General features: G+C 67.8%; 49 protein-coding genes (1 of these 49 running past the window's edge). 30 read left to right on the forward strand and 19 right to left on the reverse strand.

Annotated features, from left to right (window positions below; genetic code table 11):
* Window positions 1-221: 221 nt before the first annotated feature.
* From ACFVTM_RS16125 to ACFVTM_RS16135, 3 genes are all read right to left on the reverse strand, one after another.
* Window positions 222-569: a hypothetical protein gene (locus ACFVTM_RS16125; protein WP_390204614.1), complete on the reverse strand. Its 348-nt coding sequence runs from the start codon at window positions 567-569 to the stop codon at window positions 222-224.
* Between the two features lie 138 nt (window positions 570-707).
* The gene (locus ACFVTM_RS16130) at window positions 708-1,376 is read right to left on the reverse strand and encodes an isochorismatase family protein (RefSeq protein WP_390204615.1); all 669 of its coding nucleotides are present in this window, start codon (window positions 1,374-1,376) and stop codon (window positions 708-710) included.
* A complete protein-coding gene (locus ACFVTM_RS16135; protein ID WP_390204617.1) occupies window positions 1,377-2,705 on the reverse strand; it encodes a nicotinate phosphoribosyltransferase in 1,329 nt (442 codons plus the stop codon).
* Between the two features lie 37 nt (window positions 2,706-2,742).
* Here ACFVTM_RS16135 and clpS point away from each other — a divergent pair, with 37 nt between their 5' ends.
* From clpS to rdgB, 6 genes are all read left to right on the forward strand, one after another.
* Complete coding sequence (gene clpS, locus ACFVTM_RS16140; RefSeq protein ID WP_390204619.1) at window positions 2,743-3,108, forward strand: ATP-dependent Clp protease adapter ClpS; 366 nt, start codon at window positions 2,743-2,745, stop codon at window positions 3,106-3,108.
* Complete coding sequence (locus ACFVTM_RS16145; RefSeq protein WP_390204620.1) at window positions 3,101-3,667, forward strand: DUF2017 domain-containing protein; 567 nt, start codon at window positions 3,101-3,103, stop codon at window positions 3,665-3,667. Before clpS ends, ACFVTM_RS16145 begins: the two co-directional genes overlap by 8 nt.
* A gap of 85 nt (window positions 3,668-3,752) precedes the next feature.
* Complete coding sequence (gene murI / locus ACFVTM_RS16150) at window positions 3,753-4,790, forward strand: glutamate racemase (RefSeq protein WP_390204621.1); 1,038 nt, start codon at window positions 3,753-3,755, stop codon at window positions 4,788-4,790.
* Window positions 4,787-5,584, forward strand: a complete 798-nt coding sequence (locus ACFVTM_RS16155; RefSeq protein WP_390204622.1) for an MBL fold metallo-hydrolase — start codon at window positions 4,787-4,789, stop codon at window positions 5,582-5,584. Before murI ends, ACFVTM_RS16155 begins: the two co-directional genes overlap by 4 nt.
* 47 nt (window positions 5,585-5,631) lie before the next feature.
* Window positions 5,632-6,390 (forward strand): ribonuclease PH, encoded by a 759-nt coding sequence (gene rph / locus ACFVTM_RS16160; protein WP_277523194.1) that lies wholly within the window; start codon window positions 5,632-5,634, stop codon window positions 6,388-6,390.
* Window positions 6,387-7,079: an RdgB/HAM1 family non-canonical purine NTP pyrophosphatase gene (gene rdgB / locus ACFVTM_RS16165; RefSeq protein WP_390204623.1), complete on the forward strand. Its 693-nt coding sequence runs from the start codon at window positions 6,387-6,389 to the stop codon at window positions 7,077-7,079. Before rph ends, rdgB begins: the two co-directional genes overlap by 4 nt.
* A gap of 85 nt (window positions 7,080-7,164) precedes the next feature.
* Here rdgB and ACFVTM_RS16170 read toward each other — a convergent pair whose 3' ends face one another.
* Window positions 7,165-7,932 carry a VTT domain-containing protein gene (locus ACFVTM_RS16170; RefSeq protein WP_390204625.1) on the reverse strand — a complete coding sequence of 256 codons (768 nt, stop codon included), beginning with the start codon at window positions 7,930-7,932 and terminating at the stop codon, window positions 7,165-7,167.
* Window positions 7,933-8,061: 129 nt separating this feature from the next.
* On the opposite strand from ACFVTM_RS16170, the gene ACFVTM_RS16175 reads away from it, so the two are divergent.
* Together ACFVTM_RS16175 and ACFVTM_RS16180 are read left to right on the forward strand one after the other, a co-directional pair.
* Complete coding sequence (locus ACFVTM_RS16175) at window positions 8,062-9,078, forward strand: exonuclease domain-containing protein (protein WP_390204627.1); 1,017 nt, start codon at window positions 8,062-8,064, stop codon at window positions 9,076-9,078.
* 268 nt (window positions 9,079-9,346) lie between these two features.
* On the forward strand, window positions 9,347-9,817 hold the full coding sequence (locus tag ACFVTM_RS16180) for a DUF4395 domain-containing protein (RefSeq protein WP_390204629.1): 471 nt from the start codon (window positions 9,347-9,349) through the stop codon (window positions 9,815-9,817).
* An 806-nt stretch (window positions 9,818-10,623) separates the two neighbouring features.
* Here the strand turns inward: ACFVTM_RS16180 and ACFVTM_RS16185 are convergent.
* Window positions 10,624-11,799 (reverse strand): ADP-ribosylglycohydrolase family protein, encoded by a 1,176-nt coding sequence (locus ACFVTM_RS16185; RefSeq protein WP_390204631.1) that lies wholly within the window; start codon window positions 11,797-11,799, stop codon window positions 10,624-10,626.
* A 147-nt stretch (window positions 11,800-11,946) separates the two neighbouring features.
* On the opposite strand from ACFVTM_RS16185, the gene ACFVTM_RS16190 reads away from it, so the two are divergent.
* From ACFVTM_RS16190 to ACFVTM_RS16215, 6 genes are all read left to right on the forward strand, one after another.
* Window positions 11,947-12,303 carry a YidH family protein gene (locus ACFVTM_RS16190; RefSeq protein WP_390204633.1) on the forward strand — a complete coding sequence of 119 codons (357 nt, stop codon included), beginning with the start codon at window positions 11,947-11,949 and terminating at the stop codon, window positions 12,301-12,303.
* Window positions 12,300-12,641: a DUF202 domain-containing protein gene (locus ACFVTM_RS16195; RefSeq protein ID WP_390204634.1), complete on the forward strand. Its 342-nt coding sequence runs from the start codon at window positions 12,300-12,302 to the stop codon at window positions 12,639-12,641. Before ACFVTM_RS16190 ends, ACFVTM_RS16195 begins: the two co-directional genes overlap by 4 nt.
* Before the next feature lie 172 nt (window positions 12,642-12,813).
* On the forward strand, window positions 12,814-13,866 hold the full coding sequence (locus ACFVTM_RS16200; protein WP_390204636.1) for an MIP/aquaporin family protein: 1,053 nt from the start codon (window positions 12,814-12,816) through the stop codon (window positions 13,864-13,866).
* Between the two features lie 71 nt (window positions 13,867-13,937).
* The gene (locus tag ACFVTM_RS16205; RefSeq protein WP_390204637.1) at window positions 13,938-15,131 is read left to right on the forward strand and encodes an exonuclease SbcCD subunit D; all 1,194 of its coding nucleotides are present in this window, start codon (window positions 13,938-13,940) and stop codon (window positions 15,129-15,131) included.
* Entirely contained in the window at window positions 15,128-18,211 is a 3,084-nt protein-coding gene (locus ACFVTM_RS16210; RefSeq protein WP_390204638.1) for an AAA family ATPase, read from the forward strand. Before ACFVTM_RS16205 ends, ACFVTM_RS16210 begins: the two co-directional genes overlap by 4 nt.
* A 108-nt stretch (window positions 18,212-18,319) precedes the next feature.
* Complete coding sequence (locus tag ACFVTM_RS16215; RefSeq protein WP_390204639.1) at window positions 18,320-19,873, forward strand: MFS transporter; 1,554 nt, start codon at window positions 18,320-18,322, stop codon at window positions 19,871-19,873.
* 34 nt (window positions 19,874-19,907) lie between these two features.
* Here the strand turns inward: ACFVTM_RS16215 and ACFVTM_RS16220 are convergent, their stop codons facing one another.
* A complete protein-coding gene (locus ACFVTM_RS16220; RefSeq protein WP_390204641.1) occupies window positions 19,908-20,624 on the reverse strand; it encodes an IclR family transcriptional regulator in 717 nt (238 codons plus the stop codon).
* A 221-nt stretch (window positions 20,625-20,845) separates the two neighbouring features.
* Here ACFVTM_RS16220 and ACFVTM_RS16225 point away from each other — a divergent pair, with 221 nt between their 5' ends.
* The 3 genes from ACFVTM_RS16225 to ACFVTM_RS16235 all read left to right on the forward strand — a co-directional run bounded on the left by ACFVTM_RS16225 (window position 20,846) and on the right by ACFVTM_RS16235 (window position 24,376).
* A complete protein-coding gene (locus ACFVTM_RS16225; protein ID WP_390204643.1) occupies window positions 20,846-21,379 on the forward strand; it encodes a flavin reductase family protein in 534 nt (177 codons plus the stop codon).
* Window positions 21,380-21,440: 61 nt separating this feature from the next.
* The gene (hpaB, locus tag ACFVTM_RS16230) at window positions 21,441-22,895 is read left to right on the forward strand and encodes a 4-hydroxyphenylacetate 3-monooxygenase, oxygenase component (protein WP_390204645.1); all 1,455 of its coding nucleotides are present in this window, start codon (window positions 21,441-21,443) and stop codon (window positions 22,893-22,895) included.
* Between the two features lie 146 nt (window positions 22,896-23,041).
* Window positions 23,042-24,376, forward strand: a complete 1,335-nt coding sequence (locus ACFVTM_RS16235; protein WP_390204646.1) for an MFS transporter — start codon at window positions 23,042-23,044, stop codon at window positions 24,374-24,376.
* 93 nt (window positions 24,377-24,469) lie between these two features.
* Here ACFVTM_RS16235 and ACFVTM_RS16240 read toward each other — a convergent pair whose 3' ends face one another.
* From ACFVTM_RS16240 to ACFVTM_RS16260, 5 genes are all read right to left on the reverse strand, one after another.
* Window positions 24,470-25,297 (reverse strand): alpha/beta fold hydrolase, encoded by an 828-nt coding sequence (locus tag ACFVTM_RS16240; RefSeq protein WP_390204648.1) that lies wholly within the window; start codon window positions 25,295-25,297, stop codon window positions 24,470-24,472.
* 4 nt (window positions 25,298-25,301) lie between these two features.
* Window positions 25,302-25,631, reverse strand: a complete 330-nt coding sequence (locus ACFVTM_RS16245; protein WP_390204650.1) for a biotin/lipoyl-containing protein — start codon at window positions 25,629-25,631, stop codon at window positions 25,302-25,304.
* Window positions 25,624-26,661 carry an alpha-ketoacid dehydrogenase subunit beta gene (locus ACFVTM_RS16250; RefSeq protein ID WP_390204651.1) on the reverse strand — a complete coding sequence of 346 codons (1,038 nt, stop codon included), beginning with the start codon at window positions 26,659-26,661 and terminating at the stop codon, window positions 25,624-25,626. Before ACFVTM_RS16250 ends, ACFVTM_RS16245 begins: the two co-directional genes overlap by 8 nt.
* Entirely contained in the window at window positions 26,654-27,691 is a 1,038-nt protein-coding gene (locus ACFVTM_RS16255) for a thiamine pyrophosphate-dependent enzyme (RefSeq protein ID WP_390204652.1), read from the reverse strand. The genes ACFVTM_RS16250 and ACFVTM_RS16255 overlap by 8 nt, the downstream gene beginning before the upstream one ends.
* Window positions 27,692-27,873: 182 nt before the next feature.
* A complete protein-coding gene (locus ACFVTM_RS16260) occupies window positions 27,874-29,250 on the reverse strand; it encodes an amino acid permease (RefSeq protein WP_390204835.1) in 1,377 nt (458 codons plus the stop codon).
* A gap of 183 nt (window positions 29,251-29,433) precedes the next feature.
* Here ACFVTM_RS16260 and ACFVTM_RS16265 point away from each other — a divergent pair, with 183 nt between their 5' ends.
* The 6 genes from ACFVTM_RS16265 to ACFVTM_RS16290 all read left to right on the forward strand — a co-directional run bounded on the left by ACFVTM_RS16265 (window position 29,434) and on the right by ACFVTM_RS16290 (window position 35,979).
* Entirely contained in the window at window positions 29,434-29,907 is a 474-nt protein-coding gene (locus ACFVTM_RS16265; protein WP_390204653.1) for an Lrp/AsnC family transcriptional regulator, read from the forward strand.
* A gap of 181 nt (window positions 29,908-30,088) precedes the next feature.
* Window positions 30,089-30,805, forward strand: a complete 717-nt coding sequence (locus ACFVTM_RS16270) for an NUDIX domain-containing protein (protein WP_390204837.1) — start codon at window positions 30,089-30,091, stop codon at window positions 30,803-30,805.
* Window positions 30,802-32,115 carry a quinolinate synthase NadA gene (gene nadA / locus ACFVTM_RS16275; protein ID WP_390204654.1) on the forward strand — a complete coding sequence of 438 codons (1,314 nt, stop codon included), beginning with the start codon at window positions 30,802-30,804 and terminating at the stop codon, window positions 32,113-32,115. Before ACFVTM_RS16270 ends, nadA begins: the two co-directional genes overlap by 4 nt.
* Entirely contained in the window at window positions 32,112-33,839 is a 1,728-nt protein-coding gene (nadB, locus tag ACFVTM_RS16280) for an L-aspartate oxidase (RefSeq protein WP_390204656.1), read from the forward strand. The genes nadA and nadB overlap by 4 nt, the downstream gene beginning before the upstream one ends.
* Before the next feature lie 101 nt (window positions 33,840-33,940).
* Window positions 33,941-34,780, forward strand: a complete 840-nt coding sequence (gene nadC / locus ACFVTM_RS16285; protein ID WP_390204839.1) for a carboxylating nicotinate-nucleotide diphosphorylase — start codon at window positions 33,941-33,943, stop codon at window positions 34,778-34,780.
* Entirely contained in the window at window positions 34,777-35,979 is a 1,203-nt protein-coding gene (locus tag ACFVTM_RS16290; RefSeq protein ID WP_390204657.1) for a cysteine desulfurase family protein, read from the forward strand. Before nadC ends, ACFVTM_RS16290 begins: the two co-directional genes overlap by 4 nt.
* Window positions 35,980-36,069: 90 nt before the next feature.
* On the opposite strand, the gene ACFVTM_RS16295 is transcribed toward ACFVTM_RS16290, so the two are convergent.
* On the reverse strand, window positions 36,070-36,555 hold the full coding sequence (locus ACFVTM_RS16295) for a GtrA family protein (RefSeq protein ID WP_390204658.1): 486 nt from the start codon (window positions 36,553-36,555) through the stop codon (window positions 36,070-36,072).
* A 4-nt stretch (window positions 36,556-36,559) separates the two neighbouring features.
* Window positions 36,560-37,234: a DUF1684 domain-containing protein gene (locus ACFVTM_RS16300; protein WP_390204659.1), complete on the reverse strand. Its 675-nt coding sequence runs from the start codon at window positions 37,232-37,234 to the stop codon at window positions 36,560-36,562.
* A 125-nt stretch (window positions 37,235-37,359) separates the two neighbouring features.
* Between ACFVTM_RS16300 and ACFVTM_RS16305 the strand changes: the two genes are divergently transcribed.
* From ACFVTM_RS16305 to ACFVTM_RS16315, 3 genes are all read left to right on the forward strand, one after another.
* Window positions 37,360-37,857: a hypothetical protein gene (locus tag ACFVTM_RS16305; protein ID WP_390204660.1), complete on the forward strand. Its 498-nt coding sequence runs from the start codon at window positions 37,360-37,362 to the stop codon at window positions 37,855-37,857.
* Between the two features lie 154 nt (window positions 37,858-38,011).
* Entirely contained in the window at window positions 38,012-38,803 is a 792-nt protein-coding gene (locus ACFVTM_RS16310) for a hypothetical protein (protein ID WP_390204662.1), read from the forward strand.
* 90 nt (window positions 38,804-38,893) lie between these two features.
* On the forward strand, window positions 38,894-39,697 hold the full coding sequence (locus ACFVTM_RS16315) for a transglutaminase family protein (protein ID WP_390204664.1): 804 nt from the start codon (window positions 38,894-38,896) through the stop codon (window positions 39,695-39,697).
* A gap of 17 nt (window positions 39,698-39,714) precedes the next feature.
* Here the strand turns inward: ACFVTM_RS16315 and ACFVTM_RS16320 are convergent, their stop codons facing one another.
* The gene (locus tag ACFVTM_RS16320) at window positions 39,715-40,176 is read right to left on the reverse strand and encodes a MarR family winged helix-turn-helix transcriptional regulator (protein ID WP_390204666.1); all 462 of its coding nucleotides are present in this window, start codon (window positions 40,174-40,176) and stop codon (window positions 39,715-39,717) included.
* Complete coding sequence (locus tag ACFVTM_RS16325) at window positions 40,176-41,300, reverse strand: LLM class flavin-dependent oxidoreductase (RefSeq protein WP_390204668.1); 1,125 nt, start codon at window positions 41,298-41,300, stop codon at window positions 40,176-40,178. The genes ACFVTM_RS16320 and ACFVTM_RS16325 overlap by 1 nt, the downstream gene beginning before the upstream one ends.
* 207 nt (window positions 41,301-41,507) lie before the next feature.
* On the opposite strand from ACFVTM_RS16325, the gene ACFVTM_RS16330 reads away from it, so the two are divergent.
* The 4 genes from ACFVTM_RS16330 (at window position 41,508) to ACFVTM_RS16345 (ending at window position 50,459) form a co-directional block, all read left to right on the forward strand.
* Window positions 41,508-42,965, forward strand: a complete 1,458-nt coding sequence (locus ACFVTM_RS16330) for an MFS transporter (protein ID WP_390204669.1) — start codon at window positions 41,508-41,510, stop codon at window positions 42,963-42,965.
* A gap of 438 nt (window positions 42,966-43,403) precedes the next feature.
* Window positions 43,404-44,675, forward strand: coding sequence for a diaminobutyrate--2-oxoglutarate transaminase (gene ectB / locus ACFVTM_RS16335; RefSeq protein ID WP_390204670.1), 1,272 nt, complete (start codon window positions 43,404-43,406; stop codon window positions 44,673-44,675).
* 111 nt (window positions 44,676-44,786) lie between these two features.
* Window positions 44,787-46,151: an aspartate kinase gene (locus ACFVTM_RS16340; protein WP_390204671.1), complete on the forward strand. Its 1,365-nt coding sequence runs from the start codon at window positions 44,787-44,789 to the stop codon at window positions 46,149-46,151.
* 60 nt (window positions 46,152-46,211) lie between these two features.
* Window positions 46,212-50,459: a Pls/PosA family non-ribosomal peptide synthetase gene (locus ACFVTM_RS16345; protein ID WP_390204672.1), complete on the forward strand. Its 4,248-nt coding sequence runs from the start codon at window positions 46,212-46,214 to the stop codon at window positions 50,457-50,459.
* Between the two features lie 26 nt (window positions 50,460-50,485).
* Here ACFVTM_RS16345 and ACFVTM_RS16350 read toward each other — a convergent pair whose 3' ends face one another.
* From ACFVTM_RS16350 to ACFVTM_RS16365, 4 genes are all read right to left on the reverse strand, one after another.
* Entirely contained in the window at window positions 50,486-53,674 is a 3,189-nt protein-coding gene (locus ACFVTM_RS16350; protein ID WP_390204674.1) for an efflux RND transporter permease subunit, read from the reverse strand.
* A 122-nt stretch (window positions 53,675-53,796) separates the two neighbouring features.
* Complete coding sequence (locus tag ACFVTM_RS16355) at window positions 53,797-55,299, reverse strand: malate:quinone oxidoreductase (protein WP_390204676.1); 1,503 nt, start codon at window positions 55,297-55,299, stop codon at window positions 53,797-53,799.
* A 78-nt stretch (window positions 55,300-55,377) separates the two neighbouring features.
* Window positions 55,378-57,033: an ABC transporter substrate-binding protein gene (locus tag ACFVTM_RS16360; RefSeq protein WP_390204840.1), complete on the reverse strand. Its 1,656-nt coding sequence runs from the start codon at window positions 57,031-57,033 to the stop codon at window positions 55,378-55,380.
* 243 nt (window positions 57,034-57,276) lie between these two features.
* On the reverse strand, window positions 57,277-57,671 hold the 3' portion of the coding sequence (locus tag ACFVTM_RS16365; protein WP_390204677.1) for a fasciclin domain-containing protein. It continues 286 nt past the right edge of the window; 395 of the gene's 681 nt are visible here — the last part of the coding sequence; its start codon lies off the right edge, out of view — the gene reads right to left on this strand; its stop codon occupies window positions 57,277-57,279.

Genomic DNA, 57,671 nt, shown 5'->3' on the forward strand with positions numbered 1-57,671 from the left:
CGCTGCTCTTCGGATAACGAACTATGTGAATGCAAAAAACTGCTCCCCGGGAGTCAGAACTGAATTTCTCAGTCCAACTTCCGGGGAGCAGTTCAGGGGGACGGGGACTTCTTCAAAGAGCCGATCGCTGGCCGCTAAAGTGGATACATCGCATTTGCGAGTCCAACTTTCGGGGACCAGTTCAGATGGCCGGGTCCCTCTGCTTGTCTTACAGGCTTCGGCTACTGGCCGCTGCCGCAGACCTGGCCGTAGGCCTGGCCGGCCGCGGTGTAGTCCGCCTTCATCTCCTCGAGTTTGGCCGTGTCCGGGGAGGGCTTGGCCGACTCGTCGAAGTATTCGATGATGGTCTGCAGCGGAGCGCGCAGGTCATCGGAGGCCGCCGCCTTGATGGGCCGCAGCTGGTTGGCCACCCTGTTCATGCCGGCCTTGTCCGAGGTGGCCGACTGGGCGGAGACGACGGTCTTGACCCGGGCGCAGGTTTCCTCGTTGCTCAGCTGCGGCGTGGCCGAGCAGCCGGCCGCGCCGAGCAGCGCGCCAGCGGCAATCAGAACGGTCAGGGTCTTCTTCATGGTGTACTCCGGGGTTCTACGGGTCGGTCAATATGGCAAGTCTGGCGATAGGGCAAGGATTTCGAGTCTACTGTGGCGGCGGCCTTTTCCCGTCAGTTGTTGCGGGCCACACGGCCCGGTGGAGAAGAGCGCTGGGGCTCAGAGGACATCGACGCCGCCGAGCTCCATCTCGGCCACGGCGTCGTCGAGGTCTTCGGAAATGCCGACCGTCAAACCGCGCAGCACCGTCACGGAGTAGCCGGCCTGGACCGCATCCAGGGCAGTCGCCTTGACGCAGTAGTCCGTGGCGATCCCCACCACTACGATGTCCTCGACGTCGTGGCTCTGCAGCCAGTCATCCAGCCCGATCGCGTCCTCGCCAGCGGCGAGATCACCCCCGGCGAGATCACTGCCGCCGTCCTCGGTGCCGGTCCCGGACGCGGGCATGGCGCCGGGCTTGCGGTCCCCGGTGGGGACGTCGTCCTCGGGGGCCAGCAGCCCTTCGAAGCCGGAATAGGCCGCGGCGAACTGGCCCTTGCGGAAGTAGGCCTGGATGTATTCGGGATCGAGGTCAGGATGCAGTTCGGCCCCGCGGGTGCCCGCCACGCAGTGCGGCGGCCAGCTGTCCACGTGGTCGGGCTCCTCCGAGAAGTGCGCACCCGGATCGATGTGCCAGTCCTGGGTGGCCACGACGTGGTCGAACTGGCCGTGGTGGGCGTCAACGTACTCGCTGATCTCGCCGGCCAGTTCCGCCCCGCCGGTGACGGGCAGGGCACCTCCCTCGCAGAAATCGTTCTGGACGTCGACAATGATCAGGGCGCGGGACATTCAGTCCTCCTCGTAGATGGTGGGGATGGCCGCTTCGCCGCGCTGCAGCCGGTTGACCACAGCCGGGAGCTCCTTCATGGTCTCCGCGTGGCGCCGGCGGGCGCGCTGGACCCCCTCCGGGCCGGTCCATCCGGGCAGAACCTCGCCGTTCTTGACGAACTGCTGCAGCAGCTGGCGGTCGTCGCCGTCGTCCTCGGGGTGATGGCCGACGCCGACGATTTCGGCGGTGGCGGTCCCGCGCTCATTGAGCTTGCGCAACGCGTACTTGCGGCCGCCCTTGCTGGCTTTGTTCTTGGCGGCTTTGGCGACGGAGACGAATTCGCCGTCGTCGTCGGTGCGGCTGACGATCTTGTAGACCATGCTGGCCGTCGGCGCCCCGGACCCGGTCACGAGCGAGGTGCCCACGCCGTAGGAGTCCACCGGCGCGGACTGCAGCGCGGCGATGGCGAACTCATCAAGGTCCGAGGTGACCACGATCTTGGTGTGGTCGTTGCCGAGCTCATCGAGCAGCTGCCGGACCCACTGGGCCTGGGCCACAAGGTCGCCGGAGTCCAGGCGGACAGCGCCCAGCTTGTCGCCGGCGAGGTCGACGGCGGTGCGGACGGCCGCTTCGACGTCGTACGTGTCCACCAGGAGGGAGGTGTCCGGCCCGAAGGCGGCGATCTGGGCCTCGAAGGCCTCACGCTCGGAGTCGTGAAGGAGGGTGAAGGAGTGGGCGGCCGTGCCCACCGTCTTCAGCCCGTAGCGCAATCCGGCCTCCAGATTCGAGGTGCTGTCGAACCCGGCGATGACCGCGGCCCGGGCAGCTGCGGCCGCCGATTCCTCGTGCGTCCGGCGCGACCCCATTTCGATGCACGGGCGGGTGCCGGCGGCGGAGATCATCCGGGAGGCGGCGGAGGCGATCGCGCAGTCGTGGTTGAGCACGGAGAGCAGGTACGTCTCCAGGATGCAGGCCTCGGCGAACGTGGACTCAACAATCAGCACGGGGGAGTTCGGGAAGTACGCCTCACCCTCCGGATAGCCCCAGATGTCGCCGGAAAAACTGTAGCCGGCCAGATAGTCCAGGGTCTGGTCGTTGACCACTTTGGTGCGGCGCAGGAAGTCCAGTTCCGGTTCGCCGAAGCGGAAGTTCGCGATCCCCTCCAGCAGGCGGCCGGTGCCCGCCACGATCCCGTAGCGCCGCCCGTCCGGCAGCCTCCGGGCAAAGGCTTCGAAGACGGATTTCCGGTGGGCCGCGCCGGACTGCAGAGCACCCTGCAGCATCGTCAGCTCGTAGTGGTCGGTGTACAGGGACGTGCGGGGACGGTCCCAGCCAGCTGAGGTACTCACAAATTCACTCTAGTGTGCATCCCCATAGAATGGACAGATGACCCTCAGCGTTGCGCTCGGCCCCGACACACGGGAGAGCACCCAGACCGGAACAGTGACGTCAGGCGACGTCCTGACGGCCCCGGACATCCCCTGGAACCTCGTGATCTGGAACGATCCCGTGAACCTGATGAGCTACGTGAGCTACGTGTTCCGCAGCTATTTCGGCTATTCGGAGACCAAAGCCAACAAGCTCATGATGGAGGTCCACAAGAAGGGCCGCTCTATCGTGGCGCACGGCAGCAAGGAGCAGGTGGAGCAGCACGCCGTCGCCATGCATGGCTACGGACTCTGGGCGACGGTGGAAAAAGCCACCGGCGGTAGCGGGAGCGGTTCGGGCAAAGGCAAAGGAAAACGTGGCTAAGGCATTCAAGTACGGGCTCAAGGGCATCCGGGGCTATCTCGAGCCGGCCGAGCGGGAACTGCTGCGCAGCCTTTTCGACGACGTGATCTCCATGCTCGAGCCGGAGGAGCGCGCCAACGAGGACCCCCTGGCCGCCCTGGTGGGGCTGGACACGGAAGCCCGCGAACCCTCGGACCGGGCCCTGCGGCGGCTGCTGCCGAACGTGGTGAAGAACGACGCCGAAGCCTCCCTGGAGTTCCGCCGCTACACGGAGCGGTCGCTGCGCGAAAACAAGATCGGCGCGCTGAAGGCGGCCGCCCTGAGCCTGGACCGGGACGACCTCGTGCTGACCCAGGCCGACGCCGGTCACTGGGCCACCGCGCTCAACGATGTCCGGCTGGTGCTCGCCGAACGCCTCGACATCCGTGATGATGCTGACGCGGACAACGTCCACCTCATGCAGGACTGGTCCCAGGCTGAGGACGTCGAAAGCTACCTGGCCCTCGTGTACAACTTCACCACCTGGCTTCAGGAGTCGCTGGTCCAGGCCATGATGCACTCGCTCGATGCCCGGCGCTGAGCGCAAGCGTGTGACCTATGAGACACGAGTTGCGCGCCACAATGTGATGGCCGCCCCGCAAGCGAAGCCCTATCCTCGAATAATCATGACTTCAGCATCGAATATGAATCCGGCGGAGGCTGCTGCGGACTCCCCAGCGAGCAATAACGCAACGGCCCCCACCGGGCCCGAACCGGCTTTGGAGCTGGGGTCGCGGCCCATTGGCGTCTTCGACTCCGGCGTGGGCGGCCTGACCGTGGCCCGGTCGATCATCGACCAGCTGCCCAACGAATCCATCCTGTACGTCGGGGACACGGCGCACGGCCCCTACGGGCCCCTTCCCATCGCCGAGGTCCGGGCCAACGCCCTTGGCGTCATGGACGAGCTGGTGGATTCCGGCGTCAAGCTCCTGACCATTGCCTGCAACTCCGCGTCCGCCGCCGTGCTGCGCGACGCCCGCGAACGCTACACGGCCCGCTACGGGATCCCCGTGATCGAAGTGATCCAGCCGGCCGTCCGCCGGGCTGTCGCAGCCACCCGCACGGGCCGCGTGGGCGTGATCGGGACCTCGGCCACGGTGGGCTCGCGCGCCTACGAGGACACCTTCGCCGCGGCTCCGGACCTGGAGATCACGTCTGTGGCCTGCCCGGCGTTCGTGCCCTACGTGGAGGCGGGGATCACCACGGGACCGGAACTGCTCGCCGTCGCCCGCGACTACCTGGCACCGCTCAAGGCCGCCGGCGTGGACACCGTGGTGCTCGGCTGCACGCACTATCCGCTGCTCACCGGCGTGATCTCCTTCGTCCTGGGCCAGGACGTCACGCTGGTTTCCAGCGCGGAGGAAACGGCCAAGGACGTCTACCGGGCCCTGGCCTCCCGGGGCCTCGAACGCACCGACGCCACCGCCCCCGAACACAACTTCATTGCCACCGGCGACGCCGCCCAGTTCGAGCACCTCGCCCGGCGCTTCCTGGGCCCCGAGGTCCTCAGCGTCCGCCACGTGGACCACGTCGCGGCCCAGTACCCCACCGGCAGCCTCGCCCGGATCACCCCGGAAATGATTGCCGCGGCCCAGGCCGTCACGGGCCGGCCGCGGATCTCCAACTTCGTGGGCGGCTCCGCGGGCGGGGGAACACTGCTGTGAAACTGACCATAGTGGGCTGTACCGGATCCTTCCCGGGGCCCGGCTCGCCGGCGTCGTGCTATCTGCTGACCGCCAACGACGGCGAACGGAACTGGAAGATTGTCCTGGACCTTGGCAGCGGGGCGCTCGGCGCCATCCAGCGCTACACGGACCTGGAGGACATCGACGCCATCTTTCTCACCCACCTGCACCCGGACCACTGCATGGACCTGTGCGGGCTCCATGTTGCCGTGCGCTGGAAGCCGGGCGGCTGGGGACGCGGCAGGATTCCGGTGTGGGGGCCCGCCGCGACAGCTGACCGGATGGCCACGGCTTACGGCCTGGACCTGGATCCGGGCATGCATGAGGAATTCGACTTCAGCAACTGGTCCGAGCGCAAGCCCGTGACCCTCGGCCCGTTCACGGTGACGCCGTATGCGGTGAACCATCCGGTCGAGGAGGCCTATGCCCTGCGCGTTGAGGTCACCGAGCCCGCCAAGGACGGCACGCCCGTGACCCGCATCCTGAGCTACTCCGGGGACACGGACTCCTGCGCGGGCCTTGAGGACTCCGCCCGCGATGCCGACCTCTTCCTGTGCGAAGCGGCCTTCGAGGAAGGCCGCGACGACGCCATCAAGGACGTCCACCTGACCGGCAAGCGGGCGGGGGAGGCCGCCGTCGCCGCCGGCGCGCGGCGGCTGCTGCTGACGCACATTCCCGTCTGGACGTCCCCGACCACCGTCATGGCCGAGGCCAAGGAGGTCTTCGGCAAGGACGTGGCCGTCGCCGTCGCGGGTGTGCACTACACCGTCTAGGCGGCTGCCCGCGCGGGCGGCAGCGGGTGAGTCGATAAGCTAAAGGCATGACTTCCCAAGCTCCCAGTGTTCCCGTTATCCGCGCCGACGGCCGTACTCCCGACCAGCTGCGTCCGATCAGCATCACCCGCGGCTGGTCCAAGCAGGCCGAGGGTTCGGCCCTGATCGAGTTCGGCAACACCCGGGTCCTGTGCACGGCCTCCCTGACGGAGGGCGTCCCGCGCTGGCTCAAGGGCGAGGGCCGCGGCTGGGTCACCGCCGAGTACGCCATGCTGCCCCGGGCCACGAACACCCGTTCCGACCGCGAATCGGTCAAGGGCAAGATCGGCGGCCGGACGCACGAGATCTCCCGGCTGATCGGCCGCTCGCTGCGCTCCATCATCGACACCAAAGCCCTCGGCGAGATCACGATCGTGCTCGACTGCGATGTCCTGCAGGCCGACGGCGGCACCCGCACCGCGGCCATCACCGGCGCCTACGTGGCCCTCGCTGACGCCATCCGCTTCGCCCGTGAGAAGAAGATGATCGGCCGCAACGCCGAGCCCCTGATCGACACGATCGCCGCGGTGTCCGTCGGCATCATCGACGGCGTGCCGATGCTCGACCTGCCCTACGTCGAGGACGTGCGCGCCGAGACCGACATGAACGTTGTGGTGACCGGCTCCGGCAAGTTCGTCGAAGTCCAGGGCACCGCCGAGGGCGCACCCTTCGACCGCGACGAGCTGAACCAGCTGCTGGACCTGGCGCTGCTGGGCACCGAGCAGCTCGCCGCCATCCAGCGAGACACCCTGGCGGAGGCCCCGTGACCGACGCGCCGTCCACCGGCGTGCCGGCCGCTGACAGCCCGGCCGCTGACAGCCCGGCCCCGCGGCTCGTCCTCGCCACCCACAACAAGGGCAAGCTCCGCGAACTCCGTGAGCTGCTGCGCGGCCAGGTGCCCGGGCTCGACGTCGACACGCAGGTGGTGGACGCCGGCGCCGTCGGCGCCCCCGACGTCGCCGAAACCGGCGTGACCTTCGCGGAAAATTCGCTGCTGAAGGCGCGGGCCGTGGCCGAAGCCACCGGGCTGGTGGCGATCGCGGACGACTCCGGACTGGCCGTGGACGTCCTTGGCGGCGCGCCCGGGATCTTCTCGGCGCGCTGGTCCGGCCGTCACGGAGACGACGCCGCGAACCTGCAGCTGCTTCTGGCCCAGCTGGCCGACGTGCCGGACGAGTACCGCGGGGCCGCATTCGTCTGCGCCGCGGCGCTGGCAGTGCCCGGGTCCACGCCCGACGGCGGCCAGGAGGTCGTGGAGTACGGGCAGCTGGAAGGGACACTCCTGCGGGAGCCGCGCGGCGAGGGCGGCTTCGGCTACGACCCCGTCCTGCAGCCGAGTGGGCTGGACCGCAGCTGCGCCGAACTCAGCTCCGAGGAGAAGAACGCCATCAGCCACCGGGGCCATGCGTTCCGGGCGCTCCTGCCGGCCATCGTCGAGGCCCTGGCCGGGAGGTAGCCGGCCAGCGAGACCGGCGTTAAACGAAGGAAGGCGCCCCACACGGTGGGGCGCCTTCCTTGTCTGCTGCTGTCTCTATGGGCGCTTACGGGGTTCTGCGCTCTTCTTCCGGCTCGTGCTCTTCGATGAACTCCTCGACGACATCCGTGCCGTACTCCTGGGACTTCCGCTTGGCGATGGCGCCCCGGATGACCTCGATGGCGATCGGGATCACGGAGACCAGCACGATGACGATGAAGATGATGTCGAGGTTGTCCTTGACCCACGGCACCTTGTCCCCGAGCAGGTAGCCGAGGAGGGTGACGCCGCCACCCCACAGCACGGCGCCGATCACGTTGTAGGTGAAGAATTTGCGCTTGCCCATCTGCGCGACGCCCACGATCACGGGGACGAAGGTGCGGATGATCGGGACGAACCGGGCCAGGATCAGCGCCTTGCCGCCGTGCTTTTCGAAGAAAGCATGCGCGCTATCCACATTTTCCCGCTTGAACAGCTTGGAATTGGGCCTGTTGAACAGGGCAGGGCCCGCCTTGGACCCAATCAGGTAGCCCACCTGGTTGCCGACAATGGCGGCGACGATGATGAGCGCGGTCAGGACCCAGATGTTGACCTGGATGGTGCCGGTGGCCACGAGCAGGCCGGCCGTGAACAGCATGGAGTCGCCGGGCAGGAAGAAGCCGATCAACAGCCCGGTTTCGGCAAAGATGATGCCGCAAACAAGGAGGACCACCCACGGCGCGAAGGCTGGATTCGCCAGGAAAACCTGCGGGTTGAGCCAGTCGGGCAGGAAGGAGGCCAGATGCGGCTGGACGGGGCCGGCGCCGCCGAGGGCGGACACGGCGAGGTCGCTCATTGCTAGTACGTTCACCCGTTAAGGGTACTTGAAGGCGGCCGCCCGGCCCCGGGGGCCGGTCCCGGGGGTTGTTCTCCGGCGGTTGTTCCCGGTGCGGAGGTGTCGCCCGCGGGCGGTAAAGTTGGGGCCGTGAGTTTGGACTTTACGGCGATCGACTTTGAGACCGCGAACGGCTTCCGCGGTTCTCCGTGCGCCGTTGGCTTGAGCAAGGTCCGCGGCGGCGTCGTCGTGGAGGAGGCGTCCTGGCTCATGCGGCCGCCAGAAAACCATGACACTTTCGACCACCACAACGTCAGGATCCACGGGATCCGGCCGGACCAGGTGGCGGGACTGCCGCGGTTCGGGGAACTGTTCCCCGAGATCGGCGCGTTCATTGGCGGTGACGTGCTGGCGGCCCACAATGCGGCGTTTGACCTCGGGGTGATCCGCTCTGGCCTGGAGGTCTCCGGGTTGCCCGGACCCGCCTACGACTACGTCTGTACGGTGATGCTGTCCCGGCGCTGCTACTCGCTGGTGTCCAATTCGCTGCCGTACGCTGCCGAGGAGGCCGGCGTGCCGCTGGTCAACCACCACGATGCCGCCGAGGACGCCCGTGCCTGTGCGGGCATCCTGATCGACATCGCCGCCCGCAACGGGGCGGCGAGCATCGCGGAACTGTATCTGTCACTGGGCCTGGCGGTGTCGCGCCAGCCGGCCTTCGACCCCCGGCGCGACCCGTTGTCCAAGGCCACCGTGGCCGCGCTGGAGGCGCTCGCGGGTGGAAATGCAGGTGCGCCGTCGCGCCGGCCGTTTGCCGCCGGGTGGCCCGAGGAAGGCCCCAACCCGGTGCCCAATGCCGCGGCCAGCCCGGACCACCCGCTGTTCGGCCAGACTGTCGTCTTCACCGGCGAACTGGCGATTCCCCGCCCGGAAGCCAAGGTCCGTTCCGCCGAGCTTGGCGCCAGGCCCGAAAGCCGCGTCACGGCCCGCACCACCGTCCTGGTGGTGGGGGACGGCTTTGTGGCCGCGGACCTGCGCTCCGGCCGTCTCACGGGTAAGGCCCGCCGCGTCCTGGAGCTGCACGAACGCGGGCAGCAGATCGAAGTCCTGTCCGAGGGCGAATTCCTGCAGATGGTGGGCGGACACGTGGCCGCCGTCCCCGCCTGAGCCTGAACTGCACTTGCCTGGACCCCACATGCGTTGACGTGTCCGCCGCACGGCGGGTCACACGGCGCAACAATCATTCCCAGCATGGCGCACCCGCTCATAGCCTTGGCGGATGAGCGAACTGCCGGATGCACAGACCCCCGCCGCGCCGTCGAAATCAGGTGCGTCAAAATCAGGTGCGTCGAAACCACGTGCGTCGAAACCAGGGTCTCCGAATGCAGGGCCGTCAACGTCGGTGCCGTCCCAGCGCGGTATTGACTGGCGGAGGGTGTTCGCGTTCCCGAACCCGGTGAACGAGTACTCCGCCCGCATCACCGCCGCCCTGGTTGTGCTGCTTTCCGCAGTCACCCTGCTGACCGGCTTCGGCTGGGGGCTCGCAATCATCGCCGCCGGGTTCTGGCTGCGCGTGCTCTTCGGCCCCAGGATCTCGCCCCTCGCCCAGCTGTCGGTCAAGGTCCTGACGCCCTGGCTGGGCCGGACCCGTCTCGTTCCCGGTCCGCCTAAGCGATTCGCCCAGGGCATGGGTGCCGCCATGTCGACGGCCGCCGCGTTGCTGTTGGCCGCCGGCCTCGCGCCGGCGGCGTGGGTCCTGCTTGCCGTGCTGATCGCGGCCGCATCCCTCGAAGCATTCGCCGGGTTCTGCCTCGGCTGCACCATCTTCGGCTTCCTGCAGCGCCGCGGCCTCATCCCCGAGGACGTCTGCGAGGCCTGCAACAACATCTCGCTCCGGCGCGCCTAAGTTCCTCGAGGCTGGGGCCCGGACGAGGCTGGGAACCGAAGAAGCTGGGGCGCGATGAAGCCTTCCGGGGTTCTGACCCTGGACATGTTCCCGGGATGCTCTGACGGATGGACATAGTGGCAATATGTCCAGTCCTCGCCGCCGCGGATGGGCAAGTCCTGAGATGCGGCGGCCAAGGTTGGACATGTCCCTAGCAGAGACGGCGGAGGGGGCATGTTCCGGTTACGCGGAAGGGGCGACTGGACATGTTCCTCGCAGTGAGGGGCGATTGGGCATGTTCCTCGCAGTGAGGGGCGATTGGGCATGTTCCTCGCAGTGAGGGGCGATTGGGCATGTTCCTCGCAGTGAGGGGCGATTGGGCATGTCCGGGGGAGCCCAGCCAGGTGCCTTCACCCCCGGCAACCGCGTTCAGTCCACTCACTCTCGACGGATAGCCCCTTGATTGGATAGCTCCACCCTTCATCTCTCACGGGCACTCCGACGATCCTGCCACTGGACATGTTCCCTGGATGCTCTGACGGTTGGACATAGCGGCAATATGTCCAGTCCTCGCCGCCGGGGATGGGCATGTCCTGGTAACCGGGCAGTGGCGGATGGACATGTTCCTCGGGGCGAGGCGCGACTGGGCATGTCCGGGGGAGCACAGCCAGAACTGGACATGTTCCTCGGGGCGGGGCAGAACGGGGCATGTCCCGCGGAGAAGCCGGCCCAGGTAACGGCGGAGGGACGGTCCCGCGCTGCGCGATGCCGAAGACCTGACGCCAAACGGACGGGTTCGCGGCGACGCTGGGTGACGTTGGGCGACGCTAGGCGCCGGTGGCGGCCGCGAGCCTCGAGGCCATGCCGCGGATGACCTCCGGCGCCTGGAGCTCCGCAAGCCAGTCAGCCGGCAAACACTGCTCGCCGTAGTACGCCCCCAAGATGTTTCCGGCGATCGACGCCGTCGAGTCGCTGTCCCCGCTGTGGTTCACCGCCACCGCAATTGCGGCCCGGAAATGGTCCCGGGAGTGAACCCCGGCCGTACCGGAGTCCGCCCCTGTTTCTGTCTCGGTTCCGGGGGCGGTGGCCAGCACGGCGTACAGCGCGACGGCGAGGGCTTCCTCGGCCACCCATCCCTCGCCGAGTTCGCTGACCAGGTCCTCGGGACTGAGCAGGCCGCCGTGGCCGGGTGCCTCGCCCGCCAGCCGCAGGGCGGCCTCAAGCCGGGCCACCACGTCCGGATCCGGGTCTTCGCCCTTCCGCAGGACGCCGCCGCGCAGGTGCCCGAGGGCGTCTTGGGCAGCTTCCCGCAACCCGAGGCCGGCGACCAGGGCATGGATGAGCAGGCTGAAGACCCCGGCGCTCTGCCGCGCCGCAGGGTGGCCGTGGGTCAGGGATGCGGCGTCGGCACTGAGCTTGTAGACCACTTCGGGTCCGAGATGGGGGATCAGGCCGAACGGTGCCGAACGCATCACCGTTCCGCAACCCTTGGCCTCTGGATTGACCGGCCGCTGCACGGTGCCCATCTCGCCAGTGGCGAGTCCGCTCAGGCAGGCGTCGCCGGGTGATCGCCGGCTCTTCAGGACGTCCTGGGCATCGATCCAGCGCGGCGGCTGGAACGGGGCCGACGGCGGCACTGCGACACCCTGGGTGCCCAGCCAGCGCAGGTACGCGAGCCACAGGCACGCGTTGATGTCCGCCGCCACACCGTCGTTCGCCCATTCCAGCGCCTCGAGGAGGCCGTCCGTGGTGTACAGCGTCATTTGCGTGTCGTCCGAGAACGGGCTGCCGGCGCCGAGCGCGGAAAAATCCTGCAGGCCGGCGGGGCCGAACCGGGCGCGGATCGCGGAAATGTCGTCGAACTCCACGGCGTAGCCCAGCGAATCACCGAGTGCACCGCCCAAGAGGCAGCCCAGGATGCGTGAGCCGTGGGCCGGTGCGGGGGAGTGCGGCTGTCCGGGTGTTGGGGCTGATGCGGGAGGGGTCCCGGGCTCGGTGCTCATGTCCTCAAATTTACCCGGCGCCGCGCCGCACTCTGCAATGCCGCACGGGCGGCGGACGCGGAACGCCGGTAGGGTGCTGTTAGGGCCCGTCCAGCGGTCAGGCGAAGCAACCGCCGGCGGCGTGTCCGTCGGCAGCGGAGGAATCGAATGCGCGAACCAGCGTGGCGGAAGACCGGGAACACGCCGGACTACAGATTCTCCCTGGCCAACGAGCGGACGTTCCTGGCCTGGATCCGCACGTCCCTGGCCCTGATTGCCGGCGCCCTGGCGATCGACCAGCTGGCCCCGGAAATCGCTCCCGGTCCCGTGCGGATCGTGCTGTGCGTCATCCTCGCGTTCCTGGGCGCGGGCCTGGCCGCCCTGTCCTACCACCGGTGGGGCCTCATGGAGGCGGCCATGCGGAACAACCGGGAGCTGCCATTCTCCGCCGTGATGCTGGTGATGACGATCGGCGTCGCGGCCGCGGCCCTGGTGTTCGCCATCCTGATCCTGGTGGCGCGGTGAGACCCGATGCGGCCCGGGATCCCGGACTGCAGCCCGAGCGGACATCCCTGTCCTGGCGCCGGACCTTGCTGGGCCTCATCGTGACCGACCTGCTGATCTGGCGCAGCTGGGCGCTCGCGGGGTCCCGCGGCGGCGCTACTGGCCCCGTTGATTTCCTTGGTATCTGCGCGCTCGTCGCCATGGCTGCCACGCTGGTCCTGGGGGTGTGCGTGCTGGTCCGCGGGCGGGAGCTCCGCCGGTCCAACGCCGCGCCGTCGGCGACGCTCCTGCGCTGGGCCGCCGCCGCCGTCGTGGCCCTTGCCGCCAGCGCCGTGACTGCGGTGTCCCTGGGGCACTGAACCGGCTATCGGACAGGCCGGAATCCAGCCAACACCCAGATTCCGCTGGCAGACTGCTGGCGGACCTATTCTCCGGGCGGCCGAGTCCGCACCCGGACCACAACCCAGCGGCGGGCCGGACGCCGCAAGTGAAGCCCCGGGCGCGCCGCCACCAGCAAAGGAAGTCCTAAACATGACCCTGCTTGTGCCAGCCCCCGCCGCTGGCGTCCAGCCACCGGCCGCCAGCGACGCTTCGCCCCGACCGGGACTCGTCGCCCGGCTGTCCGCCGAGGCGCTGGGGACCCTGATCGTGGTGGTCGCAGGCCTGGGCGTGCCGCTGTTCACCATCCCGCAGTCGAACCCGCTGCCCGCTGCCCTGGCCGCCGGCCTGTCCCTGACAGCGGCGATGCTCGCCGTCGGTTACGTCTCCGGCGGCCACTTTAACCCCGCCGTCACCGTGGGCAACGCCATCGCGGGCCGGATCCGCCTGGCCGCAGCCGCCGCCTACATCGGAGCCCAGCTCGTGGGCGCGGCACTCGGGGCCGTGGCCCTGTTCGGCGTCCTGCGGACCGTGCCGACCATCAGTGACAGCCAGGGCGCATTTGCCACCGTGGCGTCCGGGTTCGGCGAGCACTCGATCATCCAGGTGCCCATGGCAGGAGTCCTGCTCGTGGAGGTCCTCGGCACGGCCCTGCTCGTGGCCGTCTTCCTTGCCACGACGGCCAGCAGGAATCCCGCCAGGGCGGCGGCCCCGTTCGCGGTCGGCCTCACGACGGCGATGCTCCTGCAGCTTGGCCAAGCGCTCGGCAATGTCCCGTTCAACCCGGCCCGGGCCACGGCATCGGCCATTTTCAGCGGCCCGGATGCGCTCGGACAGCTGTGGCTCTTCTGGGTGGCGCCTGTGGTTGGTGCGGCCATCGCGGGACTGGTGTTCCGCGGCTTCGCCCAGGGTGCCCAGACTGCGCAGACCACCGACCCGGCCGGCGCCGGGTTTACGCACGCCGACTCGGATGAGTCCGATTTGGACGGCTTCGACGTCGCCGGCTTGGACGACGCCGAGGTGACCGACACAGGGCTGACCGGCGCAGTGGACGACGCCGACAAGGGCGCCCGCGCCGGGCACACGGGCAAGGCGAAGTCCGCCGGTTCCGCCTCGGCCGCCCCTGTCCGTGTCGAAAATGATGTCGAAAACGATGTCGAAAACGATGAGGCCCGCAGCTTCTTTGACCGCAAGGCCGGAAAGTAACCACACCGCTCACCGCCGCCCTTCCGGGGTGGTGGCGCAAGAGTGTCGGTGCCAGCCGATACCGTAGGAATATGCGGTTATTGCACACCTCCGACTGGCATCTGGGCCGGTCCTTCCACGGCGTCGGCATGCTGGATGCCCAGCGCGCCTTCATCGACCAGCTCGTGACCTTTGTCCGGGAAGAGACCGTGGACGTCGTCCTCATCGCCGGGGACGTCTACGACCGGGCCCTGCCCGGAGTGGACGTCGTCGGCCTGTTGGATGACGCCCTGGTGCGCCTCACCGGCGCCGGCGCCCAAGTAGTCCTGACCAGCGGAAACCACGACTCCGCCATCCGGCTGGGATTCGCGTCGCGGCTGCTTGAGCGCGGGGGAGTGCATTTGCGCACGCGGCTGGACGAGCTGGACCAGCCCGTGCTCTTTCCGCTTTCGGAAGCTCTAGGGGACGAAACAGAGGACGGTGCTGCGCCGCTGCTGGCCATCTACGGGATTCCCTGGCTTGAGCCCCGGCTTGTCGCCGAGCAGTTGGGCGTCCAGGCCGCGAGCCACTTCGAGGTAACACGCGCCGCCACGGAGCGGATCCGCGCAGATGTGCAGCGCCGGAGCGAGACCCGGACCGTCCACTCGGTGGTCCTGGCGCACACGTTCGCCAGCGGAGGCATCAGCTCCGACAGCGAACGGGATCTGAGCATCGGGGGCGTCGGCGCGGTCCCGCTGGATCTCTTCGACGGCTTCGGCTATACGGCACTTGGCCACCTGCACGGCCGGCAGGAGCTTTCGCCGGCGGTGCGCTACTCCGGCTCGCCGCTGGCCTACTCCTTCTCGGAAGCCAAGCACCGGAAGGGCAGCTGGCTGGTGGAGGTCGACGCCGCGGGCATCGGCGACGTGCGCGAAGTGCTCTGGGCCGCGCCCCGGACCCTCGCCGTGCTCCGCGGCAAGCTGGAGGATCTCCTCGAATCGGAGGACTTCGCCTGGGCCGAGAGCGCCTATTGCCAGGTCACGCTGACGGACGCCGCGCGCCCTGCGCAGGCGATGGACCGTCTGCGCACACGGTTCCCCGACACCCTGGTGCTCGGCTTCGATCCCGAAGGTGCCGGCGCGGCGCCGAAGGCCAGCTACAGCAGCCGGCTTGCCGCAGCTGACGATGACCTCTCCGTCTGCTGCGGATTCCTCGATCACGTCCGGGGCCGGCCCGCTTCCGACGCCGAAGCAGCCGTGCTCACCGAGGCGCTCGAAGCCGTGCGCCTGGAAGGAGTATCCCTGTGAGGATCCACCGCCTCGAGATTTCCGCCTTCGGACCGTTCGCCGGCACGGAGCGGATCGACTTCGACCGTCTCAGCGCCCACGGGCTGTTCCTGCTGAACGGCGCCACCGGCGCGGGCAAGACCAGCGTCCTGGACGCCATCTGTTTCGCCCTGTATGGATCGGTTCCCGGGGCACGGCAGGACGGAAAGCGGCTGCGCAGCGACCACGCGGAAACCGCCGCCGAGCCGCGGGTCACCTGCGAGTTCTCCGCCAAGGGCCGGCATTTCGAGGTCTCCCGGGCGCCCGCCTGGGACAAACCGAGCGCCCGGGGCAAGAACGGTTTCACACTCCAGCAGGCCAACACACTGCTGCGCGAACGCATCGACGGCGCGTGGGTGGAGAAATCCGGCCGGAATGATGAGGCCGGCGCCGAGATCGCCGACGTCCTGGGCATGAACCGGGAGCAGTTCACCCGCGTGGTCATGCTGCCGCAGGGCGACTTCGCTGCGTTCCTGCGCTCCAAGGCATCGGACCGCCTGGAACTGCTGCAGAGCCTCTTCGGCACTCAACGCTTTGAGGCCGTGGAACAGGAACTGTCCCGGCAGGCGCAGAGCGCCAAAGCCGAAGTTGCCAGCCTCACCACGAGGCTGGACCTGTTGCTGGCCCAGGCGGAGTCAGAAACCGCGGCGCTGGACCTCGACCCGGCCGGGGCCCCGGCCCGGGACCAACCTGACGCCCTCCTGGCCTGGCTTGATGACGCAGCGGCGACCGCCGCACAAGGGCGGCGGAACGCCGCGGCGGCAGCCGAGAAGCAGGCCGCTGAACACGCCGCCCGCTTGGAGGCCGCCACCGCGCGGGCCAACCGCCACGCCAGGCTTGCCGCCGCGGAAGAACGCCGCAAAGATGCCGACGCAGATGCCCCGGTCCTGGCGGAGAAGGCCGTCACGCTGGGCCTGCACCGCCAGGCCGAGGTGCTGGGCGGCCAGCTGCGGGCTGTCGAAAGTGCTGCGGCGGCCGGGGACCGTGCCGAAGCGGCCTTGCTGGCGGCCGCACGGCAGTTGCGGTCCGCGGCAGTCGCAGATCCGGAACTCGCCGGGCAGGAGTTCATCGACACCGGCGCGGAGGAGGCTTCCGCCGACGCCGCCGGCCCGCGCGCCCCGCTGGACAGCGCAGCCCTGCGGAGCACCCTCGGGCGGCTGCGGTCCCTGCGGGCCGTGCTCACCGAACGCCTGCCCGACGAATCCCGGCTCATCGGACTCACTGACCGCGGGAGACGGCTGCGCCTGCAGCTCCAGGAGCTGGAAACCGGGCGGCGGACCGGTGCCGCTGCCCTGGACGCGCTGCGCTCGGAATCGGCGGCCATCTCCGCCGGCCTCCGTCCCCTGGAGGAGCTGGCCGCGGAAGTGCAGCTGCGCACCAAGGAGGCCACGGCTGCTGACGAACTCGTGACCATCGTTGGCCGCTTTGTCGACGCGGAAGCCGAGTGCGCGGCAATCCGGGAACGGCACGCCGCGGCCCGGAACGTCCACCAGGACCGGAGGCAGCACTGGCTGGACCTCCGTGAGCAGCGGCTGACGAACGCCGCGGCCGAGCTCGCCACCCAGCTCCTCGACAGCGTTCCCTGTCCCGTCTGCGGCAGCCCGGAGCACCCGGCGCCCGCCCCCGCCGCGGACTCCGCGCTGGCCGTCGCCGAGGCCGAGAAGGCCGCGCAAGAGGCCAGCGAAACAGCAGAAGAGGCTTTCGCCGCGCTCGGGCGCGAGCTCGCCGACGCCCAACAGGGCGTGGCCGTCCTGGCGGCGCAGGGCGGCAACACATCTCCGGAGGAAGCCCGCGCGGAGGCAACCCTGGCCAAGAAACGGGCCAATGAGGCCGGCCGCGCGGCCGCGGACCTTGCCGCAGGCAGGGCCCGGCTTGAAGAACTCGAAGCGGCCACCGCCGCCGCCGACCGGGCGCAGGCCGATGCCGCCTCCGGCATCGCCCAAACACAGTCCACGATCGCCGAAGTCGGGGAACAGGCCGGGGTCCTCGAAGACGCGCTGGACCAGTTGCGCGCCGGCCATGCCACCCTCGATCAACGCATTGCCGCCCTGACGTCAACGACGGCGGTCCTGGAGCGGGCCGACGCCGCGCAGTCGGCCCTCGAGCAGGCCGCCGCCCGCACCGAGGAGGCACGCCGGCAACTTGAAGAGTCGCTTCCCGCGGCCGGCTTCGGCACCGAGTCCGCGGCACGGGAGGCACTGCTGCCAGCACCGGTGGCCACTAGTCTCGAAACGGCCATCCGTGCGGGACAGGACGAGGCCGCCAGGATCGAGGAACTGTTCGCCGGGGAAGACCTCGCCCTGGCGGCAGCCGAGCGCGCCGCCGGGGACCTCGTCAGCGAGACCGCCCTCGAACTGCTCAAGACGGAGTCGGCGGCTGCCGAACGCACAGCCCGGGAAGCCGCGCTTGCGGCCGGACTGGCCGAAAACTCGCTTCGGACCCTCGGACGCGTCGCCGGTGATTACGCGGAACTCGCCGCAGCAGGCAGGGAACCGCGTGACCGGGCCGCACTGCTTGCCGCTGTGGCCGACGCGGCCAAGGGCGGAGGCGACAACACCTACCGCATGAGCCTGAACAGCTACGTCCTCGCCGCCCGGCTTGAGCAGGTGGCCGTCGCGGCCTCGGAGCGCCTGATCGGCATGAGCGAGGGCCGCTACACGCTGCAGCACACCGACGCCAAGGCCGCGCGCGGCGCGAAGTCCGGCCTCGGCCTGGAAGTCGTCGACGAGTGGACCGGCCAGCGCCGGGACACCGCCACGCTCTCCGGCGGCGAATCCTTCATGGCCTCGCTGGCGCTGGCCCTCGGCCTGGCCGACGTCGTGCAGCACGAGGCCGGCGGCGTGGACATCGAGACCCTCTTCGTGGACGAGGGCTTCGGCAGCCTCGACGACCAGGCGCTGGAACAGGTCATGGACGCCCTTGAAGGCCTCCGCGACGGCGGCAGGGTGGTCGGGCTCGTGAGCCACGTGGCGGAAATGAAGCAGCGCATTGGCACCCAGCTCCAGGTGGTCAAGGGCCGCAGCGGCTCCACCTTGCACATCAGCGACGACGTTCGAGTCTGAGCCCTCGTCCTGGGTTGCCCGTCCCGGAGTCGGCTATCATGGATCTGTTACCGGGTCGCGCGCATCGGGAGGAGGGACGATGCGCACCATTGAGCGAACCCGGAAACCATGAACCCTTCACCGTCTTCTTTGGCGTCTACTCTTGACGCGCCTCACTCGACCGACGCCCCTCCCGCCGCTGCACCGGCGCTGGCGCCGGCCCCCGCCACCGCCACGGCCCCCGCCACCGCCACTGCCCAGTCCCCGGCCACTGCCCAGTCCCCGGCCACGGCGCCCGCCAAGGGTGGCCGTTTCGCACGGCTGCCGCTGCTCGCCGGCCGCAGCTTCATCCCGCTCGGACTCTTCGCCCGCCTGCCGCTGGCCATGCTCACCGTCGGTGCCCTGACCCTTGTCACCGCCGTCACGGGCTCCTACGCCGTGGGCGGCGCCGCGGCCGGTGCCGTCGGCATCGGATCCGCGCTGGGTGCCCCCGTGCTGGGCGTCCTCGCTGACCGGCTCGGCCAGAGAAGCGTCCTGCTCGTCTCCGCAATCGCCAACACCGTGGCAATCGTTGCCCTGATCCTCGCGGCGTATCTCGCCCCCGGAGCGCAGGATCTGGCCGCCGCCGTTCCCGTGCTGGCCGCCGCCTTCGTGGCCGGGGCAAGCTGCCCGCAGGTCGGTCCGCTGGCACGGGTCCGCTGGATGGCGCTGACATCCCGGACCTCCGGCCCCGGCAACAGCGCAGCCGGGCCCGGCCGCAACGCTGCCGCCAACGCTGCCGCCAACTCCACGGACCTGGACACCGCACTGTCCTATGAGAGCACCGCAGACGAACTGACGTTCGTGCTCGGCCCGGCACTCGTTGGCATCCTCGCGAGCCTGCTCGCGCCGTGGCTTCCGCTGGCCCTCGCCGCGGCACTGACCGTTGTCCTCGTCCCCGCCTTCGCCGTCCACCCCACGCACCACGCGGTCGTCCGCGCGGCGCGGCGCCCGGCCACCGCGGCCACTGCGGGTTCAGGCGCGGCTGCCGCGCCTGAAGCCGCGCTGGCCGCCGGACCGGAAGGCAACCGGCACCGGGACGCCCGCACGGCGGCCCAGCGCGTCAGGACCCTGGCCGCCGTCGCGCTTCCCGTGCTGGCTATGGTGTGCATGGGCACGTTCTTCGGCTCCACCCAGGCATCCCTGAGTTCCTTCTCGGCCAGCTTTGCCACCTCCGAGCTTGCGGGCCTGCTGTACGCAGTCATGGGACTGAGCTCCGCGGCCGCCGCCCTCTCGGTCGCGTACTGGCCCCGCCGCTTCACCGTGAACGCCCGCTGGATCGCGTGCGCGGCCCTCATGGCCGGCCTCGCACCACTGCTGTTGCTGCCCTCGACGGCCCTGCCGATGATCCTCGTGCTGCTGGTTCTGGGCCTGCCCGTCGGCCCGCTCATGGTCACTGTGTTCGCCATCGGCGGCCTCGTGGCCCCGGCCGGCAAGCTGGGCACGGTCATGACCGCCCTGGCCAGCGGCATAGTCGCCGGCACCGCGCTCGGCTCCTCGATCGCCGGGCAGCTGGCCCAGAACTTCGGGTATTCGACGGCGTTCCTGGTTCCGGTGTGCGCCGCCACGGCGTTGTTCCTGCTGGGAACGGCAGCCGCCGTCGTGCTCCGGCAACGCGCGAAGAATCCGGCGCCGGCCGCCTGAACCCAAGCACCCAACGGGACGACGCGGCGGGCGCCTAGCCCAGCTGCGCCTCGATGCGCCGCGCCGCCCCCGTGAGGGCCCCGGCAACATCGTCCGGATCCTGGGCGGCACGGATGTAGACGACGGCGAGGGCGGCCGGCCGGCCGCCCGGCACCCGCAGCGGGACCGCGATGGAGGACACGCCGGCGATCACCTCGTCATGGCTCGCGGCAAAGCCGCGGCGCCGGGCCTCGGCCGCCTCGGGCCGGTACGGGATGCCCGGGGTCAACGCCTGCCACTCCTGCTCAGCGAAGGCGGACTGGATGGCGATGCCTGGGGCCCCGGCGCTGATGGGATGCCGCGACCCCGGATGCTGCACGACGGCGGCGCCGCTGTGCCGCGGATCCACAGTCACCAGCGTCACGCACTCCTCCCGGTCCCAGACCGCCACGAAGGCGCTCATCGTCAGGGTGTTGGCCAGCTGGGTCAGTTCCGGCAGGGCCGCCGCCTGCAGGTCACGGGAGACACCGCGCGCCAGGACGGCGAGGCCGGGCCCCGGCTGGACGCGGCCGCCGTCGTCGCGCACCAGAAGCGAATGGTCCTCGAGCGTGCGCAGGATCCGGTAGGCCACGGAGCGGTGGACGCCCATGGCGTCGGCGAGCTCGGCAATGGTGAGCGGTTGTTGGGCTTCGGCGAGAATCTCCAACGCCCTGATGCCGCGGGACAGCGTCTGGGACGGGGAAGCCTGGGCGGTGCCGGCGTTCGGGGTCATGGGGTCCATCCTAGGGGCGGGATCGCTGGAGGCCGGCCGGTCATACCGGATAGCCCTTGTGTTCCGAAACACGGTCCGCTAGCGTTCTATATGGGAATTACTTGTTCGATTATAGAACAAGGTTTATCAAAAAACACTGTCCGTCAAGAAACACAGCTTGGTTAAAGCACAGATCATCCGAACACAGCACAGGGAATCGCCACGACCGCAAGGAATCAAAGATGATTGCCAAGCCACGCGACCAGGCCGGGAGCATCCAGGGCCGGGTTTCTGCCCCCCGGGCCAATCACTTCCGGGGCAGCCTCGGCCGGTTCGCCACCGGCGTCGCGATCGTGACCTTCGACGGGGTGACGAAGCGCCACGGCATCACCGTGAACTCCTTCACGTCGGTCTCGATGGACCCCCCGCTGGTGCTGGTGAGCATTGCCCGCACCGCGAAGGCCCACGACGAACTCGCCGGCCGGCCCTTCACCGTGAACATCCTCGGCGCCGAACAGCGGCACCTGGCCATGCACTTCGCCGGACGCCCCGGCCCTGAGCCGCCGTGGGTGGAGGGAGACACCGCGCCGCGGCTGTCCAATGTGCTGGCCTACTTCGAATGCAAGCCCTGGGCGGCGTACGACGGCGGCGACCACACCCTGTATGTCGGCGAGGTAGTGGATTTCAACTACCGCAACGGCGACGCCCTGGCGTTCGCCAACAGCGCCTTCACCACCATCCCGGAAAGCCAGCTGGGCATGGAGGACCTGCTCTAGTGCACCTTTACGACGAAACCACTCAACAGTGACACCACACAACAGTGACTGGAGAAATCCCATGGGTATCCGTACCGGACAGCAGTATCTGGCCAAGCTCAATGCCATGACCCCGCACGTAGTGATCGACGGCGAGGTGGTCAGCGAGAAGATCGCCGAGCATCCGGCCTTCCGCAATGTGGCCCGTTCCTACGCCAGGCTCTTCGACATGCAGCACGACCCGAAGTACCAGGAGGCGCTCACTTACACCTCGCCGAGCACCGGGGACCTTGTCAACGCCTCCTTCCTGGTGCCGAAGACCGTCGAGGACCTCCAGCGCCGCCGCCGCGCCATCTCCACCTGGGCTGAGTCCTCCAACGGCTTCCTTGGCCGCTCCGGGGACTACATGAACTCCGCGCTCACCGCGCTGGGCACGGCGGGGGAATGGTTCGCGCAGGCGGATCCGAAGTTCGGCGAGAACATCCGCAACTACTACGAGTGGGCCCGGGAAAACGACCTGCTGGCCACGCACACCCTCATCCCGCCGCAGGTGAACCGTTCGGTATCCGGTTCGGAGCAGTTCAGCGGCCAGGTCTCGGCCCGGATCGTGGAGGAGCGCCAGGACGGGATCGTCATCGAGGGCGCACGGATGCTCGCCACCATCGCCCCGATCGCGGACGAGCTCCTCGTGTTCCCGTCCACGGTGCTGCGGGGCACCCCGGAAGATGCGCCGTACTCGTACGCCTTCGCAATACCCAACGACGCTCCGGGCCTGCGCTACCTGTGCCGCACGTCGCTGTACAACGGCGGCAGCACCCACGACGAACCGCTGGCCTCCCGCTACGAGGAAATGGACGCCGTCGCGGTCTTTGACCACGTCTTTGTGCCCAACGAGCGCATCTTCATGCTGGGCCACCCGGAGCTGTGCAACAGCTTCTACACCGAGACGGGCGCCGGCGCGCTCATGACCCACCAGGTGGTCACCCGCACCATCGCCAAGAGCGAGTTCTTCCTGGGCCTGGCGTCGGAACTGGCCGAATCGATCGGCATTGACGGGTTCCAGCACATCCAGGAGGACATCGCGGAGCTGATTATCGACGTCGAAATCGGCCGGGCCCTGGTCCGCGCCTCGGAAGCCGACGCGGGGCTCAACGACGCCGGCGTCATGCTGCCGAAGTGGTCCACCCTGAACGCCGCCCGCAACTGGTACCCGAAGATCGCCCAGCGCTTTCCGCAGATCATCCGGAAGTTCTCGGCGTCGGGCCTCATGGCATTGCCCGGCGAGGCGGACGTCAACAGCGAGGCCCGGGCGGACATCGAGCTGTACCTGCAGGGCAAGAACCTGACCGGCCCCGAGCGCGTCCGGCTGTTCAAGCTGGCCTTCGACGCCTCGATCTCCGGCTTCTCCGGGCGGCAATCGCTCTACGAGTACTTCTTCTTCGGCGACCCGGTGCGCATGGCCGGGGCCCTCGTGAACACCTACGACCGCGAGCCGGTCCGGGCCAGGGTCCGCGAGCTCCTGAACCGCACCGCCTGAATTTCCAAAGATGTGTGCCTAATCACACATTGCATTGTATGATTCTGGAAACTAACTGACCGTTCGATCAGTAAATTCAGAGGCATCAGCTAGTCACCTCGCACCCACCCCCGGGCAGTATTTCTGCCCCCAGCAACGGAGTTTCAATGACCGCAACTTCACGTGTCGATACCGAGGCGGGCCCCAGCAGCAAGCATGAGGAACGCAAGGTCCTGGCGGGCACGCTGGTCGGGACCACCATCGAGTGGTACGACTTCTTCATCTTCGCCCAATTGACGGCAACGCTGCTGTCACCGCTGTTCCTGGCGCCGCTGAACGCCTCCAACCCGGGCCTGGCGCAGATCCTGTCCTTTGCCCTCATCGGCATCAGCTTCCTGTTCCGCCCGCTCGGCGCCATCGTCGCCGGCCACCTGGGTGACCGCCTCGGCCGCAAGGCCATGCTGGTCTTCACCCTCATCATGATGGGTGCCGCCACGGCGCTGATCGGCATGCTGCCGACCTACGCCCAGATCGGCTTCTGGGCTCCGGTCCTGCTGATCCTGCTTCGCGTCATCCAGGGCTTCTCCGCCGGTGGTGAATGGGGCGGTGCCGCGCTGATGGCGGTCGAGCACGCTCCCAAGAGCAAGCGGGGCCTGTTCGGGGCCTACCCGCAGATCGGCGTGCCCGTGGGCATGATCCTCGCCACGGGCCTGCTGTACTTCCTCAACACCAGCATGTCCAAGGAAGACTTCGCATCCTGGGGCTGGCGTGTGCCGTTCCTGCTCTCCATCGTGCTGATCGTCGTCGGCTACCTGATCCGCCGGGCGGTCGCCGAGAGCCCCGTTTTCAAGGAGATGCAGGAGCGCAAGGAAGGGAGCAAGGCGCCCCTGGGCGAGCTTCTCCGCAAGCATAAGAAGGCCGTCCTCTACTCCACGATGATCTTCATCGGCAACAACGCTGCCGGCTACCTGCTGATCGCGTTCTTCATCTCCTACGCCACCAAGTCCCTGAAAATGCCTGTTGCGCAGATCCTGCTGGCCACGACGCTCGCTTCCTTCGGCTGGCTGATCTTCACCCTGGTCGGCGGCTGGCTGTCGGACAAGATTGGCCGCGTCAGGACGTTCCTGCTCGGCTACGGCATCGTCTTCGCCTGGATGATCCCGATGTTCGCGCTGATCGACACCAAGGACATCCTGCTCTACGGCGTGGCACTCTTCGTGCTCACGGTCGGCCTGGGCCTGTCCTACGGCCCCATGTCCGCCATGTATGCCGAGATGTTCCCGGCAAACGTTCGCTACTCGGGAATCTCGATCGGCTACGCCTTCGGCGCCATCCTCGGCGGCGCGTTCGCTGCCACCATCGCCGAGGCGCTGCTGCAGGGCACAGGGTGGACCGGTTCCATCGGCATCTACATCATGATCCTCTGCGTCATCTCCGCAGTCGGCGTCCTGCTCGCCGGGGAAACGAGGGGCCGCCCGCTCGGCGTCAGCAGCCACCACTAGGCTGAGGTTACGGCCGGCAAAGAAAGGCACAAAAGAGGCACGGACCGCGGTCCGTGCCTCTTTTGTGTCTTCTTGTCCTGTGGCCGCCTCGGCTTAGACGCCCAGGAAGCTGATGGCACCCTGCTTGAAGGCGCGGCTGGTGATCGCGTTGGTGTGGTTGCGGGCCGGCAGTACGAGCTGTTCGACCATGGCGCCGGCCTTCGCGCCGAGGGCGGCGAGTTCCGGCATGGTGGAGGCCCGGTCATCCTTTTCCCCGGCGACGAGGAGTATCGGCATGTGGGGGACGGCTTCGGCGGGATCGTACGGCTCGGTCTTGATCGCCTCGATCAGAGAGAGCAGCGCGAAGATGTTGTTGCTGGGCAGCAGCATGGCCATCTTCAGCAGTCCCGCGGTCGATTCGTCCGCGATCGGGGTGCCGTCGGCCAGGTACCGCTGCGCGGCGATGAGGTCGAAGTCCGCCAGCGGATCGGCGACGTTGGGCCCGCCCAGGACCAGCCGGTGCACCAGCTCATGCTGGGTGGCGCCGAACTCCCACGCGAGCCGGGATCCCAGCGAATAGCCGATCACGTCGAGCCCGCTGGACGGGTCGCCGTCGCGCAGGGGCCGGGCGCCGGCGTCGAACACTATTTGCAGCAGGTCCGCGCGGATACGGCTGGGGGAGTACGAGTCCATGTCCTCGGGGGCACCGCTGCGGCCGTGGCCAGGCAGGTCCACGGTGATGACGCGCCGGCCGGCCTCCAGCAGCGCGGCGAGCCAGCCGGTGTCCTCCCAGTTGAGCTTGGAAGAGGAGGAGAAGCCGTGCAGCAGCAGGACCGGTCGGAGCCCGGCGTCGTTCTGGGGCTCATGCACCTGCACATAAAGCTGGGGGTCGGTGCCCTCCACCGTGTGGGAATGCAGTTCGCCGGTGTGTCTGCCGCTCATGCTCTCAGTCCTCATCAAGTACGGCGCTCAGGCGGACCCGGCGCTTTGGTGCCTCTTCGTTCGGGACCGTGCCCACGATGCCGGCGGTGTTGTCCGGCACCTCAAACACAATCAGGGGCTCGCCGACATTGATCTTGTCGCCGGGCCCGCCGTAGATACGCACTACCTTACCTGCCTGCGGGCTGGGCAATTCAACGGCCGACTTGGTGGTTTCGACCTCCACGAGCGGCTGGTTGCGCTCCACCTGCTCGCCCGGTGAAACCAGCCATTCGAGCACGGTGGCCTCGATCAGGCCCTCGCCAAGATCCGGGAGCGGGAAGGAAAGTTCAGCCACGTTTGTACTCCAATACTCGCTGGATGCCGAAGAGGATCCGGTCAATGTTCGGGATGTATTCATCTTCCAGGTCGCCCGAGGGGTACGGGACGTCGAAGCCGGTGACCCGCTCCACCGGCGCCTTAAGAGTGTCGAAACAGCTCTGCGTGATCAGCTGCGCCACTTCGGCGCCGAGGCCCGAGGTCAGCGGCGCTTCGTGGACGACGACGGCGCGGCGCGTCTTGCGCACGGAGGCGGCCAGCGCCTCGGCGTCGATCGGCTTGAGCCAGCGCAGGTCCAGGACCTCGATGTCGATCCCGTCCTCGGCCGCGAGCTCGGCCACCTGCAGGCAGCGCGCCACCATGGCGCCCCACGCGACGAGCGTCAGGTGGCGGCCCGTGCGCATCACCTTGGCACCTTCGGGGGAGCCTGCGGCATCGTGCCCGGCGGCGTACACCTCGCCCTTCTGCCAGTACCGCGACTTCGGCTCCATGAAGACCACCGGGTCCGGCCGCGTCGCGGCGTACTTGAGCAGGTGGTACGCCTCGTTCGGGTTCGACGGCGACACGACCTTCAGGCCCGGGACATGGGCGAAGAGCGCCTCGAGGCTTTCGCCGTGGTGCTCGGGGGCCCGGATGCCGCCGAAGCTGGGCACCCGCAGGGTGATGGGCATCGGCATGGTCCCCCGGCTGCGGTAGTTCATCCGGGCGATCTGGCAGACGATCTGGTTGATGGCCGGGTAGGCGAAGCCGTCGAACTGGACCTCGGGGATGGGGTGGAAGCCGGCCATCGCCAGGCCCACGGACATGCCCAGGATGCCCGATTCCGCCAGCGGCGTGTCGAAGACTCGCTTTTCGCCGTGCTTGGCCTGCAGCCCGTCGGTGATGCGGAAGACGCCGCCGAGCCGGCCGCAGTCCTCGCCGAAGATGACGGCCTTGGGGTTCTCGGCGAGAACCTCGTCGAGGGCCCGGTTCAGCGCCTGCTGCATCGACATCACGGTGGTGGAAGCGGGCGTGTTAGCCGTCTCGCTTTCAAGAATCGAGTTAGACATGTTCGGACTCCTCGCGCCAGTTGGCAGCCTGGGCCTGCAGGGCAGGGGTGGTTTCCTGGAAGACCAGGTCAAACATCTCGGTCCCGGGGCGGGAGCCGAGGGCCTGGATGCCAGTGCGGATCTGCTCCTCCTCGGCCTGGGCCGCGGCCAGCGCTTCGGCGAAGAACGCCTCGTCCGCGGTTCCGTCGGCCAGCAGCCGGCGCCGGAGGCGCTCCAGCGGGTCGACGCCGGCGCCGTCGCGTTCCTCGTCGAGGGAGCGGTAGCGGCCCGGATCATCGGAGGTGGAGTGCGGGCCGCGGCGGTAGGTCATGGCCTCGATGAGCACCGGGCCGCCGCCGGAGCGGGCATGGGCGAAGGCGCGGCGGGTCGCCTCGAGAACCGCGACGACGTCGTCGCCGTCGATCTGCAGCGCCGGGATGCCGTAGCCGGCGGCGCGGGCCGCGACGGAGCCGCCGGCCACCTGCCGATCGGTGGGGACCGAGATGGCCCAGCCGTTGTTCTGTACGAAGAACACCACCGGGGCCTTCATGACGGCGGCGAAGTTCATCGCCTCGTGCACATCGCCCTGCGAGGAGGCGCCGTCGCCGAAGTAGGTCAGGGCGACGCCGTCCTTCCCATCGAGTGTCTGGCCGTGGGCCCAGCCGACGGCGTGCAGGACGGACCCGCCCACCACCGCCTGGATCGGGGCGAGCCGGGATTCCAGCGGGTTGTACAGCCCGCCGTGCCACGTGGCCTTGTGCGTGGACATGTAGGCCACCATGTCCACGCCCATGGTCCGGGCGACGCCCATTTCGCGGTAGGTGGGGAAGACGAAGTCGCGGGTGGTGTCAACGGCGTAGCCGCTGCCCACCTGGGCCGCTTCCTGGCCGAGCTCGGGGGCGTAGCCGGGGATGATGCCCTGCCGCTGCCAGGCGATGGCGGACGTATCGAGGTGGCGGACGGCCACCATCAGCGTATAGAGCTCGCGGAGCTCGTCGGCAGTGAGGGGCCCGGCAGCGCCGCCGGAAGCCACGGGGAGAAGTGTGTCCATGCCTGTGACCCTAGTCACCGGCGGCGGGGTGGGCAATCAGCCTAGGCCGGGGTGCCCAGACTGCATACTTCTGCCGCCCCTGCCGCCGGTGGACTTGGCAATTTGTCTAGCCAGCGGGCTGTCGATTCGGGCTCGCCACTATCCCTGCTGCTAGCTACTTGAGCGGAGGCCGCGACGGCGGGCTACTTGCGGGTGACCCGGGCGCCGATCCAGCAGGCGGCGGCGATTCCGGCCACCAGGGCCAGGGTGCTGAAGAGCTGCTTGCTGCTGTCCGGGCCGGTGAAGCCGACCGCGAAGATCAGCGCCAGGAGCACGAGCCCGAAGATCGTCAGCCCGGGGAAGCCCTTCATCCGCAGCGGCAGCGCGGTGCCCTCGCGGTCCGCGCGGCGCCGGAGGATCAGCTGGGACACGAGGGCGGTACCCCACACCACAAGGCAAGTGGAGCCGACCAGCTGGAACAGGGCGGGCAGGATCTGTTCCGGGAACAGCAGTTCGAGCACTGTGGCGATGAAGCCGAAGGCCACCGAGACGCCGACCGCCACCACGGGGACCCGGGCCTTGTTCAGCTTTGACAGGAACCGGGGGGCCTCGCCGCGCTCGGAGAGCGAGTACACCATGCGGGAGGCGCCGTAGAGGTTCGCGTTGAGGGCCGAGAGCAGCGCGACGACGGCGACGAGCGTGATGGCGGCGCCGGCGCCCGGGATGCGGGCGACGTCGAGGACCCCCGCGAACGGGGACTTCAGCGCCTCGGAGGTGGCGGGGAGGACGGCGGCGATGACGAACACTGAGCCGATGTAGAAGACCAGGATCCGCCAGACGACAGTGCGGATGGCCTGGGCGACGCTGCGCTCCGGGTTTTCGGTCTCTGCGGCGGCCACGCTGACGATCTCGGTCCCGCCGAAGGCGAAAATCACGACGAACAGGGCGGTGGCGATGCCGCCGAGGCCTGCGGGGGCGAAATCGGAGGTGATGTTGCTCAGTCCGGGGGAGGGGACGTCCGGCAGCCAGCCGAACAGCAGGGCGGCACCGATCGCCAGGAAGATCACGATGGCGGACACCTTGAGGATGGCGAACCAGAACTCGAACTCGCCGAAGTTCTTCACCCCGGCGAGGTTGATGGCCGTGAAGAGGACCATGAAGACCAGGGACAACGCCCAAACGGGGATGACCGGCCAGACCGTGAAGAGGAGCCCGGCGGCACCGAGGGCCTCGGCCGCGATGACGACCACGAGCTGCAGCCACCAGAGCCAGCCGACCGTGGCACCCGCCGTCGGTCCCATGGCCTTTTGCGCGTAAACCGAGAAGGCCCCGCTGTTGGGGTTGGCCGCGGCCATTTCACCCAGGGCCCACATGACAAGGATGATGAGCGTTCCTGCGACGAGGTAGGAGATCAGCACGGCCGGCCCGGCGGCCTGGATTCCCGCCCCTGAGCCCAGGAACAGGCCGGCGCCGATGGCGCTGCCCAATCCCATCATGGTCAGCTGGCGGGGCTTCATGCTGTGGCCCAGGGCCGGGGCCGGGAGCGTTGTGGGTGACGTCGCGGTGGACTTCGTTGTCATGGCGAACCTTCGTGTGGTCTGGATCATTGAGTCCTTATGGGACCTATTGAATTTACCGTCTTTGGGCGGGCCTTCCGGATCACCAGGCGGCTCCGGCCGTGAGAACATGGTGGCAGTTTGCTCACTGAATCGGAGCATTGAGGGCGGTTTGTCCGGTCCGGGCCACTTGGGAAGGAAAAATCCATGGATGTTGATCCGCTGGATGCAAAAATTGTCCGATTTTTCACGGATTCCCCCCGGGCGTCGGTGCTGGAGGCTTCCCGGGTACTGAAGGTGGCCCGGGCCACAGTGCAGTCGCGGCTGGACCGGATGCAGGACGGCGGTGTGATCGGCTCATGGGTGCCGCACCCCGATCCGGCGCACTTCGGCTACCCGGTGGTGGCGTTTTGTTCCCTCACCATCAACCAGGACCTCGGGCACGACGCCGTCGTGGAGGCCCTGGCGCGGATCCCCGAACTGATTGAGATCCACACCGTTTCCGGGAGTTCGGACCTCATGGCCCGCATTGCCGCGCGCTCCAATTCGGATCTCCAGCGTGTCCTCGATGCCATGATCGCCACCCGGACGGTCCTGCGGTCCTCCTCCGTGATTGTCCTCAACACCCACTTCCAGGCGCGCACCCTGCCGCTGCTGGAAGCCGCGGCCGCCAGTAAATGACCAGCGGACGGCCGGCATGTGGCCAGCGGGCGTCCTGCATGTGACCTGAAACATTTTGCGCTCGGGCGGCGCCGTCGTATCATTAGTTCTAGTCAATCTGACTATAACTAATCCGGCGGTCGGGCCGGAGACGTCCGGGCAGTCCCCAGCGGACCCGGCCGGGACTTCGGAAGGCGGGTGGATCACCGTTTACACCGCAGCAGCCAACGTCTCGGAGCGCCAGACCGCTCCGCCGTCGCTGGCCATCTCCACCGTGATCTTTGCGCTGCGTCCCAGCGAGAAGTCCGGACGCCCCACCCTCTGGATCCCGCTGGTGCGCCGGATCCGCGAACCGTTCAAGGGCCTCTGGGCACTGCCCGGCGGTCCGCTCACGCACTCCGAGTCACTCCAGGACGCCGCGTCGCGGAACCTGCGCGAGACCACAGGCCTGGACCCGAACTACCTCGAGCAGCTCTACGCCTTCGGCGGACTGCACCGTTCACCCACCCAGCGCGTGGTCTCCATTGTGTACTGGGCCCTCGTGCAGCCCACCGAGGCAGCGCTCGCGGACGAATCGGAGAACGTGCGCTGGTTCCGCGCCGACCGGCTCGGCGAGCTCGCCTTCGACCACAACGCGATCATCGACTACGCCCTGTGGCGGCTGCGCAACAAGATGGCCTACGGGTCCATCGCCTACCACCTGCTGGGCGAGTACTTCACCCTCGCCCAGGTCCGCGAAGTCTACGAGGCCGTCCTGGACCGCGAACTCGATCCCGCCAACTTCCGCCGGCAGGTCAAGGCCACCCCGGAAATCGAAGAAACCGATCAATACCTGCAGGGCGGCAAACACCGCCCGCCCCGCCTCTACCGCTTTACCGGCCGCCCAGGCCTTGACCCAGACAACAGGAGCACACCATGAGCAGCGTCAACACGGCAATCCAGCTGATCACGCGCGAGCAAGCCACCGCCAGCGCCAAGGGCCTTGCAACAGCAGCCTCCACCTGCAGCCCGGCCCTGGCCCGCGGGCCCTGGGACTACGACCTCGCCGAGGCCCTCGCCGGAACGCCCGCCTACGGACCGGGCGCCTCCTCCGCGGACGTCGCGCCGGTCTCGACCCCGCGGCAGGGCCAGCTCCCGGAAGAGTACAAGCTCGCCAGCGACGCCGAGCTCGACGCCCGGATCCGCGCCGCCAAAGCGGCGCTGGGGGACCGCGCCGTCGTGCTGGGGCACTTCTACCAGCGCGACGAAGTGATCGAATATGCCGACTTCGTGGGCGATTCCTTCCAGCTCGCCAACGCGGCCCTGACCCGGCCAGACGCGGAAGCCATCATCTTCTGCGGCGTGCACTTCATGGCCGAGACCGCGGACATCCTCTCCCGGCCGGACCAGGCAGTGATCCTGCCGAACCTGGCCGCGGGCTGCTCCATGGCGGACATGGCGGACATCGACTCGGTCACCGAGTGCTGGGAGCAGCTGGAAGAACTGTTCGGCACGGAGCCCGACGCCGACGGCCGGGTCCCGGTCATCCCGGTCACCTACATGAACTCCTCCGCAGCCCTGAAGGGCTTCTGCGGCGAGCACGGCGGGATCGTCTGCACCTCCTCGAACGCCGCGACCGTGCTGGAGTGGGCGTTCGAGCGCGGCCAGCGTGTGCTGTTCTTCCCCGACCAGCACCTGGGCCGGAACACCGCCAAGGCCATGGGGGTGCCGCTGGAGCAGATGCCCATGTGGAACCCGCGCAAGGACCTCGGCGGCAACGACGGGCAGGCCCTGCTCGATTCCCGGGTGATCCTCTGGCACGGCTTCTGCTCGGTCCACAAGCGCTTCAACGTGGGCCAGATCGAGAAGGCCCGCGCCGAGTTCCCGGGCGTCCAGGTGATCGTGCACCCGGAATGCCCCATGGAGGTGGTGGATGCCGCCGATTCCGCCGGGTCCACCGACTTCATCAAGAAGGCCATCGCCGCGGCCACGGAGCCCACCACGTTTGCGATCGGCACCGAGATCAACATGGTCAACCGGCTCGCCGCGGAATACCCGCAGCACACCATCTTCTGCCTGGACCCGGTGATCTGCCCCTGCTCCACGATGTACCGCATCCACCCCGGCTACCTTGCCTGGGTCTTGGAGGCGCTCGTCCGCGGCGAGGTGCTCAACCGCATCACCGTGGATGAGGACGTCGCCGCGCCGGCGCGCGTTGCGCTGGAACGGATGCTGGCGGCACGGCCGTGACCAGGCGGCTCGTGATTGTCGGCAGCGGGGTTGCGGGACTCTACGCGGCTCTGCTCGCCGCCGACGCCACCACTGCCGGCGGCCGTGACATCGAGGTGGTCCTCCTGAGCAAGGGGACGCTGGAGCAAAGCAACACCTTCTACGCCCAGGGCGGCGTCTCCGCCGTCCTGGCCCCGGGGGACGCCGCCCCCGGGGATTCCGTCGCAGCGCACATCGCGGACACGCTCGCCGCCGGTGCCGGGCTGAACGACGCCAAGGCGGTCCGCGTCCTGTGCACGGACGCCGTCCGGGACATCGCCGGCCTGGGCCGTTACGGTGTGCACTTCGACGTGCGTCCCGACGGCGGACCGGCCCTGGGCCTGGAAGCAGCGCATTCGGCGCCGCGCATCCTGCACGCCGGAGGCGACGCGACAGGCGCCTGCATCGCCCGCGGGCTTGTCGCCGCCGTCCTGGAACGCGCCGTGCTGGATCGTGCCGGCCGCGGCCGGCTCCGGGTGGAGACCAGCGCGTTCGTCACCGAACTTCTGACGGAACCGGAAACCCTGTCCGCATCCCTGTCCCAGACCGGCGGCGAGGATCCGACGCCGGCCCGGGTCACCGGCGTGGCCTATCTGGCCGGCGGCCGGCTCCAGCGGTTGGCCGCCGACGCCGTCCTGCTCGCCACCGGCGGTGCCGGGCGGCTCTTTGCCCGCACGAGCAATCCCAGCGTCGCCACCGCCGACGGGCTGGCCCTGGCCTGGCGCGCCGGTGCCGCTGTGCGGGACCTCGAGTTCTTCCAGTTCCACCCCACCACCCTTGCCGCCGAGGAAGTCCCCGGCGGCCCCCCGGCCCTGCTCATCTCCGAAGCCGTCCGCGGCGAGGGGGCCGTGCTGCTGGACTCCGCGGGGTACCGCTTCATGCCGGACTACCACCCGGACGCGGAACTGGCCCCCCGCGACGTCGTCTCCCGCAGCATCGCCCTGCACCTGGCCGCCACGGGGGCCGCAGCGGACAGCCCGGTCTATCTGGACGCACGTGGCATTGAGGCCGACCGGGGCGCCGGCTTCCTGGCCCGGCGGTTCCCCACCATCAGCGCGGCCACCCTGGCTGCCGGCTACGACTGGACCACAGAACCGGTCCCGGTGTCCCCGGCCGCCCACTACTGGATGGGCGGCGTGTGCACCGACCTGTGGGGCCGGACATCCGTTCCGGGCCTGTATGCCGCCGGCGAAGTCGCCCGTACGGGTGCGCAGGGGGCAAACCGGCTGGCGAGCAACTCGCTGCTGGAGGGCCTGGTGTTCGGCCGCCGCGCGGTGGAGGACTTCCTGCACGCCGACCCGGAGGCGGCCTGGCTTTCGCCGGTACCCGAGGACCTCTGCCCGGGCAGCCCGCTCCCGCCTGCTGAGGCCGTCACTCACAACACCGGCAGCACCGACGTTCCGTTCAGCCGCGCGGCCTTGGGGAGGCTCATGACCGCGGCCGCGGGAGTCACGCGCACCGGCGCCGATCTCGACGCCGCCGCGGCGCAGCTGGCCCGGTGGGCCGCCAGCCTCGCGGAGCGTGAAACAGCCGGGAGAAGCGCCGGGCTGGACCAGGCCGCCCATGAGGACCGGAACCTGCTCCTCGCGGCCCGTCTCCTCGTGGCGGCGGCCCTGAACCGGACGGAGTCCGTCGGCGCCCACTACCGGGCAGACACGGACTTCGCCTCAGCCCTCACCCATTCCATGCAAAGGATTTCCTCGTGACCACCACTGCCCACGCAACCGCTGCTCCGGAAACCGTGCCCTCCCGCACCGCGGCGCTCGCCGGAAGCCTGCCCGAAGCCGCCGTCCTGGCTGTCCTGCGCATGGCACTGCAGGAGGACGCCCCCTACGGCGACATCACCTCGCAGACGCTCATCCCCGCGCAGGCACGCGCGACGGCGGTGCTGAACGCCCGCGTACCCGGCGTCCTGAGCGGTGGCGAGGTGTTCGCCGCGGCGATGAAGCTGACCGACCCGGCCGCCGTCGTCGAACTGCTGGTTGCCGATGGCGAGGCGTTCACCGCCGGAACCGCGCTGGCCCGGGTGACCGGCAACGCCCGCGCTGTGCTGCTAGCCGAGCGTGTCGGACTGAACCTGGTCCAGCGGATGAGCGCCATCGCCACCAGGACCGCCGAGTATGTGGCGCTCGTGGCCGGCACGCGGGCGCGGATCACTGATACCCGCAAGACAACGCCGGGGCTGCGGGTGCTGGAACGCTATGCCGTGCGCTGCGGCGGCGGCGCGAACCACCGCTTCAGCCTCTCCGACGCGGTCCTGGCGAAGGACAACCACCTGGCCGTCCTCACCGGGGGTGACCCGGCCAAACTGACGGCGGTGCTGCGCGGCGCCAGGGCCCAGCTCGGCCACACGACACACTTCGAGGTCGAGGTGGACACCATGGAGCAGATCGAGCCCGTCCTCGCCGCCGGTGTGGACACCATCATGCTGGACAACTTCTCCCTGGCCGAGCTGGCCGCCGGCGTCGAACTGGTGGGCGGCCGGGCCCGCGTCGAAGCCAGCGGCAACGTCAACCTACGCACCGTGGCGGACATCGCTGCCACGGGGGTGGATGTTATCTCGATCGGCGGCCTGACCCACAGCGTCACCGCCCTGGATCTCGGGCTCGACATTGAGCTGGACGTGGACCCGGATCCCCGGTCGTGATCTTCCTCGACGCCGCGGCCACCACACCGGTCCGCCGGGAGGTGCTGGAGGCTATGTGGCCCTACCTCACCGGCGAATTCGGCAACCCGTCAAGCCACCACTCCCTCGGCGATGCCGCGGCCACGGCACTCGCCGGGGCCCGGGCTGCCGCGGCCAAGGCCCTGGGCTGCCGGTCCGGGGAAGTCGTCTTCACCTCCGGCGGCACGGAAGCGGACAACCTCGCCGTCAAGGGCATCGCCCTGGCCCGGCGCGCCGCCGACTGGCACCTGGACCGGGTGGCGATCAGCGCCGTCGAACATCCCGCCGTGGAAGAATCCGCCCGGTATCTCCAACGCGTTCATGGCTTCGCCGTCGACGTGATCCCCGTGGACCGCTTCGGTCAGGTGACTGAAGAAGCCCTGGCCGAGGTCCTCGGTCCCAGGACGGCGCTGGTCAGTGTCATGTACGCCAACAACGAGGTGGGCACGGTCCAGCCGGTCGCCCGGCTCGCGGCGCTGGCCCGCTCCTGCGGAATCCCGTTCCACACCGATGCCGTCCAGGCTGCCGGGTGGCTGCCGCTGGACACTGCCGCGCTGGGCGTGGATGCACTGAGCATCTCCGGCCACAAGCTGGGCGCACCCAAAGGCAACGGCGCGCTGTTTGTCCGCGGGCGGGTCCGGGTTGAACCGCTGGTCCACGGCGGGGGCCAGGAGCGCGGCCGCCGTTCCGGCACCGAAAACGTCGCCGGTGCCGTGGCGCTGGCGACGGCGTTGACGCTGGTCCGGCAGACGGCGCCGGACCCGTCATCCGGCCCGGCCGCGGACACTTCATCCGGTGCTTCATCCGGCCTCGCCGGGCACGTCGCGGCACTCCGGGACGGGTTTATTGACGCCGTCCTGTCCGGTGTTCCCGGGGCGATCCTCACCGGCCACCCCACCGAGCGGCTGCCCTCGGTGGCGTCCTTCTGTTTCCCGGGCACCAGCGGCGAGTCTGTGCTGCTGGAACTCGAACGCCAGGGAGTCATCTGTTCGAGCGGTTCCGCCTGTGCCGCCGGCTTGGATGCGCCGTCGCCGGTGCTGCTGGCCATGGGCATCGAGCCCGAGGTCGCCCAGACGGCGGTGCGGTTCAGCTTTGATTCGACCATCACGGCACCGCAGCTGCAGGAGGCCGCGGCCGCCGTGCGCACCGCCGTCGGCAGCGTCCGCTCCCTCGGCGTCTGAACCCCCGTTGCGCTATCACCTATGGCTGTTCCCGGGCGTCCGGAGCAGCGATAAGTGATAGCGCAACCCGGGGTTGGGCTCTTGCCGGGGTCAGCGGTGGCGGGCGCGGCGGAAGATCCAGTGCCGCAGCATCGTGAACCGCACGGCTGTGGCGGCGAACCCGGAGAGGGTTGTGGTCCAGAGTTCCTCGGCCACGGTGGCATCCGGGTTGACCCAGTGCAGGACGGCCAGGCTGCCGCCGGTGATCAGCAGCGCCACCAGGATCACGATCAGGCCGTTGAGGTGATCCCGCTTCATCCGGCGGCGTTCTGTGATCTTGAATGTGAGGCGCCGGTTGAGGGCCGTATTCATGAAGGACGTCAGAATCAGGGCCGCGGCGTTGGCAGGCTGGGCCCCGAACCACGGCCGGGAGAGGGCATACAGGGCCAGGGATGTCAGCGTACAAACAATCCCGACGCCGGTGAAGCGGATGAGTTGCCGGACCACGGGGTAGCGGAGGATTCCGCGGTAGCGTTTGGGGTTCTGCCCGCGGACGACGGCGGGGGCAGGGGCCTGCTGTTCGAGCTGGGACTCCATCCGCTCAGTACAGCTCGCCCACGGGGATCTCCACGGCCAGCCGGTTCGCCGGACCCGCGAGGGGACATGCCCAGGCTTCGTTGTAGGCGCAGGAGGGGTTGTAGGCGAAATTGAAGTCCAGGACGAATTCGGCCTCGGGGCCGGAGCCGCGCACGCCGTGGAAGGCCCCCTTGATGGTGTCCAGGAGGTAGCGCCCAGCGCCGTAGCTGCCGCCGGGCTGGCCGGCGGTGGCGTCACGGAACGGCACAAAGATGCCGCCGCCGTAGCCCCTGAGCTTCCAGACGGCGAGTTGACCCATTTCGGGAAGGTCGAAGGTTCCCAGCCGCACGAACCGGACCAGGCCGTCGGTGCCGGTCTCCACGTTCATCTCCCGGCCGGCGCCCTCGGGGGTCAGCGGGATATGGAAGCGGTAGATCGGATCGTAGTCCGCCGTCTTCAGGCCGTCGAAGCTGGCCTTGGCCTCGGCCGTCAGGGCGGAGGCCGGGTGGGTGCCGAACATGCGGTCCCGCTCATGGCGCCAGTAGGAATGGGCTTCCGCCGGGTTGTCCGCGGCGATCTTGCGCGTGCTGGCATAGAGGGCAAATGTCCGCAGCCGCCAGTCCGCGATATCGAGCGCCGACATTCCTGCCACGTCACCCAGGTCACCAGGATGCGTTCCGTCAAAGTGCTGTTCGGCCATGCCCCCAGCGTATCGGCTTTCGCGAGACCGAAATTTGGCGCTGAATTTTTGCCCTGGATTCCGGGGCCGGACCCGGCCGTAGGATCACCCGTTCCGGCGGGCCGTCCAGCCGTAGACTTTCGCCCATGCGCAACCCCCTGCAGAACACGGCCGCCAGCCATTCCGATAAAAGCGCCGGCGACACAGAGTCCCGTAAGGCTGACACAAAGGGCGGCCCGCAGGGCAGCACCCCAGGCAGTGCAGGGCGCGCGGCGGCCTCGCTGGCTGAGCTGGTGAGGTACCGGACCGTCTCACGCCGGGCTGAGGTGTCACCCCGGGCCGACGGGTCACGCCGGGCCGACGGGGAGGAGACGGCCGAGTTTGAGGCCTTCATCGCGGCACTGTCCCGGCTGTATCCGGCGATCCACGCTGCCCTTGACCTGGAACGCGTCTACGGGCATGCCCTCCTGTACCGCTGGCCCGGCAGCGCCTTGGCGGAAGACCCAGCGGCGGCGACGCGCCCGTCCGTGCTGATGGCGCACTACGACGTCGTCCCGCCAGGCGACCCGGGGGAGTGGACGCAGCCGCCCTTCTCCGGCCACAACGACGGCACCCTCCTGTGGCGGCTCCCTGCACGCCGTTGACGAGAAGATTGCGCTGGAGACCCTGGAGCAAGGGGTCCGCTTCTACGAAACACTGATGCGGGGACTCTGAGCCGGGCGGCACCCCGGCTACGCTGGCATCATGACCGGGACGTCCCTTTCCAGAGGATCAGGCCCCGCCGGGATACGGGGCGCTGTGCTGCGCACAGGCCTGGCGCTCGCGGTCGCGGGAGCAGCCCTGTCGGGCTGCAGCAGCGACGGCAAGGGGGCGCCCGTCTGGACTGCGGGGAGCAACGCCGCAGGCAGCGCCACAGCCGGTGCGACAGGGAGTCCGACGTCGAGTGCCGGGCCGGCGTCGGCACCGCCGGGCAGCGCATCCGCCACTGCAGGCACCAGTGCGGGCCCGAGCGCTGCGGCGTGGAAAGTGTTTACCGATCCGGCAAAGACCGTCAGTTTTGAGGTGCCGCAGGACTGGATTGTCCAGTCCGTCGCTCCCGATCCGGGCACGCTGCCCGGCGCGCTGAAAATCACCGTCAAGGACGCCGACGGCGTGTACCTGGCCACCTTGCAGACCGGCCTTGCCCCGCAGAGTGCCCCGGCGTGCCCGGACGGGGCAGCACGGAACTACGTCGTGGTCAGCAGCGTTCCCGTTGACCTGCCGCACGCGGACGGCGAAGGGACCATCGATCCGCACGTGGTGTTCCGGGTCATCCAGGGCTACAAGTACTTCGGCTCCTACGGCATCACGAATGTGGTGGGCGGCTCCGGCGGCAAGAGCTGCGCGCTGCAGAATGTGGTCCGTGGCCCGGCCGGCAAGGGGGACTATTCCTTTGGGGACCTCACGGTGCTCAAGACGTTGGCCCCGGACCAGAAGGTCGCCCCCGCGAAGGCGTTCGACACTCTCGACCAGGCGGCCAAGTACGTCAACGAGGGTTCCGAATTCGCCAACGTCCAGCGGATGCTAATGTCTCTGGAGATCAAAAACTAGTCCCGCCCCACCCGCACATCCCCGGGCCGCTGACGGTGACTTCCCAGCTGCCCTCACCTCACATCCCACATCCCGGAGATACGGAGATAAATGGAACGCGCCGTAGCCGCCCGCCTGGCCTTCAAGACCGTTGCCGAGACCAAGGTGGCCCTCGCTGTGGCAGTGGCCCGGAACGCCGGCTACGACTCCCTGGAAGAGTCGCTCACGGTGACCGCGGGAGGCCAGGACGTGCCGCTGACCGAACTCACGGACCATCACGGCGGGCGCTTCCACTACATGGAGTTCGCCGAACCCACCGAAGTGCTGGTCGAGTACTCGGCCGCCGTCACTGGCTTCGCCCTGCCCGAGGAACCGGGGCTCATGGAACTGATCCGCTACGTCCGGCCCAGCCGGTACGCGGAGTCGGACCGGCTCCTGCCGACCGCCTATGCCGAATTCGGGGGACTCCAGGGCGAGGAACTGCTCCACGCCGTCCGCAACTGGGTCTTCAGCGAACTGCGCTACGTCAGCGGATCCTCGCGCGGGACCGACGGCGCCGTCGAAACCCTGCTGCACCGCCGCGGTGTCTGCAGGGACTTTGCCCACCTCGCCATTGCCCTGCTGCGCTCCAAGAACGTCCCGGCCCGACTGGCCGCTGTCTATGCCCCCGGCCTGACCCCGATGGACTTCCACGCCGTGGCCGAAGCCCACATCAACGGCGCCTGGCACGTCATCGATCCCACCGGGCTGGCGCCACGGGAGAGCCTGCTGCGGATCACGGCCGGACGCGATTCCTCGGACACCGCATTCCTGTCCACCGTGGGCGGCAGCCTCTCCCTGCAGGAACTGAGCGTCACCGCGGTTGTCGATGAGCTGCCGGTGGAAGACCCGACTGAGCTCGCCGCCATCCACTAGGCGGCGCGGGCCGCCGCTCAGCGCACGGTGACTGAGGCGCGGAGCTTCTCGGTCAGCCGCAGCAGTTCCTGCTGTTCGGCGGCGGAGAGGGCCGGGCCCACGAGCGCAGCGATGTCGCGCACGTGTTCCCGGCCGATCTGTTTCTGCAGGTCCAGCCCGGCCTCGGTAAGCCGGATGAGGATCCCGCGGCCGTCGTCGGGTGCCGGTGTCCGTTCGAGGAGCCCGCGCTTTTCGAGCCGCTCCACCAGCCGGCTCAGGCTGGACTGGCTCAGCAGGACGTTGTCGTTGAGCTCGTTCAGGCGCAGCCACCCGGAGGGGCACCGGGAGAGCGTGAAGAGGACGTCGTATTCATTCAGCGCCAGGGCCTTGAACGCCGGCGCCGCCTGCAGCTTGCGCATCACCGCCACCTGGGCCCGGAACAGGGATTCCCAGGTTTCCGCGGCCAGGCGCACCGGCGATTCCGTGGTTTTGGCGGACATTACGCGTCCTGGCTGGTGGACTCCGCCGCGGCGGCGTCCACGGTGCCAGCTGCCAAAGCCGCGGCCACCCGGCCGGCGTGCGTCGGCGGTTCCGGGACATGTGCGGGCCTGAGTGCGGCATATTCCTTGCGCAGCACCGGCAGCACCTCTTCGCCGAACAGGTCCAGCTGTTCCAGGACAGTCTTCAGCGGCAGGCCGGCGTGGTCGATCAGGAAGAGCTGGCGCTGGTAGTCGCCGAAGTACTCCCGGAACGTCAGGGTCTTTTCGATCACTTCCTGCGGGCTTCCGACGGTCAGCGGGGTCTGGGAGGTGAAGTCCTCCAGCGACGGGCCGTGGCCGTAGACCGGGGCGTTGTCGAAGTACGGGCGGAACTCCTTGACGGCGTCCTGGGAGTTCTTCCGCATGAAGAACTGGCCGCCGAGGCCAACAATGGCCTGGTCCGCCTTGCCGTGCCCGTAGTGCTCATAGCGGTCGCGGTACAGGCCGATCAGCTGCTGGTAGTGCTCCTTGGGCCAGAAGATGTTGTTGGCGAAGAAGCCGTCACCGTAGTACGCCGCCACTTCGGCGATCTGCGGCGTGCGGATGGAGCCGTGCCACACGAAGGGCGCGACGCCGTCGAGCGGGCGGGGCGTGGACGTGAAGTTCTGCAGCGGCGTGCGGTGCTTGCCGGACCAGTTGACGGTGTCCTCGTCCCAGAGGCGGCGCAGCAGGGAGTAGTTCTCGATCGCGAGCTCGATCCCGTCCTGGATGTTCTTGCCGAACCACGGGTAGACCGGAGCGGTGTTGCCGCGGCCCAGCACCAGGTCCACGCGCCCGTCCGAGAGGTGCTGGAGCATCGCAAAGTCCTCCGCGATCTTCACCGGGTCATTGGTGGTGATCAGCGTGGTGGCCGTGGACAGGATGATCCGCTCCGTCTGGGCGGCGATGTACGCGAGCGTGGTGGTGGGGGAGGAGGAGAAGAAAGGCCGGTTGTGGTGCTCGCCGAGGGCGTAGACATCCATGCCGATCTCTTCGACCTTCTTGGCGATCGCCACGGACGCTTTGATGCGCTCGTGCTCCGTGGGGGTGCGGCCCGTGGTGGGGTCGGTGGTGATGTCGCTGACGCTGAAGACGCCGATCTGCATGATGTGCCTTTCCGTGGCCGTCTGATCCGGGAACTGTTTTCACTATACCCGATTTACATGCATTTGCATGTATCGATGGCTATAACATCCGGCGCGGCCGATTATTCCCGGCTCTTCCGGCCGGGTTTGCCGCCTGCGCCCGGAGCACGGGCCTAGGATGCAATCAATCGGCTGGCCGCGAGGTGCCCGCCCGCCCGGAAGGCCCCCATGCGACGAGTCGTAGCTTTTCTGTGTCTGGTGGAACTCACCAGCGGAATCCTGCAGGGCTATTACACGCCCATCCTCACCGACATCGCCCGGCACCTGGGGATCCACGACGCCGACGTCAACTGGTTCGAGGCCGCCCAGCTCATGGTCAGCGCCCTCGCCGTGCCGGTGCTGGCCAAGCTGGGCGACATGTACGGGCACCGGAAAATCCTGCTGGTGTCCACCCTGGTCACCGCCGCGGCCTCCTGGGGTGTCGCGCTCGCCCCGGACTTCTGGACCTTCCTGGCCGCCTGGTCATTCCAGGGCTTCTACGTGGTCTGGCTGCCGCTGGAAATCGCCCTGATCTTCAGCCGCGTCCATCAGCTGCCCGACGGCGCCGCACGGACCCGGCGCGCCGCCGGCGTTCTGGTCGGGGCGCTGGAGGCCGGCGTCATCGCCGGGGCACTGGCCGCCGGTGCGCTCGTGGAAGTCTTCGACGGGCAGCTGCAGCTTGTGCTGCTGGTTCCCGCGCTGGCGGTATCCGCGTGCTGGTTCGCCATCCGGTTTGGCGTGCCCGAGTCCCGTGAGCGCAGCGGAGGCCGCGTGGACACCCGCGGGTTCACCCTGCTCGCCGTCGGACTGCTGCTCATCACCTCTGGTCTGACGTCCATGCGCCTCAACGGAGCCGGCGCGTGGTGGCCGTGGGCGCTGGCCGCGGCAGGGGCCCTGGTGTTTATTCCGTTTGCGCGGCTGGAGCTGCGCGCGGCCGATCCGCTCGTGGACATCAGGACGCTGCGGGGCAAGTCCATGTGGCCGGTCCAGCTGACCGCCGGGCTGTTTGGCGTCTCGGTCCTGGGCGCACAGGCTCCGTTGTCCACCTTCGCCCGGACCGACCCCGCGCTGCACGGCTACGGCCTCGGGCTGCGGGCCGGGCAGGTCTCCGTCATCATCGGCGTGTACGTGCTGGGGCTCCTGGTGGGGGCGCTGCTGTATCCGGTGATCACCCGCCGGCTTACCCCGCGTTGGACTCTGGTGGGCGCCGCAGGGTTCGTAGGGTTGGGCTATCTGCTGTTCCTGCCGTTCCATGGCAGCCTCGCCGAGGCGCTGGCGAACATGGCGATCGCCGGCGTCGGCTCCGGGGCACTCGTCGCGGCGCTGCCCTCGGCGGCTGCCGCGGCTGCGCCCCTCAACCGCACCGCAATGGCCACGGGCCTGACCAACACCACGAAGACCATCGGCGGGGCATTTGCCTCCGCCGTGTTCGGGATCGCCCTGCTCAGCCACGTCCTCGCCGACGCCGTGGCCGGACCTGGGGACTCCGTGCAGACCGCGGCGCCGCTCGTCGGGTACCTCACGGTATGGACCATCTGCGGGGTGACAGGGCTGGCCGCGGCTGCCGCACTGGTGCTGGTGCCGCGGCTGGCATTCTCCGATCCGGCCACGGCAGCCGGTGCGCCCCTCCCTGCCGGCTCGCGTTAGCCTCTGCCGTGAACGGAAAACCCAGGCCATAGAGTACCGATGTCGAGTAGCCGGCGCCGGTGCATCCGGCGCCACGTCCACGGATGGTCGGACGCCAGCGACTTTTCCAAGTACCCGGGGTTCCCATATCACAGGATCTCCGGGGATGCGGGTAGTTTCACAGCCGTTTGGGCGGAAAAAACAGGTACCCGCTACTCAGGTGCAGTGAGTTTCCTGAGTTTAAGATAAGAAACGATAAGCATCCGGGCAGACTTAACTGATCTGCCCAGTTCACGTATAGGCAACGTCCATACGTGATTAAATACGGGCCCAGTGAAAGCAATAGCCAGTGCGCCGCAGAAGACGCTCTGTTTCCTTTCCGCGCCCGTTATCAGGAAGCCTGGGTGATGTTTACGCTCAGGAAACTTCGCTAGTCGGAAGTGCGGGGGACATCGACAGATGGACATCTTTGAAAGTTTGGAGTCAGAGGTTCGCACCTATTGCCGCAATTGGGACACGGTGTTTGAGCGTGCGGGCGGCAGCAGCCTCTACAGCGAGGACGGCAGAGAGTATCTGGACTTCTTTTCCGGCGCCGGAGCACTGAACTACGGACATAACAACCCGGTACTGTTGCAACCGCTGGTGGACTATCTGCTCTCCGGTTCAATCATTCATTCACTCGACATGAAAACGCCTGCCAAGCGGCGCTTCCTGGAAACATTCCAGGAGCTGATCCTCAGGCCCCGGAGCCTGGACTATAAAGTTATGTTCCCCGGCCCGACGGGAACTAACTCCGTGGAAGCGGCCCTGAAGCTCGCCCGCAAGGTTACCGGCAGGCAGCATGTCGTGAGCTTCACGAATGCATTCCACGGGATGACGCTTGGCTCATTGTCCGTTACGGGCAATTCAATGAAACGGCAGGGAGCCGGCGTTCCGCTAACGAACACGTCCAGCATGCCCTATGACGGATTCTTCGACGGGCAAGTGCCGGACTTTCTGTGGCTCCGCCAGGCACTGGAGGACAGGGGCTCTGGGATCGACAAACCCGCCGCAGTGATCGTGGAAACCGTCCAAGGGGAGGGCGGGCTCAGGGCCGCCCGGGCATCATGGCTCCGGGGCCTTGCGGAGCTGTGCCGCCAGCATGACATCCTGCTGATCGTTGACGATGTGCAGGCCGGATGCGGACGGACTGGAACCTTCTTCAGCTTTGAGGAGGCGGCCATTACCCCGGATATCGTCTGCCTGTCCAAGTCCATCTCCGGCTTTGGACTGCCTTTGGCACTGACACTGTTCAAACCCGGATTGGACATCTGGAAGCCTGGCGAGCACAACGGAACATTCCGTGGGCACAACCCGGCCTTCGTCACGGGCGCAGCCGCCTTGGAACACTATTGGCAGGACGGCAGCTTTCAATCGAACGTAGCGGGACTCATTGCACAGCTGCACGAGGGGCTCGCACAGATCGCAGCGGCCGTCGAAGGCGCCACCGTCCGTGGCCGGGGACTGCTCGCGGGGGTCTACTACCCCAACCCTGCGACGGCGGAGAAGATCGCGGCCGAATCGTTCGCCCGTGGCCTGCTCGTGGAAACGTCCGGCCCGGAAGGCGAGGTCGTCAAGACGATGCCGGCGCTGACGATCAGTCCTGCCGATCTGCAGAAGGGACTCGATATTCTCGCTGCCGCCGCGGTGTCTGTGACCGGAGAGCCGGTGGTCTTGGCATCAACTGTTTGAGCATCAGCAAAAGGGGGCTCAAAGGGGGAGTACCGCTCGCAAGAATCGAAGCAGATTTTGGGGAGAGAAATGGGTACCCGCAAGGCAATAGCGGTTTATGAAAGTGATCTATTGGAAACTGACCGGGCAATTCGCCCGGGAACCGTCATCGTACAAAAGTTTGGTGGTTCGTCCCTGGCTGATGCCGCGGGTATCCTCCGTGCAGCCGAACGGATAGCCAAGACCCGGACCAACGGATATCAGGTCGTGGCGGTGGTGTCCGCCATGGGGGATACCACCGACGAACTCTGCGACCTCGCCGCCGAAGTTTCCGCCCGGCCGCTCCCCGTTGACCTCGATGCCCTCCTGAGCATCGGCGAACTTGTGTCCTCGGCCCTTTTGGCGATCGCGCTGGCGGATCTTGGCCAGCTGCCGCGAACATTTACCGGCAGCGCGGCCGGCCTCATTACTGACAACATCCATGGCAAGGCACACATCACTGATGTCAGGCCGGACCGCGTCCGCACAAGCTTGGCCCATGGCGAAGTCCCCATCGTTGCAGGATTCCAGGGCAGGACGAAGAAACGGAACAAGGTGACCACGCTCGGTCGCGGTGGCTCGGATCTCACCGCTGTCGCGCTGGCCGCGGCACTTGGGGCTGATATTTGCGAAATCTACACGGACGTCGACGGCGTCTACACCGCGGACCCCCGCGTTGTCCCGACAGCCCGAAAAATCGAAGTCCTCTCGAGCGAGGAAATGCTGGAGTTTGCGGCCTCCGGGTCAAAGGTGCTGCATCTGCGGTGTGTTGAATACGCCCGCCGGTTCGGTATTCCGATCCATGTCAGGTCCTCGTTCGTGCCGGAAACAGGGACCCTGATCCTGCCTGGCCTCGACCGCCATCCAGTGCACCAGCCCGCCAGGGAGCAACCTGAGATAACCGGAGTAGCCGGAGTCAACTCGGCATCGAAAATCACCGTTGTTGGACTTCCGGACGAACCGGACGCCGTTGCCAGCATCCTCAATGTGCTGTCGCGTTCCGGGGCGCACGTCCAGAAGATTGTCCAGAACACGGCCAGCCCAGGCTCAAGCCGTTCCAACGTTGCCCTGATCGTTCCTGCAGCCCAGGCAAGTTCCGCGCTGGCCGTGCTGCATGCTGAAAAGGCAACCATAGGGTTCCGCGGCTTGCAGCACGACGGCCAGGTGGGCAGGGTGTCCGTCACCGGCCTGGGCATGCGGTCGTCACCGGAAATCTTCTGCACATTCCTCAAGGCCCTGTCCGACGCAGACGTGGACCTCGATCTCGTCGACATCTCCGAGACCTCCGTGGGAGCCATTACCCAAGCCGACCGGCTGGCCGATGCCGAGCGTGCCGTCCGGCTGGCGTTCGGCATGGCCCCGGCAGACGAGCACACCGGCACGGGACACATCGACAACCTCGCGCGCGCTGTCTACCCCCGGCCGGCAAACGGACTGCGGTCTCTGGCAGGGATATGACCCCTGCCCCGCAGGGTGGCAGATCAATGGCGCGTCACGTCAAGCGAAGGAGCGAAAACGATGGGCAAAACCGCGAGGACGGGCAGCAACCTCACCCTCCCCCCGGAGCTGCGCGGCAAAATGTCCATGAACGGCAGCTCGGCGGGGGGAACAATCCTGACGTCGGCCGCTCCGGATCAAACCGCCCGCTGGCATCGGGGCGAACGGCTGGATCAGCTCTTCGAGGATCGCTGCGACCTCTTGCGGGACGAGGGGCTCGGTGCCCGGGTCGCCGTCGATGCAGGCGCCATCGTCTTGACGTACGCCCAGCTGGATGAGCGCGCGAATCAGCTCGCGCGGCACCTGCTGCTGTGCGGTGCCCGGCCGGGAGACCGCATCGCACTGCTGTTTGATCAGCCATGGCGGGCCTACGTGGCGATGCTCGCCGTGTTGAAGATCCACGCTGCCTACGTTCCCCTGGATCCGGGATTTCCTCCTGACCGGCTCAAGTACATTGTTGAAGACGCCGATGCGGCGATGATCCTGTCTGTGTCGCATTTGCGGGATCTGCTGCCCGAAGTTGCCGCTGTCACCGTGTGCCTTGATGATGTGCAGGAACAGGTCGACGCCAAGGACTCCTCGCGGCTGAACCGTGCGGACATGGGCGGAACCACGGACGAACTGGCCTACATCATCTACACCTCTGGTTCCACTGGCCGGCCCAAGGGCGTGGCCGTGGAACATGCCAGCATCTGCAACTTCGTCCGCGTCGCCGCCGCGCACTACGGCATCGAGCCCACGGATCGCGTGTACCAGGGCATGACCATCGCGTTCGATTTTTCGGTCGAGGAAATCTGGGTCTCCTGGATGGCCGGAGCCACCCTGGTGCCCAAGCCAAAGGGGCCCAACCTCCTTGGTGCCGATCTCGCCGAGTACCTCACCGAAAATAAGATTACGGCCCTTTGCTGTGTTCCGACGCTGCTGGCAACCATCGACGAGGACCTGCCCGGCCTGAGGTTCCTGCTGGTCTCCGGCGAGGCGTGCCCGAAGGATCTGGTCACACGCTGGCACCGCCCGGACCGCCGCTTCCTGAACGTCTACGGGCCGACTGAGGCGACGGTTACCGCCACCTGGGCCCTGCTTGATCCCGACGGACCCGTCTCACTGGGTGTGCCGCTTCCGACGTATTCGGCGGTCATCCTCGACCCGGATGGGTGCCGCGCGCTGCCCCACGGCGAATCCGGGGAAATAGGCCTTGCCGGAGTGGGCCTGGCACGGGGCTACGTGAACCGGCAGGACCTGACGGAACGGGCCTTTGTCCCGGATTTCCTCGGTATCGTCAATAATCCCTCCGGGCGGATCTACCGCACCGGGGACCTTGGCAGGATCAATGACCGCGGGGAACTCGAGTACTTCGGCCGGATCGACACCCAGGTCAAGATCCGCGGGTACCGGATCGAGCTGACTGAAATCGAATCCTGCCTCCTGCAGCTTCCCGGCATCGCGCAGGGGGTTGTTCAGACCTTCGAGCCCGAGCCGGGAGTGGTGGAACTGGCCGCGTATTACACCCTCCGCCAGGACATCGAGAGCATCGATGCCCAGGACCTCCACCGGATGCTGCGGACCAGGTTGCCCGGCTACATGGTCCCTGCCTACTTCGAAGAGATGGACGCCATTCCCATGATGCCCAGCGGCAAAGTGGACCGGAAGTTGCTGCCCCGGCCCGCGCGCAGGCTCAGCCTGGCGGCCGCCGGGTCCTACACCGCCCCGGCAAACGCCGCCGAGGAAGCCCTGGCCGGCCAGCTCGGGACAGTGCTGGGGCTCGAGAAGGTGTCCGTCGATGCGCACTTTTTCAACGACCTGGGCGCGGACTCACTACTAATGGCACACTTTTGCGCCCGCGTCCGAAAGGACACGGACCTGCCGCCGGCGGCGATGCAGGACATCTACGAAAACCCCACCGTCCGCCAGCTCGCCGCGTATCTCCAGGCACTCCAGACCAGGCAACTTGAATCGGCACTGGCCCAGACGACGACCCCGGCCGGTCCGGCGGCTACTCAACCGGTGCGGCCGCCGAGCACGTTCCAGTACGTCATGTGCGGGGTAGTGCAGCTGCTGATTTTTCTGGGGTACACCACGTATGCGGCCGGCCTGCTGCTCATCGGCTACCAATGGACGGCCGGAGGGAGCAACCTGTTTGACATGTGGTTGCGGTCCATCGGGTTCGGCGCCGCCACTTTCCTCATCCTGTCCGTGACACCGATCCTCGCCAAGTGGGTTCTGGTGGGGCGGTGGAAGCCGGTACAGATCCGAATCTGGAGTCCGGGCTATCTGCGGTTCTGGGCTGTGAAGACCCTGACGCGCGCTAATCCCATGGTGCTGTTCGTCGGCTCGCCGCTCTATGTGCTGTACCTGCGGCTCCTCGGGGCAAAGATCGGCAAGGGCGTCGTGATCCTCTCCCGGAAGGTGCCGGCCTGCCCGGACCTGTTTACGGTCGGCGACAACACCGTCATCCAGAAAAACTCCTCATTCCTCTGCTACCGGGCATCCTCGGGTGTGATTGAGACCGGACCAGTGACGCTGGGCAAGAATGTCCTGGTGTCGGAGAAAACCACCCTGGACATCGGTACCTCGATGGGAAACGACACCCAGCTCGGACACAGCTCGTCGTTGCAGACCTCGCAGGCCGTACCAGATGGACAAATCTGGCACGGCTCGCCGGCGGCGCGCACCAATACCGACTACCTGCGGGTCCCGGCCGCGAAGTGCAGTACGCGCCGCAGAGTCATTTTCAGCCTGCTCCAGTTGTTCAACCGGCTCGTCCTGGTGGTTCCCGCCGCCGTCCTCGCGCTGGCGGCGCTCCTGCCGACCTACCTGAGCAGCGGGCACCTGCAGCTGGGCAATCCGAACTTCTTCCTCGACGTGCTCGGCGTGACGCTGGTGCTGTACGTGGTCGGGCTGGTCACCGGCTTGATCATCGTCTTCACCATCCCCCGGCTGCTCAACCGCTTCCTCAAGCCGGAAAAGGTCTATCCGCTGTACGGCGTGCACTTCACCATCCAGCGGATGGTCTCCCGAATGTCCAACGTCCGGCTGTACAAGGACGTCTTTGGCGACAGCTCCTACATCGTGCACTACCTCCGGGCGCTGGGGTACAAGCTCGGCAAAGTGGAACAGACCGGGTCAAACTTCGGACCCACCCTGGCCCACGAGTCGCCGTACCTGAGCTCGGTGGGGACAGGAACGATGGTCGCTGACGGCCTCAACATGATGAACGCCGACTTCACCAGTACGTCGTTCCGCCTCTCACAGGTCCGAATCGCCGGCCACAACTTCCTCGGCAACGCCATCACCGTTCCGATCGGATCCCGCGTCGGGGACAACTGCCTGTTGGCCACGAAAGTGATGATCCCTATCGACGGCCCGGTCCGGACGGACGTGGGCCTGCTCGGGTCGCCGCCGTTCGAGATTCCCAGGTCTGTCCAGCGTGATGGCCAGTTCGATGAAAAGAAGATGGAGGAGGCCAAGAACAGGGCCCTCCCGGCAAAGAACCGGCACAACATCCTGAGCATGGTGCTGTTCCTGGCCGTGCGCTGGTTCCTGCTGTTTGTTGCCACGCTCTGCGGCGCCCTTGCCGTGTCCGCCTTCAGCGTACTCGGTGTGTTCGCCATCGCGGCCATGATGCTCGCCATGCTGGTGTTCCGTGTACTGATTTTGGTGGTCGTGGAGCGCTCGGTCATGGGCTTCCGCCACCTGAAGCCGCAGTACTGCTCGATCTACGACCGCTACTTCTGGCGGCACGAACGGCTATGGAAGCTGCTTGCCATGCCGGGCTTCAACGGAACACCCTTCAAGCCCCTGATCTGGCGGATGCTGGGTGTCAAGGTTGGCAGGCGGCTCTACGATGCCGGCGCCAACATGCCGGAGAAAACACTCGTGGCGATCGGTGATGACTGCGCCTTGAATGAAGGATCAACCATTCAGGGCCACTCTATGGAGGACGGCGCCTTCAAGTCGGACCGCATCCGTCTCGGCAACCGCTGCACCGTTGGCGTGGATGCCTGGATCAACTACGGCGTGACGATGCAGGACGGCGCAGCCCTGGGGGCCGACGCCCTGCTCATGAAGGGCGAAGACGTCCCGGAAAATGCAAGCTATACCGGCAACCCGGCCCGCGAGGTGATGATCCCCGCCATGCCGGAGCCACGCGGGGCCGGGACCATCAGCGGGCCACGCCACAGGAACACCGTCGCCACGCAGGGTGGGTTCATGAGGCTGCCAAGGGTGGCCCACGGGTCACACCGGTCAGTGCGGACCACCACGCACTGACCGGGCCGGACCCAGCCCCGGAGTCGCTAGTGCGACCCGGTTGGCAGGGGAGCGTCTTCGGGGAAGTCGTCCGGGAAGTCCTCGGCCGCGGCCGCCGGCGCGGAATGGCGGCCGCGGGGCAGCGACTTCTGCAGGGCCTTGCGCTCACGCCGTCCTTCCACGAGCCGGTACAGCACCGGCACCAGGATCAGAGTGAGGGCCGTGGAGGAGATCAGGCCGCCGATCACCACGATCGCCAGGGGTTGGGAGATGAAACCGCCGCCGCCGGTCAGGCCCAGTGCCATTGGCGTCAGCGCGAACACCGTGGCCAGGGCCGTCATGAGGATCGGGCGGAGGCGCTGCCGGGCGCCGTGCGTAATCGCGTCCGCCACGGCCATCCCGGGCTCCCCGTTGCGGGGCTGGCGGTACTGGTTGATGAGGTCGATCAGCACAATCGCGTTGGTCACCACGATGCCAACGAGCATCAGCATGCCGATCAGTGACGGCAGTCCCAGCGGCACCCCGGTCACCACGAGCAAGGCGATGGCCCCGGTCGCGGCGAACGGGACGGAGACCAGCAGGATCAGCGGCTGTACAAGGGACTTGAACGCAGCCACCATGATCACGTAGACGATCGCGACGGCGGCCAGCAGCGCGAGCCCCAATTGCCGGAACGAATCGGCCTGCTGCGTCGTGGCGCCTCCGATCGTGGCGGTGACCCCCGGCGGCAGCTGGACCGACTTGAGGCGGTTCTGCACCTCGGTGCTGACCGCTCCGAGGTTGGCGCCCGACGGCGTCACCGAGACCCGTGCGGTCCGCTGGCCGTTGCTGGCGGTGATGGAGATCGGGACGTCCACCTGTTCCACGGAAGCGATGCTGCCCAGCGGCACTGTGCCGGCCGCCGTCGGGAGCGGGATCGCGCGGACGGCGTCGATGCTCGTGAACCGGGTGCCGTCGCCGATCCGGACCGGGAAGTCGTTGGTGTCGATGCGGACTGTCCCGGCCGGGATCGGGCTGATGGTGGCGGCCAGGACCCCGGCCACGCGCTCTTCGTTCAGGCCGGCCGCGACGGCCTTGGCCCGGTCCACCTTGACCTGGACCACCGGCTGGCTGGCGGCCAGGTTGGTGGCCACTTCGCCGCTGCCCGGAACCCCGTCCATGGCCTTGACCATGGCGTCACTCGCGGCCCGGAGGTCAGCAGTGGTGGCCGCCTTGAGGGTGATGTCCACGGTCGAGGACGTGCCGAAGCCGCCCTGCTGGGACCCGACGGTGATCTTGCCGGCGTCGCCGAGCTGGGCGAGCTCGCTGCGGACGGTGTCCTGGAGTTTGCCCTGGTTGGCTTTTTCGTCCGTCACCACCGTGAACGTCGAGTTCGACGCGCCGCTGGAGAGCAGGGCCGAGAAACCGGTCTGGGCGTTGCCGGTGGTGGACTGGACGTCCTTGATCCCGTCGATGCCCCGCAGGACGTCCTCGACCCGGATGGCTGAGGCGCTGGCCTCGGACAGGCTGGTGCCCGCCGGCAGGGCCTGCTTGACGGTCATGCTGTTCTCGCCGGAGCGGCCCAGCAGGTCGGTGGCGAGCAGCGGGGACATCGCCACGGTTCCGCCGAGCACCAGTGCCGCGGCGATCAGCGTGAGGACGGGGTGCCGCTGGGTTCCGGAGAGGACGGGCAGGTACCCGCGCTGCAGGAGCGTGCGCTGCTCGGCCTCATGCGCCTTGGCAGCAATGCGGGCGGAATCAGCGGCGGAACCGGCGGAACCGGCAGTGGGCGTGCGCAGGAACCAGTACGCCAGCACCGGCACGATCGTCAGCGAGACCAGCAGGGAGGAGAGCAGGGCGATGGTGACAGTGAGGGCGAACGGCCGGAACAGCTCGCCGGCCAGATCGCCGACGAAGGCGATCGGCAGGAAGACGGCCACCGTGGTCAGTGTGGATGCGGTGATGGCTCCGGCCACTTCGCGGACGGAGGTCAGGATCGCCGTGATCTTGGTTTCGCCGTAGCTCAGGTGCCGTTTGATGTTTTCGATGACCACGATCGAGTCGTCCACCACGCGGCCGATCGCGATGGTGAGCGCGCCAAGGGTCAGGATGTTGAGCGAGTAGCCGGTGGCCGAGAGCCCGATGAACGTGATCAGCAGGGACAGCGGGATGGACACGGCCGTGACCAGGGTGGAGCGCACGGACATGAGGAACACCAGGATCACGGCGACGGCGAAGCCCAGGCCCAGCAGGCCCTCGGTGGTGAGGTCCTTGATCGATTTCTCTATGAACGGGGCCTGGTCGAAGACCGGGGTGAACTTGGCGTTGGAGCCCAGCTGGGCCTCGAGCTGTGGGATGGCGTCCTTGACCGCGTGCGAGATCGCCACCGTGTCGCCGTCGGGCTTCTTGGTCACGGACAGGGCGAGGGTTTCCTTGCCGTTCGTGCGCGTGATGGAGGTGCGGGCGTCCTCGACCAGGCTGACGTCGGCCACGCTGCCGATCGTCGCCGCATCGCGGGCCGAGCCCAGGGGGAGGGCCTTGATGGCGTCGAGGGAATCCACCGGGCTGCCGATCTGCAGCGAGAGGGTCTTGCCCTGTTCCTCGATGGTGCCGGCCGGAACCAGCGCACCGTTGTTCTTCAGCGCGTCACTGATGGACTGGAGATTCGCGCCCGACGCCGCCAGGTCCCCTGCCCGCGGCAGGATCCGGATGTGCTGGGTGGCGCCGCCGGTGACGTCGGCGCCCCTCACGCCGTCGAGCTTCTGCAGCCGGGGGACACTGAGCCGGGCGAGGTCGGCGTTCAGTTCGCTGAGCGGCTTGTCCGAGGACACGGCCAGGAACACGATCGGGAAGTCACTGATGCTCCCGGCGATCGCCTGCGGCTGGACGTCCTTCGGCAGGGCCTGCTTGGCGTTGGAGATGGCACGGTCGATCTGGTTCCGCGCGCGGTCCAGGTTGGTGCCGTACGTGAACGCCAGGGTGATCTGGGAGACGCCGTTCCGCGAGGTCGACGACGTCGACTCCAGGCCCTCGACGCCGTTGAGCGCCGTTTCCAGCGGGGCGCTGATCTGCTTGTCGACGACTTCCGGCGACGCGCCGGGCATCGAGGAGATGACGGTGATCTGCGGGAACTCGATGGACGGGATGAGCTCCTGCTTCAGCGAGGACATCGTGATCACGCCGAACACCGACGCGAACACCGTGATCAGCGCGATCAGGGCCCGGTTGGCGAGGGACAGCTTTGCGAGCCGGAACATCTCATGGTCTCCTGGTGGGTCGGCGACATACTGCACAGCAGGACATCAAAGCGCAGGGACGTCAAAGAGTTGCAGCCGGTCCCAGACCAGCAGTGTAAACCAGCCGCCGCTCCGCTCCGGGCTTAGTTGCGGGCGGAGACCTGTTCGAGTTGCAGCGTCTTGGCCGTCTCGGCCTCCAGCTGCGCGGCGAGCTCAGGGTTGTCGTTGAGCTTGATGCCGTAACCGGGCATCATGTCCTTGAGCTTGGACTGCCAGCCCTTGAAGTTCTTGGGGAAGGACTTCTGGAGCAGTTCGATCATGATCGGCACGGCCGTGGACGCGCCCGGGGACGCGCCGAGGAGGGCGCCGATGCTGCCGTCGCGTCCGGCGATGACCTCGGTGCCGAACTGCAGCACGCCGCCCTTCTTCGGGTCCTTCTTGATGATCTGGACCCGCTGGCCGGCGGTGATGAGCTCCCAGTCGCCGTCCTTGGCCTCGGGGTAGTACTCCCGCAGGGCCTCGACCTTGTCGCTGTGGCGCTTGGCGACTTCCTTGACGAGGTAGGCGGTGAGGTCCATGTTGTCCTTGGCCACGGCCAGCATCGGGATGATGTTGGAGGGGCGGATGGACAGCGGCAGGTCCAGGTAGGAGCCGTTCTTGAGGAAGTTCGTGGAGAACCCGGCGTAGGGGCCGAACAGCAGGGAGCGCTTGCCGTTGACGTAGCGCGTGTCCAGGTGCGGCACGGACATGGGCGGGGCGCCGACTGATGCCTGGCCGTAGACCTTTGCGCTGTGCTGGGCCGCGAGGCTCTCGTCGGTGCAGCGGAAGAACTGGCCGGAGACCGGGAAGCCGCCATAGCCCTTGCTTTCCGGGATGCCGGAGGCCTGGAGGAGGTGCAGGGCGCCGCCGCCGGCGCCGACAAACACGAACTTCGCGTGGATGGAGCCGTGCTCGCCGCTTTCGGCGTGCTTGAGCGACAGGTCCCAGCCGCCGTCGGACGCGCGCTTGATGTCGCTGACTTTGTGACCGTAGTTGATCTCCACGCCGTTGTTGCCCAGGTAGGTGGTCAGCTCCCGGGTCAGGGCGCCGAAGTCGACGTCGGTGCCCTCGGCGGCGCGGGTTGCCGCTACGCGCTGCTTGGGGTCGCGGCCCTTGACGATCAGCGGAGCCCACTTGGCGATCTGGGCGTGGTCCTCGGAGTACTCCATCGAGCGGAACAGCGGGTTCGGCTTGAGTGCCTCGTAGCGGGTGCGGAGGAACTTGGTGTGGTCCTCGCCGATCACGAAGCTCATGTGCGGAACCGTGTTGATGAAGCCCTTGGGGGAGCCGATCAGGGAATTCGAGACCAGGTGGGACCAGAACTGGCGGGAGAGCTGGAACTGCTCATTGATGTTCAGGGCCTTGCTGGGGTCCACCGAGCCGTCTTTGGCTGCGGGGGAGTAATTAAGCTCACACAGTGCGGCGTGGCCGGTGCCGGCGTTGTTCCAGGGGCCGGAGCTTTCCAGTCCCGGCTCGTCGAGCTTCTCGAACAGGGAGATGGTCCAGTTCGGCTCAAGCTGCTTGATGAAAGCACCGAGAGTGGCACTCATGATGCCGCCGCCAATCAGGACGACGTCGGCATGTTGGGTCTTGGAAATGAAAGTCACAATCAGTCTCCGATAGCAGCGGCTCTGGCTGTCACAGAATATCCCGCACCGCCCACTAACTGAAATTGGCCCCGGGCGTCAAGGCTTTAGCTCGACCTTTGTGAAAACTTCATTAAGCACCGGCGACGCAGGGTACTTCAGGACTCTGTCTGAGAGCGCCAGAGCGGAGATCGGGTACGCGATCGGAACGGCCGGCACCGTGGCCGCGATCTGGGCATTGATGGTCTGGTATTCCGAAGTGCGGTCCTTGCCGTCCGGCAATCCCCGGGCCCGGGCGATCTTGGAGAAGACCTGGGGATCCTGGTAGCCGAATTCGCCGGTGTTCTCGCCGAAGAGCGGGCCCACGAAGTTGTCAGGGTCCGAATACGAGCCGTTCCAGCCGAGCAGGTGCAGGGCGTGGTCACCCGGGGAGGTGACCTTCTGCAAGTAGCCGTCGGCCCAGTCCACCGGGACCGGCTTGATGTTGAGCCCGACGGCGGTCAGTTGCCGGCTGATTTCGGCGTACACCTTTTCCGGCGTGGGCAGGTAGGGCCGGGTGACGTTGAGCGGATAGTAGAACTTCAGCTCCTCGCCCTTGTAGCCGGCCTCGGCCAGGAGTTCCTTGGCCTTGTCCGGGTTGTAGCCGAGCGCTGCGGCGTTGTTGTTGAAGCCGCTGAGCTTGGGCGGGACAAACTGGGACGCCTGGGCTGTGTTGTCGATGAAGAAGCGGCGGATCAGGGTGTCCTTGTCCAGCGCCATCTCGATCGCCTGGCGCACCTTGAGGTTCTGCAGGATGGGGACTTCCTGGTTCATGCCCAGGTACATGACGGAGAACGGGTCCCGCTGGATGATCTGCTTCCCGCTCTTGACCAGCTGGTCGAAGTTGCCCACGGTGACGGCGTCGTAGGCGTCGATCTTGCCGTCCAGCAGCGCCTGCATCCGGGTCTGCGGGTGATCGTAGGTCACGAACTTGATGGTGCCGATCTGCCCCTTGTCCCCCCAGTAGTCCTTGTTGCTGGACAGGGTGACGCTGCCCGGGTCCCAGGAGTCGAAGACGTACGGTCCGGTGCCCACGGGGTGGAGGCCGTAGGCGGACACCGGCTGGCCGCCGCGGCTCTGGTCCAGGACGTCCGCGTGCTGCGCTGCAAGGGCCTTGGGCGAAGAGATCGCGAAGGCAGGGAGCGTGAGGGCCTGGAGAAATCCTGTGAAGGGCTGGGTGAGGGCGATCCGTACATTGTCCGGGGCCACAGCGGTGCAGCCCTTATAGATGGACAGCGGCGCCTGGTCCGCATGGGCCTTGAACACGCCCTTGAACGTGGTGCCGCTGGCCTTCTGGCGGAGCGCGGGAGAGAAATTGAACCAGCGGTTGAAGTTGGTGCAGACCGCGGCGGCATCGAACGGCGTCCCATCCTGGAACGTGACGTTCTCGCGCAACTTGAACGCGTAGGTTCGGCCCTCATCGTTCTGGGACCATTCTGTGGCCAACAACGGCGTGGGCTGGCCGGTGGTCTGGTCGACGCCCACAAGGCCCTCCAGCACCTGGCGGGTGACGCGGTAGGACTCGACGTCCGAGACCAGGGCGGGATCGAGGCCCAGAGGATCCGAGCCGGTGCCGAACGTGAAGGTGGCGGTGGGTGCCGAGCTGGGCGTGGGCGTGGGGCTCGCGGAGCTGGGTGCCGGGCCGAGGGTGCCCGTGCAGGACGCAAGCGGCAGCACAAGGAGTGCGGCCCCGATGCTGGCGGCGATCCGCCGCATTGTCCTGCTGGGCACTGTACTGCTGGGCACTCGAGAATCACCTCTGGGGAACTGGATGGGCCGCCGGCTGCGGAACAGCCCCAGTCTAGTTGACAGCGGAGTCCGCCAGCTTTCGTGGCGCACCGGCACACGCAGCAGATGAACGCCAAAAAGCGACGGCCCGCACCTGCTGGTGCGGGCCGTCGCCTCTCCTAGTGGTCCAGGGAGTCACGCTGGAGCCGGGTCAGGAGTGCTTGAGGCTGCTTACTTGGGCATCAGGACGGAGTCCACCATGTAGACAGTGGCGTTGGCGGTCTGGACGCCGCCGCAGACAACGTTGGCGTCATCGACCTTGAGGGCATCCTTGGTGCCGGTAACCGTCACCGAACCGCCTTCAACGGTCTTGTGGGTGCCGACGATCTGGTCCGGGGAGATCTTGCCCGGGACCACGTGGTAGGTCAGGATCTTGCTCAGCGTGGCGTCGTCCGTCTTCAGGGCCTCGATCGTGGCCGGGTCGATCTTCTTGAAGGCGTCATCCGTCGGGGCGAAAACGGTGAATTCGCTGCCGTTGAGCGTGTCCACCAGGTTGACCTTGGGGTTGAGCTTGCCGGACACGGCGGCGGTCAGCGTGGTGAGGATCGGGTTGTTGGACGCGGCGG

The sequence above is a fragment of the Arthrobacter sp. NPDC058130 genome, from assembly GCF_042884475.1.
GTDB lineage: Bacteria > Actinomycetota > Actinomycetes > Actinomycetales > Micrococcaceae > Arthrobacter.

Coding starts and splice junctions, on each gene's coding strand:
- ACFVTM_RS16330 (WP_390204669.1), top strand. CDS start 41,508: ATGCGACGAGTCGTAGCTTTTCTGTGTCTGGTGGAACTCACCAGCGGA.
- ACFVTM_RS16200 (WP_390204636.1), top strand. CDS start 12,814: ATGACCCTGCTTGTGCCAGCCCCCGCCGCTGGCGTCCAGCCACCGGCC.
- ACFVTM_RS16130 (WP_390204615.1), bottom strand. CDS start 1,376: ATGTCCCGCGCCCTGATCATTGTCGACGTCCAGAACGATTTCTGCGAG.
- ACFVTM_RS16125 (WP_390204614.1), bottom strand. CDS start 569: ATGAAGAAGACCCTGACCGTTCTGATTGCCGCTGGCGCGCTGCTCGGC.
- ACFVTM_RS16170 (WP_390204625.1), bottom strand. CDS start 7,932: ATGAGCGACCTCGCCGTGTCCGCCCTCGGCGGCGCCGGCCCCGTCCAG.
- rph (WP_277523194.1), top strand. CDS start 5,632: ATGACTTCCCAAGCTCCCAGTGTTCCCGTTATCCGCGCCGACGGCCGT.
- ACFVTM_RS16260 (WP_390204835.1), bottom strand. CDS start 29,250: ATGACAACGAAGTCCACCGCGACGTCACCCACAACGCTCCCGGCCCCG.
- ACFVTM_RS16190 (WP_390204633.1), top strand. CDS start 11,947: ATGCGCGAACCAGCGTGGCGGAAGACCGGGAACACGCCGGACTACAGA.
- ACFVTM_RS16300 (WP_390204659.1), bottom strand. CDS start 37,234: ATGGCCGAACAGCACTTTGACGGAACGCATCCTGGTGACCTGGGTGAC.
- murI (WP_390204621.1), top strand. CDS start 3,753: ATGACTTCAGCATCGAATATGAATCCGGCGGAGGCTGCTGCGGACTCC.
- ACFVTM_RS16255 (WP_390204652.1), bottom strand. CDS start 27,691: ATGGACACACTTCTCCCCGTGGCTTCCGGCGGCGCTGCCGGGCCCCTC.
- ACFVTM_RS16225 (WP_390204643.1), top strand. CDS start 20,846: ATGATTGCCAAGCCACGCGACCAGGCCGGGAGCATCCAGGGCCGGGTT.
- ACFVTM_RS16250 (WP_390204651.1), bottom strand. CDS start 26,661: ATGTCTAACTCGATTCTTGAAAGCGAGACGGCTAACACGCCCGCTTCC.
- ACFVTM_RS16345 (WP_390204672.1), top strand. CDS start 46,212: ATGGGCAAAACCGCGAGGACGGGCAGCAACCTCACCCTCCCCCCGGAG.
- ACFVTM_RS16295 (WP_390204658.1), bottom strand. CDS start 36,555: ATGGAGTCCCAGCTCGAACAGCAGGCCCCTGCCCCCGCCGTCGTCCGC.
- ACFVTM_RS16305 (WP_390204660.1), top strand. CDS start 37,360: ATGCGCAACCCCCTGCAGAACACGGCCGCCAGCCATTCCGATAAAAGC.
- ACFVTM_RS16320 (WP_390204666.1), bottom strand. CDS start 40,176: ATGTCCGCCAAAACCACGGAATCGCCGGTGCGCCTGGCCGCGGAAACC.
- ACFVTM_RS16360 (WP_390204840.1), bottom strand. CDS start 57,033: ATGCGGCGGATCGCCGCCAGCATCGGGGCCGCACTCCTTGTGCTGCCG.
- nadA (WP_390204654.1), top strand. CDS start 30,802: ATGAGCAGCGTCAACACGGCAATCCAGCTGATCACGCGCGAGCAAGCC.
- clpS (WP_390204619.1), top strand. CDS start 2,743: ATGACCCTCAGCGTTGCGCTCGGCCCCGACACACGGGAGAGCACCCAG.
- ACFVTM_RS16240 (WP_390204648.1), bottom strand. CDS start 25,297: ATGAGCGGCAGACACACCGGCGAACTGCATTCCCACACGGTGGAGGGC.
- ACFVTM_RS16325 (WP_390204668.1), bottom strand. CDS start 41,300: ATGCAGATCGGCGTCTTCAGCGTCAGCGACATCACCACCGACCCCACC.
- ACFVTM_RS16185 (WP_390204631.1), bottom strand. CDS start 11,799: ATGAGCACCGAGCCCGGGACCCCTCCCGCATCAGCCCCAACACCCGGA.
- ACFVTM_RS16265 (WP_390204653.1), top strand. CDS start 29,434: ATGGATGTTGATCCGCTGGATGCAAAAATTGTCCGATTTTTCACGGAT.
- nadC (WP_390204839.1), top strand. CDS start 33,941: ATGGCACTGCAGGAGGACGCCCCCTACGGCGACATCACCTCGCAGACG.
- ACFVTM_RS16220 (WP_390204641.1), bottom strand. CDS start 20,624: ATGACCCCGAACGCCGGCACCGCCCAGGCTTCCCCGTCCCAGACGCTG.
- ectB (WP_390204670.1), top strand. CDS start 43,404: ATGGACATCTTTGAAAGTTTGGAGTCAGAGGTTCGCACCTATTGCCGC.
- hpaB (WP_390204645.1), top strand. CDS start 21,441: ATGGGTATCCGTACCGGACAGCAGTATCTGGCCAAGCTCAATGCCATG.
- ACFVTM_RS16215 (WP_390204639.1), top strand. CDS start 18,320: ATGAACCCTTCACCGTCTTCTTTGGCGTCTACTCTTGACGCGCCTCAC.
- ACFVTM_RS16205 (WP_390204637.1), top strand. CDS start 13,938: ATGCGGTTATTGCACACCTCCGACTGGCATCTGGGCCGGTCCTTCCAC.
- ACFVTM_RS16350 (WP_390204674.1), bottom strand. CDS start 53,674: ATGTTCCGGCTCGCAAAGCTGTCCCTCGCCAACCGGGCCCTGATCGCG.
- ACFVTM_RS16315 (WP_390204664.1), top strand. CDS start 38,894: ATGGAACGCGCCGTAGCCGCCCGCCTGGCCTTCAAGACCGTTGCCGAG.
- ACFVTM_RS16235 (WP_390204646.1), top strand. CDS start 23,042: ATGACCGCAACTTCACGTGTCGATACCGAGGCGGGCCCCAGCAGCAAG.